This window comes from Streptomyces sp. NPDC107528 (assembly GCF_055639295.1).
This window is the reverse complement of record NZ_JBVKAV010000026.1, coordinates 1-47,117: the sequence shown is the minus strand read 5'-3', so window position 1 is coordinate 47,117 and position 47,117 is coordinate 1. Positions and strand designations below refer to the sequence as shown.

General features: G+C 70.5%; 45 protein-coding genes. 25 read left to right on the top strand and 20 right to left on the bottom strand.

Annotation, left to right across the window (positions count from 1 at the left end; translation table 11 throughout):
- Positions 1 to 442 precede the first annotated feature (442 nt).
- Positions 443 to 3,940, top strand: coding sequence for a BTAD domain-containing putative transcriptional regulator (locus tag ACZ7L5_RS44775; protein WP_471524840.1), 3,498 nt, complete (start codon positions 443 to 445; stop codon positions 3,938 to 3,940).
- Here ACZ7L5_RS44775 and ACZ7L5_RS44770 read toward each other — a convergent pair whose 3' ends face one another.
- Together ACZ7L5_RS44770 and ACZ7L5_RS44765 are read right to left on the bottom strand one after the other, a co-directional pair.
- Positions 3,941 to 5,644: a bifunctional 3'-5' exonuclease/DNA polymerase gene (locus ACZ7L5_RS44770; RefSeq protein WP_471524838.1), complete on the bottom strand. Its 1,704-nt coding sequence runs from the start codon at positions 5,642 to 5,644 to the stop codon at positions 3,941 to 3,943.
- Positions 5,645 to 5,701: 57 nt separating this feature from the next.
- On the bottom strand, positions 5,702 to 6,478 hold the full coding sequence (locus ACZ7L5_RS44765) for a Clp protease N-terminal domain-containing protein (RefSeq protein ID WP_471524836.1): 777 nt from the start codon (positions 6,476 to 6,478) through the stop codon (positions 5,702 to 5,704).
- Positions 6,479 to 6,602: 124 nt separating this feature from the next.
- Here ACZ7L5_RS44765 and ACZ7L5_RS44760 point away from each other — a divergent pair, with 124 nt between their 5' ends.
- Complete coding sequence (locus tag ACZ7L5_RS44760) at positions 6,603 to 7,748, top strand: DUF2786 domain-containing protein (protein ID WP_471524833.1); 1,146 nt, start codon at positions 6,603 to 6,605, stop codon at positions 7,746 to 7,748.
- Between the two features lie 15 nt (positions 7,749 to 7,763).
- On the opposite strand, the gene ACZ7L5_RS44755 is transcribed toward ACZ7L5_RS44760, so the two are convergent.
- The 4 genes from ACZ7L5_RS44755 to rpmB all read right to left on the bottom strand — a co-directional run bounded on the left by ACZ7L5_RS44755 (position 7,764) and on the right by rpmB (position 9,599).
- Positions 7,764 to 8,300, bottom strand: coding sequence for a DUF4232 domain-containing protein (locus tag ACZ7L5_RS44755; RefSeq protein ID WP_471524831.1), 537 nt, complete (start codon positions 8,298 to 8,300; stop codon positions 7,764 to 7,766).
- A gap of 118 nt (positions 8,301 to 8,418) precedes the next feature.
- Entirely contained in the window at positions 8,419 to 8,922 is a 504-nt protein-coding gene (locus ACZ7L5_RS44750; protein ID WP_471524829.1) for a hypothetical protein, read from the bottom strand.
- Between the two features lie 135 nt (positions 8,923 to 9,057).
- Positions 9,058 to 9,363, bottom strand: coding sequence for a 30S ribosomal protein S14 (gene rpsN, locus ACZ7L5_RS44745; protein WP_471524827.1), 306 nt, complete (start codon positions 9,361 to 9,363; stop codon positions 9,058 to 9,060).
- Positions 9,363 to 9,599: a 50S ribosomal protein L28 gene (gene rpmB, locus ACZ7L5_RS44740; RefSeq protein ID WP_328880171.1), complete on the bottom strand. Its 237-nt coding sequence runs from the start codon at positions 9,597 to 9,599 to the stop codon at positions 9,363 to 9,365. Before rpmB ends, rpsN begins: the two co-directional genes overlap by 1 nt.
- 62 nt (positions 9,600 to 9,661) lie before the next feature.
- Here rpmB and rpmG point away from each other — a divergent pair, with 62 nt between their 5' ends.
- From rpmG to ACZ7L5_RS44715, 5 genes are all read left to right on the top strand, one after another.
- On the top strand, positions 9,662 to 9,826 hold the full coding sequence (gene rpmG / locus ACZ7L5_RS44735) for a 50S ribosomal protein L33 (protein WP_093835800.1): 165 nt from the start codon (positions 9,662 to 9,664) through the stop codon (positions 9,824 to 9,826).
- A 2-nt stretch (positions 9,827 to 9,828) separates the two neighbouring features.
- On the top strand, positions 9,829 to 10,077 hold the full coding sequence (locus ACZ7L5_RS44730; protein ID WP_471524825.1) for a type B 50S ribosomal protein L31: 249 nt from the start codon (positions 9,829 to 9,831) through the stop codon (positions 10,075 to 10,077).
- A gap of 4 nt (positions 10,078 to 10,081) precedes the next feature.
- The gene (locus ACZ7L5_RS44725; RefSeq protein ID WP_471524823.1) at positions 10,082 to 11,245 is read left to right on the top strand and encodes a CobW family GTP-binding protein; all 1,164 of its coding nucleotides are present in this window, start codon (positions 10,082 to 10,084) and stop codon (positions 11,243 to 11,245) included.
- A 6-nt stretch (positions 11,246 to 11,251) separates the two neighbouring features.
- Entirely contained in the window at positions 11,252 to 11,485 is a 234-nt protein-coding gene (gene rpsR / locus ACZ7L5_RS44720; protein ID WP_471524821.1) for a 30S ribosomal protein S18, read from the top strand.
- 287 nt (positions 11,486 to 11,772) lie between these two features.
- On the top strand, positions 11,773 to 11,991 hold the full coding sequence (locus ACZ7L5_RS44715) for a DUF397 domain-containing protein (protein ID WP_217207196.1): 219 nt from the start codon (positions 11,773 to 11,775) through the stop codon (positions 11,989 to 11,991).
- 101 nt (positions 11,992 to 12,092) lie between these two features.
- Here ACZ7L5_RS44715 and ACZ7L5_RS44710 read toward each other — a convergent pair whose 3' ends face one another.
- Complete coding sequence (locus ACZ7L5_RS44710; RefSeq protein WP_471524819.1) at positions 12,093 to 12,611, bottom strand: ATP-binding protein; 519 nt, start codon at positions 12,609 to 12,611, stop codon at positions 12,093 to 12,095.
- A 333-nt stretch (positions 12,612 to 12,944) separates the two neighbouring features.
- Here ACZ7L5_RS44710 and ACZ7L5_RS44705 point away from each other — a divergent pair, with 333 nt between their 5' ends.
- The 5 genes from ACZ7L5_RS44705 (at position 12,945) to ACZ7L5_RS44685 (ending at position 17,908) form a co-directional block, all read left to right on the top strand.
- Positions 12,945 to 13,769: a helix-turn-helix domain-containing protein gene (locus ACZ7L5_RS44705; RefSeq protein ID WP_471524845.1), complete on the top strand. Its 825-nt coding sequence runs from the start codon at positions 12,945 to 12,947 to the stop codon at positions 13,767 to 13,769.
- A 141-nt stretch (positions 13,770 to 13,910) separates the two neighbouring features.
- Positions 13,911 to 15,371, top strand: a complete 1,461-nt coding sequence (locus ACZ7L5_RS44700; protein WP_328880166.1) for an aldehyde dehydrogenase family protein — start codon at positions 13,911 to 13,913, stop codon at positions 15,369 to 15,371.
- Positions 15,372 to 15,457: 86 nt separating this feature from the next.
- Positions 15,458 to 16,099 (top strand): PadR family transcriptional regulator, encoded by a 642-nt coding sequence (locus tag ACZ7L5_RS44695; protein WP_471524817.1) that lies wholly within the window; start codon positions 15,458 to 15,460, stop codon positions 16,097 to 16,099.
- A gap of 91 nt (positions 16,100 to 16,190) precedes the next feature.
- Entirely contained in the window at positions 16,191 to 17,156 is a 966-nt protein-coding gene (locus ACZ7L5_RS44690; RefSeq protein WP_471524815.1) for an ATP-binding cassette domain-containing protein, read from the top strand.
- The gene (locus ACZ7L5_RS44685; protein WP_362383926.1) at positions 17,153 to 17,908 is read left to right on the top strand and encodes an ABC transporter permease; all 756 of its coding nucleotides are present in this window, start codon (positions 17,153 to 17,155) and stop codon (positions 17,906 to 17,908) included. Before ACZ7L5_RS44690 ends, ACZ7L5_RS44685 begins: the two co-directional genes overlap by 4 nt.
- A gap of 6 nt (positions 17,909 to 17,914) precedes the next feature.
- Here the strand turns inward: ACZ7L5_RS44685 and ACZ7L5_RS44680 are convergent, their stop codons facing one another.
- Positions 17,915 to 19,336: a glutamate decarboxylase gene (locus ACZ7L5_RS44680; RefSeq protein ID WP_471524812.1), complete on the bottom strand. Its 1,422-nt coding sequence runs from the start codon at positions 19,334 to 19,336 to the stop codon at positions 17,915 to 17,917.
- A gap of 88 nt (positions 19,337 to 19,424) precedes the next feature.
- Here ACZ7L5_RS44680 and ACZ7L5_RS44675 point away from each other — a divergent pair, with 88 nt between their 5' ends.
- The gene (locus ACZ7L5_RS44675; protein ID WP_471524810.1) at positions 19,425 to 20,186 is read left to right on the top strand and encodes a MerR family transcriptional regulator; all 762 of its coding nucleotides are present in this window, start codon (positions 19,425 to 19,427) and stop codon (positions 20,184 to 20,186) included.
- Between the two features lie 25 nt (positions 20,187 to 20,211).
- Here ACZ7L5_RS44675 and ACZ7L5_RS44670 read toward each other — a convergent pair whose 3' ends face one another.
- Positions 20,212 to 20,577: a YbjQ family protein gene (locus ACZ7L5_RS44670; protein ID WP_363040991.1), complete on the bottom strand. Its 366-nt coding sequence runs from the start codon at positions 20,575 to 20,577 to the stop codon at positions 20,212 to 20,214.
- 133 nt (positions 20,578 to 20,710) lie between these two features.
- On the opposite strand from ACZ7L5_RS44670, the gene ACZ7L5_RS44665 reads away from it, so the two are divergent.
- On the top strand, positions 20,711 to 21,628 hold the full coding sequence (locus ACZ7L5_RS44665; protein ID WP_471524808.1) for a DedA family protein: 918 nt from the start codon (positions 20,711 to 20,713) through the stop codon (positions 21,626 to 21,628).
- Between the two features lie 39 nt (positions 21,629 to 21,667).
- On the opposite strand, the gene ACZ7L5_RS44660 is transcribed toward ACZ7L5_RS44665, so the two are convergent.
- Entirely contained in the window at positions 21,668 to 23,299 is a 1,632-nt protein-coding gene (locus ACZ7L5_RS44660) for a threonine/serine exporter family protein (RefSeq protein ID WP_471524806.1), read from the bottom strand.
- A gap of 118 nt (positions 23,300 to 23,417) precedes the next feature.
- Positions 23,418 to 23,909 (bottom strand): inorganic diphosphatase, encoded by a 492-nt coding sequence (locus ACZ7L5_RS44655; RefSeq protein WP_164425123.1) that lies wholly within the window; start codon positions 23,907 to 23,909, stop codon positions 23,418 to 23,420.
- 79 nt (positions 23,910 to 23,988) lie between these two features.
- On the opposite strand from ACZ7L5_RS44655, the gene dacB reads away from it, so the two are divergent.
- The 6 genes from dacB (at position 23,989) to folE (ending at position 31,900) form a co-directional block, all read left to right on the top strand.
- Positions 23,989 to 25,626, top strand: a complete 1,638-nt coding sequence (dacB, locus tag ACZ7L5_RS44650) for a D-alanyl-D-alanine carboxypeptidase/D-alanyl-D-alanine endopeptidase (protein ID WP_471524804.1) — start codon at positions 23,989 to 23,991, stop codon at positions 25,624 to 25,626.
- A gap of 102 nt (positions 25,627 to 25,728) precedes the next feature.
- Positions 25,729 to 26,853 carry a zinc-dependent metalloprotease gene (locus ACZ7L5_RS44645; RefSeq protein WP_328880156.1) on the top strand — a complete coding sequence of 375 codons (1,125 nt, stop codon included), beginning with the start codon at positions 25,729 to 25,731 and terminating at the stop codon, positions 26,851 to 26,853.
- Between the two features lie 211 nt (positions 26,854 to 27,064).
- On the top strand, positions 27,065 to 28,255 hold the full coding sequence (tilS, locus tag ACZ7L5_RS44640) for a tRNA lysidine(34) synthetase TilS (protein ID WP_471524802.1): 1,191 nt from the start codon (positions 27,065 to 27,067) through the stop codon (positions 28,253 to 28,255).
- A gap of 86 nt (positions 28,256 to 28,341) precedes the next feature.
- Positions 28,342 to 28,902, top strand: a complete 561-nt coding sequence (hpt, locus tag ACZ7L5_RS44635; RefSeq protein WP_328884372.1) for a hypoxanthine phosphoribosyltransferase — start codon at positions 28,342 to 28,344, stop codon at positions 28,900 to 28,902.
- Positions 28,903 to 29,109: 207 nt separating this feature from the next.
- Positions 29,110 to 31,149 carry an ATP-dependent zinc metalloprotease FtsH gene (gene ftsH, locus ACZ7L5_RS44630; RefSeq protein WP_328884371.1) on the top strand — a complete coding sequence of 680 codons (2,040 nt, stop codon included), beginning with the start codon at positions 29,110 to 29,112 and terminating at the stop codon, positions 31,147 to 31,149.
- A 145-nt stretch (positions 31,150 to 31,294) separates the two neighbouring features.
- A complete protein-coding gene (gene folE / locus ACZ7L5_RS44625) occupies positions 31,295 to 31,900 on the top strand; it encodes a GTP cyclohydrolase I FolE (RefSeq protein ID WP_471524800.1) in 606 nt (201 codons plus the stop codon).
- A gap of 643 nt (positions 31,901 to 32,543) precedes the next feature.
- Here the strand turns inward: folE and ACZ7L5_RS44620 are convergent.
- The 6 genes from ACZ7L5_RS44620 to ACZ7L5_RS44595 all read right to left on the bottom strand — a co-directional run bounded on the left by ACZ7L5_RS44620 (position 32,544) and on the right by ACZ7L5_RS44595 (position 37,822).
- Positions 32,544 to 33,032 (bottom strand): DUF3180 domain-containing protein, encoded by a 489-nt coding sequence (locus tag ACZ7L5_RS44620; RefSeq protein WP_328880152.1) that lies wholly within the window; start codon positions 33,030 to 33,032, stop codon positions 32,544 to 32,546.
- A gap of 57 nt (positions 33,033 to 33,089) precedes the next feature.
- A complete protein-coding gene (folK, locus tag ACZ7L5_RS44615) occupies positions 33,090 to 33,701 on the bottom strand; it encodes a 2-amino-4-hydroxy-6-hydroxymethyldihydropteridine diphosphokinase (RefSeq protein WP_471524797.1) in 612 nt (203 codons plus the stop codon).
- Positions 33,698 to 34,057: a dihydroneopterin aldolase gene (folB, locus tag ACZ7L5_RS44610; protein ID WP_328880150.1), complete on the bottom strand. Its 360-nt coding sequence runs from the start codon at positions 34,055 to 34,057 to the stop codon at positions 33,698 to 33,700. The genes folK and folB overlap by 4 nt, the downstream gene beginning before the upstream one ends.
- Before the next feature lie 425 nt (positions 34,058 to 34,482).
- Positions 34,483 to 34,986, bottom strand: coding sequence for a nuclear transport factor 2 family protein (locus ACZ7L5_RS44605; protein ID WP_471524795.1), 504 nt, complete (start codon positions 34,984 to 34,986; stop codon positions 34,483 to 34,485).
- Positions 34,983 to 35,888: a dihydropteroate synthase gene (gene folP, locus ACZ7L5_RS44600; protein ID WP_471524793.1), complete on the bottom strand. Its 906-nt coding sequence runs from the start codon at positions 35,886 to 35,888 to the stop codon at positions 34,983 to 34,985. The genes ACZ7L5_RS44605 and folP overlap by 4 nt, the downstream gene beginning before the upstream one ends.
- A gap of 101 nt (positions 35,889 to 35,989) precedes the next feature.
- A complete protein-coding gene (locus tag ACZ7L5_RS44595) occupies positions 35,990 to 37,822 on the bottom strand; it encodes a phosphatidylglycerol lysyltransferase domain-containing protein (RefSeq protein ID WP_471524842.1) in 1,833 nt (610 codons plus the stop codon).
- Positions 37,823 to 38,082: 260 nt separating this feature from the next.
- On the opposite strand from ACZ7L5_RS44595, the gene ACZ7L5_RS44590 reads away from it, so the two are divergent.
- Together ACZ7L5_RS44590 and ACZ7L5_RS44585 are read left to right on the top strand one after the other, a co-directional pair.
- Positions 38,083 to 39,198 (top strand): alpha/beta hydrolase, encoded by a 1,116-nt coding sequence (locus tag ACZ7L5_RS44590; protein ID WP_471524791.1) that lies wholly within the window; start codon positions 38,083 to 38,085, stop codon positions 39,196 to 39,198.
- 136 nt (positions 39,199 to 39,334) lie between these two features.
- Entirely contained in the window at positions 39,335 to 40,687 is a 1,353-nt protein-coding gene (locus tag ACZ7L5_RS44585; RefSeq protein ID WP_471524789.1) for a hypothetical protein, read from the top strand.
- A gap of 137 nt (positions 40,688 to 40,824) precedes the next feature.
- Here ACZ7L5_RS44585 and ACZ7L5_RS44580 read toward each other — a convergent pair whose 3' ends face one another.
- Both ACZ7L5_RS44580 and ACZ7L5_RS44575 read right to left on the bottom strand, forming a co-directional pair.
- Positions 40,825 to 42,159, bottom strand: a complete 1,335-nt coding sequence (locus ACZ7L5_RS44580) for a PH domain-containing protein (protein ID WP_391408198.1) — start codon at positions 42,157 to 42,159, stop codon at positions 40,825 to 40,827.
- Positions 42,156 to 42,674 carry a PH domain-containing protein gene (locus ACZ7L5_RS44575; RefSeq protein WP_363041012.1) on the bottom strand — a complete coding sequence of 173 codons (519 nt, stop codon included), beginning with the start codon at positions 42,672 to 42,674 and terminating at the stop codon, positions 42,156 to 42,158. The genes ACZ7L5_RS44580 and ACZ7L5_RS44575 overlap by 4 nt, the downstream gene beginning before the upstream one ends.
- A gap of 31 nt (positions 42,675 to 42,705) precedes the next feature.
- On the opposite strand from ACZ7L5_RS44575, the gene ACZ7L5_RS44570 reads away from it, so the two are divergent.
- Positions 42,706 to 43,857, top strand: a complete 1,152-nt coding sequence (locus ACZ7L5_RS44570; protein WP_328880142.1) for an NADH-quinone oxidoreductase subunit D — start codon at positions 42,706 to 42,708, stop codon at positions 43,855 to 43,857.
- 47 nt (positions 43,858 to 43,904) lie between these two features.
- On the opposite strand, the gene ACZ7L5_RS44565 is transcribed toward ACZ7L5_RS44570, so the two are convergent.
- Positions 43,905 to 44,909, bottom strand: coding sequence for an SAM-dependent methyltransferase (locus tag ACZ7L5_RS44565; protein WP_471524786.1), 1,005 nt, complete (start codon positions 44,907 to 44,909; stop codon positions 43,905 to 43,907).
- A 118-nt stretch (positions 44,910 to 45,027) separates the two neighbouring features.
- On the opposite strand from ACZ7L5_RS44565, the gene ACZ7L5_RS44560 reads away from it, so the two are divergent.
- Both ACZ7L5_RS44560 and ACZ7L5_RS44555 read left to right on the top strand, forming a co-directional pair.
- Positions 45,028 to 46,242: a sensor histidine kinase gene (locus ACZ7L5_RS44560; RefSeq protein WP_328880140.1), complete on the top strand. Its 1,215-nt coding sequence runs from the start codon at positions 45,028 to 45,030 to the stop codon at positions 46,240 to 46,242.
- Between the two features lie 74 nt (positions 46,243 to 46,316).
- Positions 46,317 to 46,988 carry a response regulator transcription factor gene (locus ACZ7L5_RS44555; protein WP_471524784.1) on the top strand — a complete coding sequence of 224 codons (672 nt, stop codon included), beginning with the start codon at positions 46,317 to 46,319 and terminating at the stop codon, positions 46,986 to 46,988.
- Positions 46,989 to 47,117: the final 129 nt, after the last annotated feature.

Below are 47,117 nucleotides of genomic sequence, written 5' to 3'. Positions count from 1 at the left end.
ATCTGAGAGCCAACCCCAAGGGGGGCGACATGGCCACAGCGGGCCGGGGAGGGGGAGTCGGTGGGAGGGGATGGGGACGCGGGTCCCGGTCGTTCCCCTCCGCCGACCGGGACCCGCATACGTCCCCGAATCCGGCCGCGGCGGCGACACTCCCCCGAGTTACGCGTCGTACGCGCGCACCGTCGGGCCAGATCCGATGAAGTGATCACATCAGGCCACACCAACGGATCGCTAACATGTGGCCAACGATGCTCCGTTTCCGCGTCGTTCAGTTGGCGCAAAGTCGACGGACAGTGACGGAAGACGACCTGGATGGAACGGTTCGTGGCCGAGTAGCGTCGTGAAGGGTGTGGCGGGAAACCGTCGTACATGGGTTGTGCATGGGTTGAACACAGGTCAGACACCAGGGCGCGGGCCCGTCGCGTGGGAAGGCAGTGGCGGCGTGAAGCGGTACGGGCTGCGGTTCGGACTGCTGGGGCCGGCCGTCGTGTTCGAGGCCGGGACGGACGACGGCTCTTCCGGGCCCTACGGTGGCCGCAGCCCCGACGACGCCCCGGCGAGCGTGTCAGACCGCCCCGACCGTCCCGACCCCGCCGACCGTCCCGACCGCGCCGTCCGGACCATCCGCAGCCCCAAGGTGCGGGCCCTGCTCGCCACCCTGCTGCTCGAAGGCGGCCGGGTCGTCTCCGTCGAGGCGCTGACGGACGTGCTGTGGGGCGGCGCACCGCCCCCGTCGGCGCGGGCCTCGCTGCACAACCACGTGGCCCGGCTACGGCGGCTGCTCGACGACCCCGAACGGCTGCGGGCGGTGCCGCCCGGCTATGTCCTGCGCGTCGACGAGGGCGAACTGGACGTCGACGTCTTCGTGACCGGTGTCGCCGCGGCCCGCGCCGCCCATGCCGGCCGGGACTGGCAGCGCACGCTGCGCGAGAGCACGGCAGCGCTCGCACTGTGGCGCGGTACGCCCCTGGCCGGCCTGCCCGCCGAGGTGGGCGGTTACGCGCTCGAACAGCGCCTGGCGGAGGCGCGGCTCCTGCTCCTGGAGTGGCGTTACGACGCCGAGCTGAGCGTGGGCGGGTCACGCGTCGACGCCCTGGTACCCGAGCTCGCGGCCTTGGCCGCCGAGCATCCCCTGCGGGAGTCCTTCCACCGTCACCTGATGCTCGCCCTGCACCGCACGGGCCGCCGGGCCGAGGCTCTGGCCGTGCATCGCGATCTGCGCATGCGGTTGATCGAGGAGCTGGGGGTGGAGCCGGGGGTGGGGGTTCGGGCGGCGCATGTGGAGGTGCTGCGCGGGAGGCCGGAGGGGGGAGTCGGGGGAGCCGGGGGTTCGCCGCGAGGGGGTTCGGACGGTGGGACCGGGCGGGAGCAGGGTGGGGGCGGTGACCTGGTGCGCGGGGCCGTCGGCTCTGTCGTTGGCAACCACGGCGACCTCGCGCACGGTGTCGCGAACTCTGACGCTACGCGCGATGACGACGCCGTCCGGCGACCTGCGCCGGCCGATGCCCTCGCCGAGGAGGACGCTCCGGCCGGCCCACCTCGACCACCCCGCCCCGCCCAGCTTCCCCCACCCCCGGCCCACTTCACCGGCCGCACTGCCGTACTCACCGACCTGCGCGGCACCCTCGCCCCAGTGGCCGTCCCCACTCCAGCCCGGCCCTCCGCCCTCACCGTCGCCGTCATCAGCGGCATGCCCGGCGTCGGCAAGAGTGCCCTCGCGCTGGAGGCCGCACATGGGTTGGCGAATCGTTTCCCCGACGGCCAGCTCTACGTCAACCTGCACGGCGCCACCCCCGGAATGCCGCCACTCACCCCCGGCCAGGCCCTCACCGCACTCCTGCGCGACCTCGGCACCGACCCCCGCTCCATCCCCGATCACCCGGACGAGGCAGCCGCGTTGCTGCGCTCGCTGCTCGCACCGACCCGCACGCTCGTGCTGCTGGACGACGCCGCGAACGCCGCCCAGGTACGCCCGCTGCTCCCGGGGGGCCCGGGCTGCGCGGTGATCGTCACCAGCCGCTCCCCGCTGACAGCCCTGGACGGCGTCCGCCGCTTCCCGCTCACACCCCTCACCGCCGAGGAGAGCGCGGCACTGCTGCGCACGGCTTCGGGGCGGGGCGGCTTCTGCGGCGGCGAGGGCGGCGATGGCGGCTCCCGCCAGGCCGGCGCCGGCCGCCCACCCGGCAGCGAACCCCAAGCCCGCACCCCCGAGGGCCAAAACCCCACCCTAGAACCCCAAGCCCTCAACCCCGAGGGCCAGGCCCTCACCCCCGAGCCCTCCACCCCCACCAGCCCCCCAACCCCCACCCACCCCCTGATCACCCTGACCGGTGGCCTCCCCCTCGCCCTCCGCGTCGTCGCCGCACGGCTCGCCGCCCGCAGTGCGCTCACCCCCGACATGCTGGCCGGGCAACTGGCCGCCGCCGAGAGCCGGTTGCATCACCTGGAGTACGACGACCTGAGCGTCCGCCGCTCCCTCGCCGTCGCCCATGACGCCCTCGCCGCCTCCGACCGTGAGGCCGACCGGGACGCGGCACTCGCCCTGCGCCGCATCGGTGCTCTCGACCTGCCCGCGTACGGCGCACCGTTGCTGGCCCACCTGACCCTCACCGACGAGCGCCGCGCCGAAGCCGCCCTCGACCGACTCGTCGACGTGGCCCTCCTGGAGGAGACGGCGTACGGCCGCTACGCCCCCCACGACCTGGTGCGCGACTTCGCCCGCGAACTCGCCGCCGCCGGCGCGGGCGTCGGCGCCGAGGGCGAAGTCGACGTCACCGAGACCGCCCTGCGCTGGTACGCCGCCGTAGCCGAACGCACCCTCACCGCCATCGTCGAACCCGGCCTCGACCAGGACGACCGCCGCCGCCCCACCCCGACCCAACCGCCGGAGCACACGACGACCGTGGCCACGGTGCCCCCCTTCCGCGGCCCCGAAGCCGCTTTCGCCTGGGGCGACTCGGAACTGGAGAACATCGTCGCGCTGGTGGAGCGGTACGGCGGCGGCGACAGCGACAAGCACGACGCCACCGCCACCGCTACCGCCGCCCCCGCTTCCAGCAAGGGCCTCTCCACCCTCATCCGTCTCCTCTTCCCCTACCTCCAACGCAGCGGCCACGTAGCCGAGATGGAGGTGCTGGGCCGGACCGCACTCCGCCTCGCGACGCGGCTCGGGGACGACGCGGCCGAGGCATACGCGCTGGGCGACCTCGCCGGTCTGCACTTCCTGACCGGCCGCCACACCGAGGCCCTCCACCTCAACGACCGCGCCCTGGCGATCTGGCGGCGTCTCGAAGTCGTCTCCTGGACGCGCCGGTGCCTCAACAACCGAGGCCTGCTGCTCGAAGGGCTCGGCCGCTACGAGGAGTCGGGGGAGGCGCTGCGCCAGAGCCTGGAGTACTCAAGGCAGTTGAACGACCCGCACGGTGAGGCGGTGACCTACAGCCACCTCGGCAACCTGTACGAGCACACCGACCCCCGGGCCGCCATCGAGCAGCACCGCCGCTCACTCGCCATCGGCGACGAGATCGGCAACGTCATCGTGCAGCACTCGGCCCGCTGCAACATCGGCTATGCCCACCTCGCCCTCGGCGAACCGGCGGCAGCCGCGGCCCACTTCGAGGAGAGCCTGCGCATCCTCGGCGGCCACGGCGACTGGCACGGCGAATCGCAGACCCGTCTCGGTCTGGTCCGCGCCCTGCGCCTTCTCGGCCACACCGACCGCGCCACCCACGCCTGTGCGGAACTGCTCACCCGGGCCGACGCCCGAGCCGACCGCTACATGGGCGGCCTGGCCCGGCACCAGTACGGCCTGCTGCTGCGGGAACTGAGCCGTGTCCAGGCCGCGCAAGCCGAGTGGCGCACGGCTCTCGACCTGCTGGACGGCACCGACGAGAAGGCGGTCGTCCAGGAGCTTCGCCGCCTGCTGGAGCACGCCAGGTGATCACTTCGCATCCGCATAGCACTCCACCACCGCCGTGGTGAACGGAAACCGCACCGGCGTCTCCCCGAACGTCAGCCGCCCCGCCAGCTCGGCCGCCTCACGGATCGCCGTCACGACCGTCTCGGCCTCTGCCTCGGGACAGTGCACGATCACCTCGTCGTGCTGGAAGAAGACCAGTTCCGCCGCTATGCCCGCGCAGGCCCGCCGCAGCGCCGCGAGCAGCAGCAGGGTCCAGTCCGCGGCGCTGCCCTGCACGACGAAGTTGCGGGCGAAGCGGCCCCGGGCGCGGGCGTTGGTGGAGGCGTAGCCCCGCCCCCACTCCTGGGGGCCGGAACCCTCGGCGGGCTCGTCCGGCGTGTCCGGCACCGGAATGCCGGCCTCCTCGGCGGCGTCGTCCGTCGCCCCGGCCGCCGGTGGACACGTCCGCCCCAGCCACGTCCGCACGAGCCGCCCCTCCTCACCGGCCCGCGCCGCGTCGTCGACGTAGGCCACCGCCTTGGGGAAACGGCGTCTGAGCGCGGCGAGGTTCTTGAGCCCGTCTCCGGAGGTCTGGCCGTAGACGGCACCCAGCACGGCGAGCTTGGCCTGGGCGCGGTCGCCGGAGAAGGCGCGGTCCGACACCGACTGGTAGAGGTCGGACTCCCGTCCCGCGACCTCCATCAGCCCGGGGTCACGGGAGATCGCGGCGAGCACCCGCGGTTCCATCTGGTCGGCGTCCGCCACCACGAGCCGCCAGCCGGGGTCGGCGACCACGGCCCGTCGGATGACCTTCGGAATCTGCAGTCCGCCCCCGCCGTTGGTCACCCACCGCCCGGTCACCGTCCCGCCGGCGAGGAACTCCGGTCTGAACCGCCCGTCGCGCACCCAGTCCTGCAGCCAGGACCAGCCGTGGGCCACCCAGATCCGGTACAGCTTCTTGTACTCGACCAGGGGCTTCACCGCCGGATGGTCGAGGGACTCGATCTCCCAGCGACGGGTCGATCTGACCTTGATGCCGGCCTGCGCGAAGGCCTTGATGACGTCCGCGGGCAGATCGGGCCGCACCCGGCGCCCGAAGGCCGCGGACACCTCGTCGGCCAGCTCGGCCAGCCGCCGCGGCTCCCCGCCCCCGGCATACCGCTCACCGAGCAGCTCGTGCAGCACCCGGCGGTGCACCTCGGCGCTCCACGGCAGCCCGGCCCGGTTCATCTCGGCGGCGACCAGCATCCCCGCCGACTCGGCCGCGGTCAGCAGCCGCATCCGCTCCGGATGCCCGGCCTTGTCGTGCCGGCGCTGCTGGTCGGCGTACACCTCGACGAGGTCGGCGAGCGGCACATGGACCGCCTGCGGCTCGAAGAGGGAGGACTGCGAGCCGGGTTCGGCGGACCGCTGGGGCGGATCGGGCGGCACGGGGCGCCCGCGCAGCCGGGCAAGGGCCGCGGCTGCGGATCTCGGCTCCCCGGACCGCCCCTCGTGGCCCAGGAGGAGGCTCTCGGCGTCCTCGATGTCGTAACACCGCTCCACTCGCACCCCCGTGGCGAGCAGGCGCGGATAGACCTCGGCGGTGGACCGCCACACCCACCGCGCGACATCGGGCCGACCCCGCACGGCCTGAGCCAGGTCCGCCTCCCGGCGCACCGGCCCCGCGGGCAGCCCGTCCGGACCGAGGGGGGCGACCTCAACGCCGCCGTCCTCGGCCGGAGCGAGCGCCCACCGGTCGGTCATGCTGCGAGTGTGGCACCCGGGTCTGACAACGGCCTCAGCCCTGAGCCTTCGCCCGCCTCAGCCCCGCGCCTCGCCTGCCTCGCCCTGCTCGCGGGCCTCCTTGCTCGTCTGCTCACCGCTCTGCAGGAACTGCGAGAGCAGCTCGACGACGTAGTCCTCCACCGCCTGCTTGGTGAGGCCGAGGCCGGACAGGACGCCGGTGCCGTTCTCGAACTCCAGCAGGGCCAGCAGCATGTGCTCGGTGCCGACGTAGTTGTGGCCCAGGCGCAGAGCTTCGCGGAAGGTCAGCTCCAGCACCTTCTTGGCGTCGGAGCCGTAGGGGACGAGCTCGGGCACCTCGTCGACGGCGGGCGGCAGTGCCGCGGTGGCGGCCTGGCGCACGGAGTCCAGGAGCACGCCCTGCGCCGTGATCGCCTTCGCGGCCAGGCCGTCGGGGTCGGCCAGCAGGCCGAGGACCAGGTGCTCGGGCCGGCCCTCGGAATTGCGGGCCGCGATGGACTCGTTGTGGGCGGCGACCACCGCGCCCCGGGCACGCGGCGTGTAGCGGCCGAAGCCCTGCTGCGGGTCGAGGTCGATGGACTCCTTCGGCACGAACCGCTTCTGCGCGGCCTGCCGGGTGACGCCCATGCTCTTGCCGATGTCGGTCCAGGAGGCGCCCGATCGCCGGGCCTGGTCCACGAAGTGGCCGATCAGGTGGTCGGCCACTTCGCCGAGGTGATCGCCGGCGATCACCGCGTCCTGGAGCTGATCGAGGGGTTCCTGGTGGACCTTCTTGATGGCCGCGATGAGTTCGTCGAGACGGACGGAAGACGTGATGGTCGGTTTCGTCGACATGTGTCAACCGTAGGTTGACACTCATAGGGTGTCAACCTACGGTTGACATCTTGTGATCCGGGGTCTGCGGGCCTTCCCCGGCGGCCCCGCCTGCCCGACGCCCGCCCCGTGGCACCATCGCCAGGTGAGCAGTACGAACAGTTCGAGCGCCGCGCCCGGCCCCGTCGACCGGGCCTTCGGGCACGCCCTCTACGCCGACACCGACACCGCCCTCGACACCGGCGCCTCCCTCCTCGCCGCCGCCCCCGCCTCGGACGCCGAACTCGCCAAGCGCGGCCAGGAGTTCGTCGCGGCGGCCTGGCGGCGCGGCTGGCAGCCCGCCGATGTCGTACGGCTCGTGCGGCGCGAACTGGAGGATGTACACGTACGGCTGCTCTCGGCGCTGATCCACGCGCAGCAACCGTACGACCGCCCCCGCGGCCCCCGCTGGAACGCCCAGCTCGACGAACTGCCCGCCGAGGCCCCGCCCCGCACCGACCGCTTCTCGCACGCGAGCGCCGTCCTGGAGCTGTACCGCCTCCTGCTGCGCCTGCCCGCGCTGGAGCCCCTCGACGAACCGGCCGAGCCGGCCGGGCCGACTGCGCGACGCCCCGGCTCCGAGTCCCGCATGCTCACCCGCATCCGCGCGCTGCTCGCGAAGGCGGAGGCGACCGGGTTCCCGGAGGAGGCGGAGGCGCTCAGCGCCAAGGCGCAGGAGTTGATGGCCCGGTACAGCATCGACGAGGCGCTGCTCTCGACGCGTACGCAGGGCCCGAAGGACGCCCCCGGCGCCTGCCGGATCGGGGTGGAACCGCCGTACGAGCAGGCGAAGGCGGTCCTGCTGGACGCGGTGGCGACCGCCAACCACTGCCGAGCCGTGTGGAACGAACCCTTCGCATTCGCCACGGTCGTCGGCTTCGAGGCCGACCTGGAGGTGGTCGAGCTGCTCTACACCTCGCTCCTCGTGCAGGCCCAGACGGCGATGACGAAGGCGGAGGCGGCCCAGCGGGCGGGCGGCCGCAAGCGGACCAAGACCTTCCGGCAGTCCTTCCTGGCGGCGTACGCCCACCGCATCGGCACCCGCCTGACGGAGGCGGCGCAGACGCAGGTGACCCCGGACCTGCTTCCCGTCCTCGCCACGCGCGAGGTGGCGGTCACCGATCGCCTGGACCGGATGTTCCCGGAGACGACCACGACCCGCGTGCGCGGCGTCAGCGACGAGGCGGGCTGGGTGGAGGGTTCGCAGGCGGCCGACCGGGCACAGGTGGCTCCCCGCAGGCCGCTGCGCTGAACCGCCGGACCGGCGTCAGTCGCCGGTCCGCTGGAATCCGCTCACCGAGGCGTCCGGCGCTTTCCCGTCGCTCTTCAGGGCGACATCGCCGTACGACCACTTGAAGCTCTGCGTCTTGCCGGACCCGGGCAGCCGGACCTTGACCGTCTCCACGCCGAGGCTCTTGCTGCCGCCCTCCCCGCCCCGGACATAGGTGAGGGTGAAGGAGGTCGAGGCCTCCTTCACGAGGGTCGTTTTCGCCGACGCGGCGTCCCCGACAGCCTCGTCGGCCGCGACGGACGTCGATGTGCCGCCCGCGTCGAACTCGACGGTGGGCAGCCCGGTCAGGACGCACTTGCCGCCGCTGCGGTTGGTGACCGTGACGGGGACGTTGCCGGTGTCCCCGGCAGCGGGGGCGGCGTTGGCGGGCCCGAACTCAACGGCCAGCTTGCCGGCACAGGCGGAGCCGGCCTTGCTGTCCCGGGTCTTGCCGTCCCCGGCCCCGCCGTCGTCGCAGGCAGTCAGGAGGAGGGCCGCGGCGAGGGCGGCGACGGTGAGGGAAGTGGCGCGCATGGGTCCTCTGGGAGTGGCTCGGTGGGCGGGCGGCGATCTCCGCACCGATCATCGGTGATTGCCGCACGGATCTGCAGCAGGCCACCGCACTGATCGGGCGGACGTCACCGATGAAACATCACGATCCCAGACCGGCCGTAGGCAGCCCCGTCGGCAGCTTCCCGCCCTCCGACCTGGTGTACGTCTCGGCGCCGAGGCCGCCCTCCCAGGTCACCTTCAGCTGCGACTTGTCGACGGAGTCGACCATCCCGGTCGCCCGGCCCTTGCTGCCGTCGGTGCACTTCAGCCGGATCATCTTCATTCCGCCCTCCTCGCCGGCGGTCCCGCTGCACACGGTCCCGCCGGTCGCAAAGAGGCCCGCCTGCTTGCCGGTGACGACCAGCGCGACGGCCTTGCCGTCGGTCGTGGCGAGCCAGCTGCCCTCCAGTTCACCGGAGGCGGACGCCGATCCGCCTCCCGTACCGCTGCCCGTGTCGGCACTGGAGGTCGCGGAGGGGTCGGCCGAGGAGCCGTCCTTGGCGTCGGAATCGCCGTCGCCGCTGCACCCGGTCAGGGCGAGCGCGCCGGCCAGGGACGCGGCCACGGCCGCGACCCGCATCCGCCGGCCCGACATCGTGCGCATACGCGAGAAAGTCGCCGAGGTCACTGGAAGCTCCCAAGCTGTAGCGGTCGGCATACGGCCGAGTCGGCCATGTGGCCGAAACGACCGCAGCAAGTTACCAGGGAGTCCGGTCCGAAGCCCCGGAACGTGCCGGACCTACCAGGACGCCTTGCGCACCCCCGGCAGATACCCGGCATGCGCCTGCTCCCGCAGACTCACCCGGGACAGCCCGAAGGCACGGAAATAGCCGCGCGGCCGCCCGTCCACCTGGTCGCGGTTGCGTACGCGCGTGGCGCTCGCGTTCCGCGGCTGCCTGCTCAGCTCCCGCCGGGCGGCGAGCCGTTCGGCATCCGTGGACGAGAGCCGCCGGATGATCTCCTTCAGCGCGGCCCGCCGGGCGGCGTACCGCTCGACGACGTCCTGTCGCTGCCGGTTCTTCGCGATCTTGCTCTTCTTGGCCATCAGACCTTCACCCCCCGGGCACGGATCCGGGCGACGGCGGCCTCGACGCCGATGACGTCGACCGTCTTGATCCCCTTGGTGCTCAGCCGCAGCCGCACATACCGGCCCTCGCCGGGCAGCCAGTAGCGCTTGGTCTGGATGTTGGGGTCGAAGCGGCGGGAGGTCCGCCGGTGGGAGTGGGAAATCGTGTTGCCGAAGCCGGGCCGGGCGCCGGTCAGCATGCAGTGGGCGGACACGGGTGACGCACCTCTCCTCGCTCGCTACTGTTAATGGAATTCATTTTCAGTAAGATATCAGCATGGCACGCAACGAACTCCGCCCGGTCATCAAGCTCCGGTCCACCGCCGGAACCGGCTTCACCTATGTGACCCGCAAGAACCGCCGCAACGACCCCGACCGCATGGTCCTGCGCAAGTACGACCCGGTCGCCGGCCGTCACGTCGACTTCCGAGAGGAGCGCTGAGCATGCGCAACGGCATCCACCCGTCCTACGGCCCCGTCGTCTTCCGCGACCGCGCCGCGAACCACGCCTTCCTCACCCGCTCGACCATGACCAGCGAGAAGACGATCGAGTGGGAGGACGGGGCCACCTACCCCGTCGTCGACGTCGAGATCTCGAACGCCAGCCACCCCTTCTACACCGGCACGGCCCGCGTCCTGGACACGGCCGGCCGAGTCGAGCGCTTCGAGCGCCGCTACGGGAAGCAGGGCTGACCCCGTGCCCGAACTCTCCGTCGTGATCGTCGGCGGCCTGCACGCCGACGCCCGCAAAGAGGCCGTGGCACGGCTGCTCACCGACGTCCCCCACAGCGTCGTACTCCACCACGACCTGTCGACGGCCACCGCCGGCACAGTCGTACGGACGATCCGCGACGCCACCGGCATCGTCGCCGCCGGCGAGGCACCCCTCGTCAACGACTGCGCCTGCTGCGCCCTGCGCGAGGACCTGGTGCCGGAACTCCTGCGCATCCGGGACGCCGGCGGCACCCGTATGGCGATCGTCGAACTCTGGGACTCGGTCGAACCGAAGGCCGTGGCCGAGGTGGTCACGGCAGGCGGGCTCACCGTCACCGGCGTGCTCACCGCGGTCGACCCGGCGCTGGTCCTGCCGTATCTGGGCAACGGCGACGACCTGGCCGAGCGCGGCCTCGCGGCGGCGGCGACCGACCAGCGCACGGTCGCCGACACCTTCGCGCGCCAACTGGAGTACGCCCCCGTCCTCGCCGTCGCCGCCTCGCCGGAGGCCGACGACGAGGACCGCGAACTTCTCGCCCAACTCCACCCGACGGCCCGCCAGGTCCCGATCGACGACCTGACGGTGCCCGCCCTACGCCGACGCCCCCTGTCCTCCCTCGCCCGGGCGGCCCTGGCCGGCTTCGACGTCGAGGCGGCCGACGCCGCCCAGCACCCGGCCTGCGCCCTGCTCCCCGCCGACGCCGACGCGCACGGCGTCGCCACCCTGGTCTGGCATCGCCGCCGCCCCTTCCATCCGGAGCGGCTGTACGCGGCGCTGGAGGACCTGACCTGCGCGGCGGCCCGCAGCCGTGGCCGGTTCTGGCTCGCCGACAAGCCCGACGTGCTACTGCACTGGGACGCGGCGGGCGGCGCCCTGTGCGTGGAGAGCGCGGGCCCGTGGCTCGCCTCACTCCCCGACGCCGCCTGGGACATGGTCCCGCCGGTACGGCGGGCCGCCGCCGCCCTTGACTGGCACCCCGAGCACGGCGACTGCTGCCAGCACCTGGTCTTCACGTCGCCCGCCCTCGACCGCGACGGCCTGGAGCAGCTCCTCGAATCCTGCCTCCTGACCGACGCCGAGTACGCCGCCGGCCGCGCCGCCTGGAAGCAACTCCCGCCCGCCTTCGACACCCTCCTGGAGGTCTGACCCCTCATGCCCCGCAAGCCCGAGCGCAAGCCCGTGAAGTCCCGCCCCAACCCCCTGGACCAGGTCGGCATCACCTACGTCGACTACAAGGACACGGACCTCCTCCGCCGCTTCCTCTCCGACCGAGGCAAGATCCGCAGCCGCCGCATCACCCGGGTAACGGCCCAGCAGCAACGAGACCTGGCAAAAGCGATCAAGAACGCAAGGGAAATGGCCCTACTCCCGTACGCCACCCGCTGACCCCCACGGGCTGAATTGCCGCGACCGGCACTGGAACACCAACGCCCCGGAACGCGTCTCTTCCTAGTACACGAGGGACCGATCCCGACTGCGACGCGATCCCCGGGGCAAGCGGTGCAACGACTGGAACGTATCCGGCCCCGCATACGTCACAGGAGTAACCACAGGAACACCCCCCGTGCACGTGCATCTGCTCATGCAGTTGCACGTGAACAGAGCTATGATCCGGACGCACACCACTGAACACCACCGGGGAGCGACCTGTGGACCACGACGTGTACAACGGCATGGCAGCCACGGATCTGAACGGGGTGGCCTGGCAGAAGAGCAGGCACAGCAACTCCCAGGGCTCCTGCGTCGAGTTCGCGAGGCTCCCCGGCGGCGATGTCGCCGTGCGCAACTCGCGCTTCCCGGACGGGCCGGCGCTCGTCTACACCCGCGCCGAGATAGAGGCGATGCTCCTGGGCATCAAGGACGGCGAGTTCGACCACTTGGTAGCGGGCTGAGGCCGGCAGCCGGCCGCGCCCACCGACCAACAGCGCATACCCCCCGAAAACAACCAACGCGACGCGCGTAGAACCGCTACGTCAGCGCACGCCCCAGCACATCATTCGGCCGCCCCCGAACCCCCCTGCGGCGCCGGAAGCCGAAACAGCGCCCACACCACCTTGCCGCTGAGCGTCCCCGCCAGCGGCTGCCACCCCCAGCTGTCGCTGAAGGAGTCCACCAGGAACAGCCCCCGCCCCGACTCCGCAGAAAAGTCATCGGAATCGCGCGCGACCGGACTGTCATGGCTGGGGTCACGCACCGCACACACCAGCCGCTCGGTCCACCGCATCAGATGCAGCCGCACCGGCGGCGTCTGGTCGTGCACTCGCTGTGCACTCGGCGGCAGGGCGTGCCGCAGCGCATTGGTCACCAACTCCGAGACGACGAGGCACACGTCGTCGAAGCGCTCGCCCAGTTCCCACTGATCCAGGGTGCGGCGCGTGAACTTCCGCGCCTCACGCACCGCTTCGTAGCGGGCGGGCAGTGCACAGGAGGCGGCGTTGGAGACGGCTGCGGGATCAAGCGGCGGAAGGCCCTGCCGTAACGGCTCGAGCATGGTCGATCCATTCGTCCCCATGCGAGGCACTCCCGAGAGTTCGCGGTCGTTGCGATGCAGCGGTTGCGCGGGACCATGGTTTCGGATGCGCAGGGCAGATGCAAGGGCAGATGCACGTGCACGTGACCGAATTGGACGTTCCCGTACCGCTTGTTGGCCATTTTTTCCGCCAACTTCAGTGCCTCTCCTTGCTCACCCCTCACCTCTTCCTGAGAGAAATCCTTGTCTTCTTTCCATCTCTGTAATCGGACGAGTACTGCTCGAAGTGATTTAGTGGCAGACTGCGGGCCCTGAAGACGGTTGGGGAGGCTGGCGAACGTGAGCGCGGGAGAGCCCGGATCGGTGGTGCGGCGCATGCTGCTCGGCTCGCAACTGAGGCGACTGCGGGAAGCGCGCGGGATCACGCGCGAGGCTGCGGGTTACTCGATCCGCGCCTCCGAGTCGAAGATCAGCCGGATGGAGCTGGGCCGGGTGAGCTTCAAGACGCGTGACGTCGAAGACCTGCTGACGCTCTACGGCATCACGGACGAGCAGGAGCGCGCCTCGCTCCTCTCCCTCGCCCGCGAGGCCAACGTCGCGGGCTGGTGGCACAGTTACTCCGACGTCCTGCCCAGCTGGTTCCCCACCTATGTCGGCCTGGAGGGCGCTGCCAGCCTCATCCGCGCGTACGAAGTGCAGTTCGTGCACGGCCTGCTGCAGACCGAGGCGTATGCCCGCGCGGTCGTCAGGCGCGGTATGAAGGGCGCGAGCAAGGCCGATGTCGACAAGCGTGTGGCGCTGCGCCTGGAGCGGCAGAAGTACCTCGTCGACGAGAGCGCCCCCGAGTTCCACATCGTTCTGGACGAGGCCGCCCTGCGCCGCCCGTACGGCGACCGCGAGGTGATGCGCGGCCAGCTCCAGCACCTGATCGAGATCTCCGAGCGTTCCAACGTGCGGCTGCAGATCATGCCGTTCAGCTTCGGCGGCCACTCCGGCGAGTCCGGTGCCTTCACCCTCCTCAGCTTCCCCGAGTCCGACCTTTCGGACGTCGTCTACCTGGAGCAGCTCACCAGCGCGCTCTACCTCGACAAGCACGAGGACGTCACTCAGTACGAGAAGGCGCTGAAGGAGCTTCAGCAGGACAGCCCAGGTCCCGACGAGAGCCGGGATCTTCTCCGGGGACTCCTTCAACTCTCTTGAAACACAAGTACGATGACGTGTGATCAGACCGTGAAGGCGGTCTGGGCGATCGAGTTCGATCAACGCGATCAAGACCGGTCGAAGCCGGTCAGGGCTTCCGTGATCAGTCGATCGGGTATCCGCTAGGGATTGAGGGATCACATGTCGTCCTACTTCACCGACCTGGCTCAGCAGTACATCGACGGTGAGTGGCGCCCGGGCACAGGCTCCTGGGACATCATCGACTTCAACCCGTACGACGGTGAGAAGCTGGCGTCGATCACGATAGCCACGGTCGACGAGGTGGACGACGCCTACCAGGCCGCCGCCAGGGCCCAGAAGCAGTGGGGCGCGACCAATCCTTACGCCCGCCGTGCCGTCTTCGAGAAGGCGCTGCGTCTGATAGAGGACCGCGAGCAGGAGATCACCGAGGTGATCATCGCCGAGCTCGGCGGCACCCGGCTGAAGGCGGCCTTCGAGCTCCACCTCGCCAAGGAGTTCCTGCGCGAGGCGGTCCACCTGGCCCTGCGTCCCGAGGGCAAGATCATCCCGTCGCCGATCGACGGCAAGGAGAACCGCGTCTACCGTGTCCCGGTCGGCGTGGTGGGCGTCATCAGCCCCTTCAACTTCCCCTTCCTCCTCTCCATCAAGTCGGTCGCCCCGGCCCTCGCGCTCGGCAACGGCGTGGTGCTGAAGCCGCACCAGAACACCCCGATCTGCGGCGGTTCCCTGGTGGCGAAGATCTTCGAGGACGCGGGCCTGCCTGCCGGCCTCCTGAACGTCGTCATCACGGACATAGCCGAGATCGGCGACGCCTTCATCGAGCACCCCGTCCCGAAGGTCATCTCCTTCACCGGCTCCGACAAGGTCGGCCGCCATGTCGCCACCGTCTGTGCCTCGCTCTTCAAGCGCTCGGTCCTCGAACTCGGGGGCAACAGCGCGCTGGTGGTCCTGGACGACGCCGACATCGACTACGCGGTCGACGCGGCGGTCTTCAGCCGGTACGTCCACCAGGGCCAGGTCTGCATGGCCGCCAACCGCGTCCTCGTGGACCGCTCGGTCGCGGACCGGTTCACCGAGAAGTTCGTCGCCAAGGTGAAGACCCTGAAGGCCGGCGACCCGCGCGACCCGCAGACCGTCATCGGTCCGGTCATCAACTCCTCCCAGGCGGAGGCCATTTCGGCCACCGTCGAGCAGGCGATCGCCGAGGGCGCGACGGCCCTCGTGCACGGCACGACGACGGACAACCTGGTCGAGCCGTCCGTCCTCACCGGTCTCCCGGCCGACTCGCCCCTGCTGAAGCAGGAGGTCTTCGGCCCGGTCGCCTTCCTGGTGCCGTTCGACGGCGAGGAGGAGGCCGTACGCCTCGTCAACGACACCCCGTACGGCCTCAGCGGCGCCGTCCACACCGGCAACATCGAGCGGGGCGTCGCGTTCGCCAAGCAGATCGACACCGGCATGTTCCACGTCAACGACGGCACCGTCCACGACGAGCCGATCGTCCCCTTCGGTGGCGAGAAGCACTCCGGCCTCGGCCGCCTGAACGGCGAGACGATGTTGGACGCGTTCACGACCACGAAGTGGATCTCGGTGCAGCACGGCAGGAGCGGCTTCCCGTTCTGACGTTGAACGAGGCTGAACGAGGGTGAACAGGGTGCTTCCCGGGGCTGATCTCGGCCCCGGGTGCCCGCCGCCCTAATCTGGACCGCATGTCAGCGATCCGTCTTCTCGTGCTCGGCGCGGTCCGTCAGCACGGGCGTGCCCATGGGTACCAGGTGCGCAACGACCTGGAGTACTGGGGCGCGCACGAGTGGTCCAACGCCAAGCCCGGCTCGATCTATCACGCCCTGAAGCAGATGGCGAAGCAGGGACTGCTGCACGCCCACGAGATCGCGCCGTCCACGGCCGGCGGGCCGCCGCGCACCGAGTACGAGATCACTGAGAAGGGCACCGAGGAGTACCTCGGGCTGGTCCGGCAGTACCTCACGGCGTACGACCAGCGGCCGGACGTGCTCACCGCCGCGCTCGGCTTCATGGTCGACCTGGACCGCGAGGAAGTCCTCGCCCTCCTGGAGGAGCGGGTGCGCAGCATCGAGGGGTGGCGCAAGGCCGTCACCGAGTACTACACGCCCGAGGAGGGCCCCGCCCAGCTCGGGCACATCGGCGAGATCATGAACTTCTGGGTCCACTCCGCCGACACAGGCGCCGAGTGGACCCGCGGTCTGATCGGACGCATCCGGGGCGGCGCCTACACCTTCTCGGGCGAGGGCGATCCGTTCGTCGGGATCCTTGCCGACGACCAGGAGAACCCGTACGCGACCGGGGAGCGGCCCCCCGAGGATCAGAACTGATCAAGTCCACGGACTAATCAAGTTTGACTAAGCGTTGCCCCGGGCGTTAGCTTCGAGCTTGTAGTCAAGTTTGACTAGCGAGGGAGATTCAGTGGCCGACGCGGCGATCATCGTCGAAGGGGCACGCAAGAAGTACGGCGGCAAAGCCGGCACACACGCACTGGACGGGCTCGACCTCAGGGTCGCGCGCGGCACCGTGCACGGGGTGCTCGGCCCGAACGGCGCGGGCAAGACGACCCTGGTCCGCATCCTGTCCACACTCCTGCGGCCGGACAGCGGCCACGTCGAGGTGGCGGGACACGACGTGCTGCGCCAGGCCTACGAGGTGCGCCTGCGCATCGGCCTGCTCGGCCAGCACGCGGCCCTGGACGAGGAGTTGGGCGGCCGGCAGAACCTGGAGATGTTCGGCCGCCTCTACCACCTGGGCGCCCGCCACGCGCGCGTGCGGGCCGACGAGCTCCTGGAGCGCTTCGGCCTCGCCGACGCCGGCCGCAAGCCGGTGAAGCAGTACAGCGGCGGTATGCGCAGGCGACTGGACCTGGCGGCCTCACTCATCACCGACCCGGAGGTGCTCTTCCTGGACGAACCCACCACCGGCCTCGACCCGCGCGGACGCGTCGAGGTCTGGTCCGCCGTCCGCTCCCTGGTCGGCGGCGGCACGACGGTCCTGCTCACCACCCAGTACCTCGAAGAGGCCGACCAGCTCGCCGACCGCATCTCGGTCGTCGACGCCGGCCGGGTCATCGCCGACGGCACCGCGGACCAGCTCAAGGCGCTCACCGGCGGCGACCGCATCGACGTGGTCCTGCGGAACGCCGGCCAGCTGGGCGCGGCCGTCGCCCTGCTGCCCATACCGAAGGACGACGTCTCCGTCGACCCCGACCGCCGCCTGCTCAGCGCCCCGGTCACCGACCGGATGGCGGCACTCTCCGGTGTCGTACGGGCCCTGGAGGCGGCCGGGATCGAGGCGGAGGACGTCGCGCTGCGCCGCCCGACGCTGGACGAGGTGTTCCTGCACCTGACCGGGCGCGAGGACCGAGTGAAGGAGGCCGTGTGACCGCGTACGCACTGACCGACTCCTGGACCATGACCCGCCGCGAACTCGCCCACTGGGCGCGGCAACCCGTGCAGGGCCTGGTCAACCTGGTCTTCCCCGTGATGCTGCTGCTGATGTTCGGCTACCTCATCGGCGGCGGCCGGGGCCTGCAGGGCTCCTACATCGACTATCTGGTCCCCGGCATGCTCGCGCTCACCATGGCCTTCGGCCTGGAGGGCACGATGATCGCGGTGACCCAGGACCTCAACAAGGGCGTGATCGACCGCTTCCGGTCCATGCCGATGGCCAACGGGGCGGTGCTGGTGGGTCGTTCGGTGGCCGACATGCTCCAGTCGGCGCTGTCCCTGTTCGTCCTCATGGGCGTCGGGTACGCGCTGGGCTGGCGTGCGGCGGGCAGCCCAGGGGGGTTCCTGGGCGCCGTGGGGCTGCTCCTGCTGTTCCGTTTCGCCATGCTGTGGATCGGCATCCACCTGGCGCTGATGGCCGGAAAGCCGGAGATGGTGCAGGCGGTGCAGATCCTCGTCTGGCCGATCGGCTTCCTGTCCAACGCCATCGCGCTGCCCGAGTCCATGCCCGGCTGGCTCGGCACGGTCGTCGAGTGGAACCCGATGTCCCGGACGGCCACGGCCGTACGCGACCTGTTCGGCGGTACGGGGATGGACGGCGTCGGGCCGGCGATCGTGTGGCCGCTGGTGCTCCTGGCGGTGTTCTTCCCGCTCGCGGTACGGCGGTTCGGGCGCCTGAGCCGGTAGCAGGCCCTAGTGGTGGAACCCGGTGGCCGCCCCCTTGTCCTGTGTCAGGGGGTGCGGCTGCCGGCGCAGCTCCGGCAGCAACTGGGTCAGGTCCTGCACGAACAGCTCGGCGAGGTCCTCGGAGAAGCCGTTGCGGCACACCACCCGAAGGACGGACAGATCCTCGCGGTTCGGCGGGAAGGTGTACGCCGGGACCAGCCAGCCCTTCTCGCGCAGCCGCCGGGACACGTCGAACACGTCGTACGCGCGGACGTCCGGGGCCGTCGTGCAGGCGAAGACGGGCAGCTGGTCGCCCCTGGTCAGCAGCCGGAAGTCGCCGAGCTTCTCCATGGCCTCGGCGACCTTCCCGGCCACGTCCCGCGAGGCCTGCTGTACGGCCCGGTACCCTTCCCGCCCCAGCCGCAGGAACGAGTAGTACTGCGCCACGACCTGGGCGCCCGGCCGGGAGAAGTTGAGCGCGAAGGTCGGCATGTCGCCGCCCAGGTAGTTGACGCGGAAGACGAGTTCCTCGGGCAGCGCCTCCTTGTCCCGCCACAGCGCCCAGCCGACGCCCGGGTAGACGAGCCCGTACTTGTGCCCCGAGGTGTTGATCGACGTGACCCTCGGCAGCCGGAAGTCCCAGACCAGGTCCTCGTCGAGGAAGGGCGCCACCATGGCGCCGGACGCCCCGTCGACGTGCACCGGGATGTCGAGCCCCGTGCGCTCCTGGAGGGCGTCCAGGGCGGCACACAAGTCCGCGATCGGCTCGTACGAACCGTCGAAGGTGGAGCCCAGGATGCCGACGACCCCGATGGTGTTCTCGTCGCACAGCTCGGCCGCCGCCTGCGGGTCCAGATGGAACCGTTCGCCCTCCATCGGGACCAGGCGGGGCTCCACCTCCCAGAAGTTGCAGAACTTGTCCCAGCAGACCTGGACGTTGATGCCCATCACCAGGTTGGGGCGCGCGCCGGGGTACCGGTCGGCGTTGCGCTGCGCCCAGCGCCGTTTGAGCGCCATACCGGCGAGCATGCACGCCTCGCTGGACCCGGTGGTGGAGCAGCCGACGGCCACCGAGGGATCGGGCGCGTTCCACAGATCGGCGAGGATCGCCACACAGCGCCGCTCCAGCTCGGCGGTGCGCGGGTACTCGTCCTTGTCGATCATGTTCTTGTCCCGGCACTCCGCCATCAGCACCCCGGCCTGCGGCTCCATCCAGGTCGTGACGAAGGTGGCCAGGTTGAGCCGGGAGTTGCCGTCCAGCATCAGCTCGTCGTGCACCACCTGGTAGGCCGTCGCCGGCGGCAGGGGAGCGTCGGGCAGCCGGTGCGTGGGCGGGGCCTCGGTCATGCCGCTGACCGGATTCGTCTCGCCGTAGAAGGGGTTGACCGCGAGCCTGCGCCCGCCGCCCTTGTCGTCCGGTGCTTCGCTGTTCCCACGATGCAGTGGCATGTATACGACGGTAGGTCCGGGCCGCCGGGCTTGCACCTCACGCCACGTGAGGACTCATCGTGGAGTGCGTACCGAGAAGGGAGCGGAAGTGAGCTACTCCGTGGGACAGGTCGCCGGATTCGCCGGCGTGACGGTGCGCACCCTGCACCACTACGACGACATCGGCCTGCTCGTGCCCAGCGAGCGCAGCCACGCGGGCCACCGGCGCTACAGCGACGCCGACCTCGACCGGCTGCAGCAGATCCTGTTCTACCGCGAGCTCGGTTTCCCGCTCGAGGAGGTCGCCGCCCTGCTCGACGACCCGGACGCGGACCCGCGCGCACACCTGCGCCGGCAGCACGAGCTGCTGACCGCCCGGATCGAGAAGCTGCAGAAGATGGCGGCGGCCGTGGAGCACGCCATGGAGGCACGCAAGATGGGCATCAATCTCACGCCGGAGGAGAAGTTCGAGGTGTTCGGGGACTTCGACCCGGACCAGTACGAGGAGGAGGTGCAGGAGCGCTGGGGCGACACCGACGCCTATCGGCAGTCGCAGCAGCGCGCCGCCTCGTACACCAAGGAGGACTGGCAGCGGATCCAGCGCGAGGCCGACGAGCTCAGCCGCCGCTTCGTCGCGCTCATGGAGACCGGTGAGCCTGCCGACTCCGAGGCGGCCATGGACGCCGCCGAGGAGCACCGCCAGGGGATCGCCCGCAACCACTACGACTGCGGGCACGAGATGCACGCCTGTATCGGCGAGATGTACGTCTCCGACGAGCGGTTCACCCAGAACATCGACAAGGCCAAGCCGGGCCTTGCGGTCTACCTCAGGGACGCGATCCTCGCCAACGCCGCCCGGCACTCCTCCTAGGCTCCTGGCCCGGGACCCGTACGGGTCACTCCCGGGCCAGGACCACCGCCGTCCCGTAGGCGCACACCTCGGTGCCCACGTCCGCAGCCTCCGACACGTCGAACCGGAACGCCAGGACGCCGTTCGCCCCGCGGGCTTGCGCCTGCTCGACGAGTCGCAGCATGGCTTGGTTGCGGGTCTCCACGAGGGTCTTGGTGAGCCCCTTGAGCTCACCGCCGACCAGCGACTTCAGTCCGGCGCCGATCTGGCTGCCCACGTGCCGCGAGCGCACGGTCAGCCCGAATACCTCACCCAGAACCGTGGTGACCCGATAGCCGGGAATGTCATTGGTGGTCACTACCAGGACGTCGGGCTGTGGCTCCTGCCCGCCGCCGTACTCATCGATGCCCATGAATCACAGCTTTGTCCCAGCAGGGGCACAGTGCATCCTGAGGGGGTCCATGGAACCTGGGCGGCCAGTGCAGCGTTGATAATTTGAGCACCCAGCTTCGCCTCCGCCCCCTCCCCGCAGGAGCCACAATCCCGTGACCACGCTTGCGCTCGGCCCCGAGTGGCTCAGCCCGGACTATCTGATCGAGACCTTCAGCCTCCCCGGCATCCTGCTGATCGTCTTCGCCGAGTCCGGCCTCTTCGCGTTCCTGCCCGGGGACTCCCTGCTGTTCACAGCGGGCCTCTTCGTTGCCGAGGGGAACTACATCAGCCAGCCGCTGTGGCTGGTGTGCACCCTGATCGTGCTGGCCGCCGTCATCGGTGACCAGGTGGGGTACATGATCGGCAAGTTCTTCGGCCCGAAGCTCTTCAACCGGCCCAACTCCAAGCTCTTCAAACAGGAGAACCTGGAGAAGGCCCACGAGTTCATGGAGAAGTACGGCCCGAAGGCGATCGTCCTCGCCCGCTTCGTGCCGATCGTGCGCACCTTCGCCCCGATCGTGGCGGGCGCCGGCCGCATGCAGTACCGCACGTTCCTCACGTACAACGTCATCGGCGGTATCGCCTGGGGCACCGGCGTCACCCTCGCGGGCTACTGGCTCGGCCAGATCGACTTCATCAACAAGAACGTCGAAGCGATCCTCGTCCTGATCGTGTTCGTCTCCGTGGTCCCGATCATCATCGAGTACCTGCGGGAGCGCGCCAAGAAGAAGCGCGTGGCGGCCCAGGCTCCGGCCGCACCGGCCCAGCAGTCCCAGCAGGCCCCGATGATGGACGACGCGACGACCCAGCTCCGCCGCATCCCCTCCGAGGACCACCCCCAGCAGTACGGCAACCAGGGCCAGCAGCAGTACGACTACGACCAGCAGTACTACGGCCAACAGCAGCCGCAGCAGCAGCCCCAACAGCAGCCGTACGCCCAGCAGTACCCCCAGGGGTACGGCCGGCAGCAGCCGTACGGCGGCCAGCAGAACCAGCAGAACCAGCAGTACCCGCCGAACCAGGGTTACTGAAGCGCCCCTTCAGGCGGACGAAACCGGGCTGCCAGGCGCTCAGAACCCTCGAGTCCGCTTGGCAGCTCGCCGCTTCTCAGGCGACCCGATCCGCAGGAACAACCGGGAGATCTCCGACCCGAGGTTGACCCCGATCGCAATGGCCATGGCCAGGGAAGCCGCCGTGGCCAAGGAGACCAGCCCCTCGTCGACATCGTTCTGCGCGATCGCCAACAGCCCGAAGTACGTGGCGGAACCCGGCAGCAGGGGGCCGATCGCCGCAGTCGTGTACGGCAGCGCGGACGCGAACCGGTACCGCGCCATCAACTGCCCGAACAGCCCCACGAGCCCGGCCGCGACGGCCGTGGAGGCAACCGGCGAGAACTCACCGGCGTAGTGCATCGCGCCGTACACCACCCACGCGACACCCCCGTTGAGGGTCACCGCGAGCACCGTGGTCCGTTCCTGCTGGAGCAGCACGGCGAAGGTCAGCGACAGCAGCATCGACGCGGCGATCTGCCAGTACGGCCGGTCGGAGGCGAGCAGCGCCTCGTCCGGGGTGAGCTTGGCACCCAGGTTCACGCCGAAGTACAGGATCACCAGCACGCCGACGACGATGCCGACGAAGAAGTACAGGACCTCCAGCAGCCGCGCGGCCGCGGTGATGTAGAAGCCGGTCAGCCCGTCCTGCACGCCCGCCACCAGCGCCCGTCCGGGCAGCAGCGCGAACAGTCCACCGGTGATGACCGCGGACGCCTTCACGTCGACGTGCGCCAGCGTCAGCGCGACCCCTATCGCGGCCGGCGGCATCGCGGCCACAGTGAACTGGTAGAACTCCGGCAGCCCTCGCCCGGCGCACAGCCACGCCAGCCGGTCGCCGAGCATCGCGCCGAGCATGGCCGCGACGAACACGATCAGGTCACCACCGACCAGCACCGAGGCCGCGCCCGCGAGCAGACCGCTCGCCGAGGTCAGCACCCAGGTCGGGTACGGGTGCCGGTTGCGACGGATCTCCGCGAGGCGCCCGTAGGCCTCCTCCAGGGAGATGTGGCTCTCCGGGTCGCTGAGGTCGTCGACGAGCTGGTACACGGCGGCCAGACGCGTGTAGTCGGTGCCGCGCCGCCGCACCGTGCGCGACGCCGTCACCGGATCGTCCACCAGCGACGGCTGGTACGAGATCGACAGCAGCGTGAAGGTGACGTTCGGCTCGCAGCGGTCCAGGCCGTAGGAACGGCAGACCGCGAACATCGCGGCCTCCACGTCCTCCGCGCCCTCACCGCCCGCCAGCAGCAGTTCGCCGATACGAAGGGTCATGTCGAGCACGCGCGGGACGGCCGGGCCCTCGTCCTCCGCCCGCGGCATCCGCTCCGGCGCGGGCCGCTCGGCGACCGGCATACGCAGCATCGTGCGCATCCGGTCCTGCCAGGGCAGGTCCTTGGTCAGGCTTATCCGCGGTATGCCGCCGGCCGGGGTGAACGCGGGCGCGGCGTCCTCGACGGTGTAGCCGCTGGGGGCGGTGAACGCCGAGCCCTCGGGCTCGTGGAGCGGCGGCTGCACCACGTCCAGCCCCTTGGGCACGGCGAACTCGGACGTGGTCTCCGACTCGCTGTCGCCCACCTCGATCCCGGCGGGAGGCGTGAAGGCCATCCTCGCCTCGTCCGACTGCGGCTTGCGGTCTTCCGCGTCCGTCACCTGCGTAGCACTCCCTGTACGACACCTCCTGCCGCTCTCAGTATGCGCACAGACACGCGAACGGGCTGCACGCGCACGCGTGCAGCCCGTTCACTTGTGGCTCAGAGGTGCCGGTGGCTCAGTGGCCGCCCTGGTCCTTGAAGCGCTTGTAGGACCGCTCGATCTCGGCCTCGGCGTCGGTGCGGCCCACCCAGTCGGCGCCCTCGACGGACTTGCCGGGCTCCAGGTCCTTGTAGACCTCGAAGAAGTGCTGGATCTCCAGGCGGTCGAACTCGGAGACGTGGTGGATGTCACGCAGGTGCTCCTGGCGCGGGTCCGTCGCCGGCACGCACAGCAGCTTGTCGTCGCCGCCCGCCTCGTCCGTCATCCGGAACATGCCGATCGCGCGGCACTTGATGAGGCAGCCCGGGAAGGTCGGCTCGTCCAGGATGACCAGCGCGTCCAGCGGGTCGCCGTCCTCGCCGAGGGTGTTCTCGACGAAGCCGTAGTCGGTCGGGTAGGCGGTCGAGGTGAAGAGTCGACGGTCCAGGCGGATCCGACCGGTCTCGTGGTCCACCTCGTACTTGTTCCGCGAACCCTTCGGAATCTCGATCGTGACGTCGAACTCCACCGGTGGCTCCTCCATGATCAGCACATAGTTCTGGTGGTTAAGTGTCCCTCACGCAGGTGTGTGATCGCGAAAGGGGCTGGTGGTCGTGCCAGAGCTGAGGCCTTGGCGAGCCGCGAGACCGCATGTGACGCGGGTCGCGAGCGCCGTCCGACCGCGTCTGGCACGGGCCGCGGATGCCGTACGCCCACGTCTCGCACGCGCTGCGACGGCCGCGAAACCGCAGGTCAGACGGCTCGCACGAGCCGTATCGCCGCGGGCCGCGCGGACCGGCAAGCCGAAGACCTGGCAGTACACCGCGGGCGCCGCCACCGCCGGTCTGGCGCTGGCCGCCGGAGTGGTGACCGCCGCCGGCCCCTGGGACTCCACCGGTCAGCGTACGGCCGAGCGGGACTGGGCGGCCGCCCAGGAGCGCACGGGTGGCGCAGATCACGGTCGTCATACTGATCCGTCCGGTTCATCCGACGGGGCGGGCGAGGCGCCCCGTCCCGCCCCCTCCGCGGGCTCCGTCCTGACCGGCCTCGGCGGCGGCGTCGGCACCGTGAACTCGGTCCCGGACAGCGGGGCTCTCGCCGACCTCCTGGGACCCCTCCTGGACGTCCCGGAGCTCGGCACGCGCAGGTCGGCGGCGATCGTGGACGTGGCCAGCGGCAAACGCCTCTTCGGCGTCGGAGCCGGTGACGCCCTCACGCCCGCCTCGACGACGAAGATCGCCACCGCCGCGGCCGCCCTCACCGCGCTGGGCCCCGACCACCGCCTCACGACCCGCACCGCCCTCGAACCCGACACCAAGGAACTCGTCCTGGTCGGCGGCGGCGACCCCACCCTGACGGCCCGCAAGGACGCCGACGGCTGGGCGAGCCTGCGCGAGCTGGCCGACGCGACCGCGAAGGCGCTGAAAAAGCGTGACGTACGCGAGGTCACTCTCTCGTATGACAAGACGCTCTACGCCGGCCCCGAACTGCACCCCATCGGAGAGGACGGCAACCTCGCCGCGGTCAGCGCCCTCATGGCCGACGAGGCCCGCCCGAACGACTCCACCAGCGGGCCGGTGACCCGGGCCAAGGACCCGGCGACGGACGCGGCCACCAAGTTCGCCTCCTTCCTCGCCGACCGCGGCATCAAGACGACGTCCCCCGGCCCGTCCAAGGCCACGAACCGGGCCGAGGCCCTCGCCGCGGTCTCCTCGCCCCCGCTCTCCTCCCTGGTCGAGCGCATGCTCACCAACAGCGACAACGACATCGCCGAGGCGCTCGCCCGCCACACGGCCGTGGCGAGCGGCAAGCGCGCCGACTTCAACGGCGGCGGGCAGGCGATCGCGGCCCAGCTGAAGAAGCTCGGACTGCCGGTGTCCGGCGTCTCCTTCAAGGACGGCAGCGGCCTCAACCGCGACGACAAACTCACGGCGGACCTGCTCACGTCCCTCCTGGCCAAGGCGGCCGACCCGGCCCACCCGCACCTGCGCCCGGCTCTGACCGGCCTCCCGGTGGCCGGCTTCACCGGCACCCTGAGCAGCCGCTACACGGACGGCGCGGCCGGCATCGTCCGAGCCAAGACAGGCACCCTGACCGGCGTCAACGCCCTGGCCGGCACGGTCGTCGACCAGGACGGCCACCTGCTGGCCTTCGCCTTCCTGGCAACGAACACGACGAACAAGGAAGCGGCCCAGTCGGCCCTGGACAGAACGGCAACGGCACTGGCGGCATGCGGCTGCGGTTAGGCACCCGAGGGTGCCGTCCACCTCGCGTCCAGCCCTGCCGACCCCGCCCCCGCAAATCCCCACGGCCTGCCCCAAGTGGGAACGCTCACGTACGGTTGACACATGACGAGCATCGGTGGTGCCGAGATGGTCGACTGGAATCTCGCGGTGGCGACCGCGACCCGGCTCGTGCGGCCGGGCCCCGAGGTGAGCCGAGACGAGGCCAGGGCCGTCGTCGCCGAGCTGCGCCGACATGCCAAGGCCTCGGAGGGACACGTCCGGGCCTTCACCCGTATGGGCACGGAGGACACCCACGACACCCCCGTCCTGGTGGTCGACCGCCCCGGCTGGGTGCGGGCGAACGTCGCCGGGTTCCGCGCGATCCTCAAGCCCCTGCTCGACAAGATGCAGGAGCGCCGCAGCAGCAGCCCGGGCGGCGCGGTCATGGGCGCCGTCGGCGGCAAGGTGACCGGCGTCGAACTCGGCATGCTGCTGTCCTTCCTGGCCTCCCGGGTCCTCGGCCAGTACGAGACCTTCGCCCCGGCCACCCGCGAACTCCCGGCGGGAGAGAACGGTGCCGGCCGACTGCTGCTCGTCGCCCCGAACATCGTCCACGTGGAGCGCGAACTCGACGTACAGCCCCACGACTTCCGCCTGTGGGTGTGCCTGCACGAGGAGACGCACCGCACGCAGTTCAGCGCCGTGCCGTGGCTGCGGGACCACCTGGAGGGCGAAATCCAGTCTTTCTTGGGGGAGACGGATGTCGACCCCATGACCGTCCTGGAACGCATCCGCGAGGCCGCGCAGTCACTCGCCGGCGGCCGGCCCGAGGCCGAGGAGGACGACGGCGGACGCTCGTTCGTCGAACTGGTGCAGACCCCGGCCCAGCGCGAGATCCTCGGCCGGCTCACCGCAGTGATGTCGCTCCTGGAGGGCCACGCCGACTTCGTGATGGACGGAGTCGGACCCCAGGTCGTGCCGACCGTCGCCGAGATCCGCGAGAAGTTCCAGCAGCGGCGCGCCAAGGGCGCCTCCCGACTGGACGTCGCCCTGCGCAAACTGCTGGGCCTGGACGCCAAACTGCGGCAGTACCGCGACGGTGAACGCTTCGTACGGGCTGTCCACGACCAGGTCGGCATGGACGGCTTCAACCGCGTCTGGACGTCCCCGAACACCCTCCCGACCAAGGCGGAGATCGCCAAACCGGCGGACTGGATCGCGCGGGTGCATCGCAAGGCGGAGTCGTGAATCGCGCGCCGAGTCGTGCATCTCATACGAAGGTCGTGAACCGAATCCGGCCGACGGCAGGCGAACGCCCCCGCAATCACCCGTCCGAGGGACCGTGAGCCATGGGTAGGCGTGCAATGCTCGGGGAACGGCCCGTCTCTGTCACCATCTACACACTCTGAGTGACCGAGCTCGGGCTCACCCCCCGAAAACTTCATGAAGGGAACCGGACATGGGTCCCCATCCTGCGGTCGCGGCGATACGCCTGGCGGTCCGCCGCGTCCTCCACGACATCCTGACCGAACACAGCCGCACCACCGACGCCCTCACCCCCGGCGGTCGACGCGCGACCTCGTACGAGATCCCGCACATGTCGCTGCCCCCGGCGCCGTACGTGACGTCGACCGGCGCAGCGCCCGCCGCCCACGACACGGCGCGCCAACCGTCGTACGCGCTCCCCGGCCGGGCCCCGCAGGAGCCCCCGCGCACCACCCCGCACGAGCGACCCCCCTCCCCGCTCGTGCTCGTGGCATGCTCCGGCGGCGCCGACTCCATGGCCCTCGCCTCCGCCCTCGCCTTCGAGGCCCCCAAACTCGGCATCCGCGCCGGTGGCATCACCGTCGACCACGGTCTGCAGCCCGGCTCCGACCTGCGCGCCGAGGAAGTCGTCCTGCGCATGGGCGAACTCGGCCTCGAACCGGTCGAGTCCATCGCCGTGACCGTCGGCCGCTCCGGCGGACCCGAGGCCGCCGCCCGTGACGCCCGCTACGCCGCCCTCGACGACGCCGCCGTACGCCACGGCGCCATCGCCGTCCTGCTCGGCCACACCCGGGACGACCAGGCCGAAACCGTCCTGCTCGGCCTCGCCCGTGGCTCCGGCATCCGCTCCCTGTCCGGAATGGCCGCGGTCTCGGGGGCCGGCGGCCGTTACCGCCGCCCCTTCCTCGGGCTCGACCGGCAGACCGCGCGCAAGGCCTGCATGGTCCAGTCCCTGCCGGTCTGGGACGACCCGCACAACGCCGACCCGGCGTACACGCGCTCGCGCCTGCGCCAAGAGGGCCTGCCCGCCCTGGAGAAGGCGCTCGGCAAGGGCGTCGTCGAGGCCCTCGCCCGCACGGCCCAGCTCTCCCGCGACGACGCCGACGCGCTCGACGCCTGGGCCGGCCAGGCCGAGGCCGCCGTACGCGACGCGGCCGGCCTCCTGGAGTGCGCCAAGCTGTACGCGCTGCCGCCCGCCGTACGCCGCCGGATCCTGCGCCGCGCCGCCATCGAGGCCGGTGCGCCCGCCGGTGCGCTGTTCGCCCGCCACATCGAGGAAGTCGACCGTCTGATCACCGGCTGGCGCGGTCAGGGAGCCATCAATCTCCCCGGCAAAGTCGTCGCCCAGCGCCAGGGTGGCAGACTGGTGATTCGGCAAGGCTGATTCCCGACCCCTCCGCGAACACGTCGGAGGGGCCGGCCGAGCCGATCAAGCCGAGCCAACCGATGCGGGACGACCGACCGAAAGTGATGCGGGTGGACGCGAAAGACATGGGTGCCGACCTCCAGCGGGTGCTCATCACCAAGGAAGAGATCGACGCGAAGCTGGCCGAGCTGGCCGCGAAGATCGACGCGGAGTACGCGGGCAAGGACCTGCTCATCGTCGGAGTCCTCAAGGGCGCGGTGATGGTGATGGCCGACCTCGCGCGGGCGCTGTCCACCCCCGTCACCATGGACTGGATGGCCGTGTCGTCGTACGGCGCCGGCACCCAGTCCTCCGGTGTCGTGCGGATCCTCAAGGACCTCGACACCGACATCAAGGGCAGGCACGTCCTCATCGTGGAGGACATCATCGACTCCGGTCTGACGCTGTCCTGGCTGCTGTCCAACCTCGGCTCGCGCGAGCCCGAGTCGCTCAAGGTGTGCACCCTGCTGCGCAAGCCGGACGCCGCCAAGGTGGCCATCGACGTGGAGTGGGTCGGCTTCGACATTCCCAACGAGTTCGTCGTCGGCTACGGCCTCGACTACGCCGAGAAGTACCGCAACCTCCCGTTCGTCGGTACGCTCGCGCCCCACGTATACGGCGGCTGAGTCCGGAGGTTCGCGTTCGCGGACCCGAAGGGCCCAACACCCGTACGAAGATCGGGAACCCCGGCGGGCCTCGCGCCGTTGGAGCATGCAGACGGGCTTACCGGCCGTCCCGTGCGGCTACGGGCGACGAAGCTGGGGTACCGTCAGAAGAACTGTCTTATCAAACTCACTATGGCAGGAGGGACGGGGCGGCACCGCTCCGTATGGATGGACGTGAAGCGATACTTCCGTGGGCCGGTCATGTGGATCGTGCTGGCCGTCCTTGCCGTGGTCGTGTTGATGCAGGTCGTCGGCTCGTCCGGCGGCTACAAGACGGTGGACACCGGCCAGGTCGTCCAGGCGATCAACGAGAACAAGGTCGAGTCGGCCAAACTGACAACCGGCGACGAGCAGATCATCAAGGTCCAGCTCAAGGACGGCGAAAAGGTCGAGGACGCCACCAAGATCCAGGCGAGCTATATCGGCGACCAAGGCGTGGACATCGCCAACACGCTGCAGAACAAGTACCAGCAGAAGCAGATCCCGGACGGCTACACGGTCTCGCCGTCCAAGCAGAACCCGTTCGTCGGCATCCTGCTCTCCCTGCTTCCCTTCGTCCTGATCGTGGTCGTCTTCCTGTTCCTGATGAATCAGATGCAGGGCGGCGGCTCCCGGGTCATGAACTTCGGCAAGTCCAAGGCGAAGCTCATCACCAAGGACACCCCGAAGACGACGTTCTCGGACGTCGCCGGCTCGGACGAGGCGGTCGAGGAACTCCAGGAGATCAAGGAGTTCCTGCAGGAACCGGCGAAGTTCCAGGCCGTCGGGGCGAAGATCCCCAAGGGCGTACTGCTGTACGGCCCGCCCGGCACCGGTAAGACCCTGCTCGCGCGCGCCGTCGCGGGCGAGGCGGGTGTGCCCTTCTACTCGATCTCCGGTTCCGACTTCGTCGAGATGTTCGTCGGTGTCGGTGCCTCCCGAGTCCGTGACCTGTTCGAGCAGGCCAAGGCGAACGCCCCGGCGATCGTCTTCGTCGACGAGATCGACGCGGTCGGCCGTCACCGCGGTGCCGGCCTCGGCGGCGGTCACGACGAGCGCGAGCAGACCCTGAACCAGCTGCTCGTCGAGATGGACGGCTTCGACGTCAAGGGCGGCGTGATCCTCATCGCCGCGACGAACCGTCCCGACATCCTCGACCCGGCCCTCCTGCGGCCCGGCCGCTTCGACCGCCAGATCGCGGTCGACCGCCCGGACATGCAGGGCCGTCTGGAGATCCTCAAGGTTCACCAGAAGGGCAAGCCGGTCGCCCCGGACGTCGACCTGTCGGCAGTCTCCCGCCGCACGCCGGGCTTCACCGGCGCGGACCTGAGCAACGTCCTCAACGAGGCGGCGCTCCTGACGGCCCGCAGCGACCGGAAGCTGATCGACAACCAGATGCTCGACGAGGCCATCGACCGCGTCGTGGCGGGCCCGCAGAAGCGGACCCGGATCATGTCGGACAAGGAAAAGAAGATCACCGCGTACCACGAGGGCGGACACGCCCTGGTCGCGGCGGCTTCCCCGAACTCCGATCCGGTCCACAAGATCACGATTCTCTCCAGAGGCCGTGCTCTCGGCTACACGATGGTCCTGCCGGAGGAGGACAAGTACTCCACGACCCGCAACGAGATGCTGGACCAGCTGGCCTACATGCTGGGCGGCCGTGCGGCCGAGGAGCTCGTCTTCCACGACCCGACCACGGGCGCGGCGAACGACATCGAGAAGGCCACGACCACGGCCCGCGCGATGGTCACGCAGTACGGCATGACCGAGCGCCTCGGTGCCATCAAGTTCGGCGGCGACAACACCGAGCCGTTCCTCGGACGTGAGATGGCTCACCAGCGCGACTACTCGGAAGAGGTTGCCGCGTTGGTGGACGAGGAAGTCAAGAAGCTCATCGAGAACGCGCACAACGAGGCCTGGGAGATCCTGGTCGAGAACCGCGACGTCCTCGACAACCTGGTGCTTCAGCTGCTGGAGAGGGAGACGCTGGGCAAGGAGGAGATCGCCGAGATCTTCGCCCCCATCGTCAAGCGTCCGCCCCGGCCCGCCTGGACCGGTTCCTCCCGCCGCACGCCGTCCACCCGTCCGCCGGTGCTCTCCCCGAAGGAGCTCGCACTGACGAACGGCGCCAACGGCGCGACGCCGGCCATCACCACCGCCAAGGCGACGGCGACGGAGCCCACCCCGGCGGCCGAACCGGCCCCCGAGGAGCGTCCGGAGAGCTGACGCCGCCCAGGCCCTGGTGACCACACCAGGCCCGGAATGAATGCCACGCCCCCCAGGTTCTAGCCTGGGGGGCGTGGCATTTTCGTATGCCGGCAGTTCAGCCGCGTGACCCACACGCGCCACCCGCAAAGGATCGAGGCACCACATGACCGACCCCGTGACGCTGGACGGCGAGGGCCGCATCGGCGAGTTCGACGAGAAGCGCGCCGAGAACGCCGTACGCGAGCTGCTGATCGCGGTCGGGGAGGACCCGGACCGGGAGGGGCTCCGGGAGACGCCGGGGCGGGTGGCGCGGGCGTATCGGGAGCTTCTGGCCGGTCACACGCAGCAGCCCGAGGATGTCCTGACGACTACGTTCGATATCGGGCATGACGAGATGGTCCTGGTCAAGGACATCGAGATCGTCTCCTTGTGTGAACATCACATGTTGCCGTTTCATGGCGTAGCTCACATCGGGTACATCCCGTCCGAAACCGGCAAGATCACGGGCCTGTCGAAGCTGGCGAGGCTGGTCGAGGTGTTCGCCCGCCGTCTTCAGGTGCAGGAACGCCTCACCACGCAGGTCGCCGACTCGCTCATGGAGATCCTCGAGGCGCGCGGGGTGATCGTCGTCATCGAGGCCGAGCACATGTGCATGTCGGTGCGCGGTATCCGCAAGCCCGGTGCCAAGACCACGACGTCGGCGGTGCGGGGCCAGCTTCGGGACGCTACGACCCGGGCTGAGGCCATGAGCCTGATACTGGCTCGCTGACCTGATTGTCAGTGGTGCCCGATACCGTCCTTGATCAGTGGAGCTGATCGCTGATCAAGGGGGATCGCGGTGGGGTTCGGGCTGCCGAGCAAGCAGACGGTGAATGGGGTTGGCGGGCGCTTACAGGCTGATGGGTGGGTCCATGCGAGAGACGCCAACCTGGCTTCCGCGTGCGTGTGGTGTCGTCCTGCCTGGCCGACCTGATGAGGCAGTACGTGGGTGGCGACGCCCATCACATGCGGCAACGGTTCCCCCGCGTTGTCCTCCGGGACAGGGAGACGTTCGAAAGCTTCCTCGACGCCTGCACGGACGGGGACGGATTCGACCCGAAGACCTCGGCCGCGCGCGTGCTCGTGAACGCACCGTTTCTCTCCCAGTTGGCGCGAGAGGTCGGCGCAAGGTTCACGCCTCGGGGCAACGGCTTGGCCTCGCATCTGGTCGTAGCTGACAGCCGGCCGTTATGAGGGACCTTCAAGCCCGAGCAGCACCCGTTGGGACTCGTCGAGTCGACATGGGTCGAGGTGCGCGACGTTCGGCCGCGCGGGGCCGGAGCCCGAAACCGTTCACTCTCTACAGCTACCGACTCGACCCCTACCCGGGCTTCCTCGTGAACGGCCACCTGGCTCGCCGGCCCTGGTGACTCTCACGTAGTGGGCGCCGCCCCCGCGCCGTTGTGCTCGTCGTCCTCCGGGAGTTTGCAGACGCGCTCCAGGAAGATGGCCGCCGCTATCACGCCGATGCCTGCCACGACGGAGAAGCCGGCGTAGATGGCCTGGTCGCGGCGGGCGGGGATGTCGAGCGACTCCAGGAGGAAGACGCCCGCGCCGCCGTACATGCCGGCGACGAGGGCGGCGACCAGGGCGCTGGACTGGCCGAAGACGACCGCGCGGGCGGCCATCAGGGGATCGACGCCCTTGGCGTCCGGGCGGCGTTCCCGCTGGGCCTTGAGGCGGGCGCGGATCGAGAGTGCCGTGGCGAGCAGGATCACGGCGATGACCGCCAGGACGATGGGCGCGGCCAGCGGGACGCTGGGCAGGGTCCCGATGGCGTTCCAAAGCCGGGCGCCCGCCCAGGACAGGACTCCGGCCACGATGAACACGCCTGCCAGCAACCTGATGCGCAGCTCTCTCACGGTGCCCCTTCAGCTCCCCCGGGTCCCCACGGAATGTGGTCGTCTTGACCTTAACGACTATTCGGGCAGCTGAAGTTCCAGGTCCTGGCGCGGTGCCACGCCTTCCCTGGTGACGGTGCCGAGCAGGTCGACGACCGGGCCGCGGCCGGGCAACTGGGCCTCGGGCTCCAGGTCGTGCCAGGGGGCGAGGACGAAGGCGCGTTCGTGGGCGCGCGGGTGGGGAAGCGTGAGGTTCGGGTCGTCGGAGACGAGGTCGGCGTACGAGACGATGTCGACGTCGAGGGTGCGCGCGCCCCAGTGCTCGTCCCGGACGCGGTGGAAGGCCTCCTCGACCGCGTGCGCCCGCTCCAGCAGGGAGGACGGGGGCAGCGTGGTCTTGAGGACCACGATCGCGTTGAAGTACGAGGGCTGGGTGCCCGGCTCGACGCCCCACGGCTCCGTCTCGTAGACGGGGGAGACGCCCTTGATGCGCACGCCGGGGGTGTCCTCCAGGGCGTCGATGGCGCCCTGGAGGGTCTCCAGGCGGTTGCCCAGGTTGGAGCCGAGGGAGATCACGGCCCGTTTCGGGTTGCTGAGGGTGGTGTCGGCGGCGTCGACCTGGTCGACGACGGAGGCGGGTACCGGCTGTACGGTCGGGTCGTTGGGGCCCTTGATGAACGGTGCAGTCATACTCGGCTCCGGGTGATGGTGACGGTCACGTCGTCGAAGGGGACCGTGATCGGCGCGTCCGGCTTGTGGACGACGACCTCGACCTCCTGGACCCCTTCGTGCTTCAGACAGGCCTGGGCGATGCGCTCGGCGAGCGTCTCGATGAGGTTGACCGGCTCGCCCTCGACGACGGCCACGACCTCCTCGGCCACGATGCCGTAGTGCACGGTCTTCGCCAGGTCGTCGTCCGCGGCGGCCGGCCGGGTGTCCAGGCCCAGGACGAGGTCCACGACGAAGGTCTGGCCCTCCCTGCGTTCCTCGGGGAACACCCCGTGGTACCCGCGGGCCTTCAGGCCGCGCAGCGCGACACGATCCACGCGAATCACTCCTGCAATCGTCGGTGACGGCCGGTCGATGCCGTGTGCGGGCGGCACACCGGCCTCGACCGAATCTACCTGCGGGCACTGACAGGGCCGGGCCACGGGGGCGTGGGTCCGGTCCGGGGCCAGGAGGATTCACTGGGTGTTTCCCCTGGGGAACCCGGTGGCTCATGGGTTGGTAGCCGCGCCTACCCGAGGACGCGTGATTCCAACCACTTCTTGGTCCCGGCGGGGGCCGTCGGGCCTCCTTGCGGGTGGCTCCCGCGAGTCATCCCCGTGTTTGTCCGTGATTGTCTCTGCGTGTGTCCTGCCGTCCGGTGGTGCGGCCCTGTGGGTGCTCCTGTGGTGCGGCTCTGTGGTGCCGCTCTGTGGTGTGGTCCCGCGGTGTGGTCCTGCGGTCGGCCTGTAGGTCGCCTACCCACTCAGGAGGGGGTGTCGTCGCTCTCGTCCTCGTCGTTTTCGGCCAGAACCGGCGAAGCGTGGTGCGACCACATCCTCCAGCCCGCCGGCGTGCGCCGGAACACGTTCGTGGCGACCACGAGCTGGCCCACGAGCGGGCCGAGCTCCTCGTCGCCCTCAGGGGCGGGCCCGCCGCTGAGGATGTTCTCGGTGCAGGTCACCACGGCCGTGTCGCCGGTCACGGAGACATGCACGTCGGTGAGGAAGAACTGGATGTAGTCGGTGTTCGCCATGATCAGCGCGTACGACCGCAGGACCTCGCCGCGGCCGGTGAGAACCGGCCAGCCGGGGTGCACGCAGGAGACCACGCCGACGTCGGCGGGGTCGTGATAGGTCTCGTCGACGCCGAGGTCGGACGGGGTGAGCCAGAACGAGGACAGCTCCTCGAAGTCGCCGCGCTCCATCGCCTCGTAGAAGGCGGTGTTGGCGGCCTCCACCTGCTCGACGTCGGTGTGTGGGGCGCTCACCGGGCTCCCTCGGCGGCCTGCGTGCCGGGCGCGTTCTCGGGGACGCGCGCTCCCTCTACGGCGCGTGCCACGCGCACCGCGTCCGCCGTGGCGTGTACCTCGTGCACCCGCACCGCCCAGGCGCCGGCGTGTGCCGCGAGCGCCGAGACGGCGGCCGTGGCGGCGTCGCGCTCGCGCGCGGGCGGCGGCGCGCCCTCGGGCCCGGCGAGGACGCGGCCGAGGAACCGCTTGCGGGAGGCGGCGACGAGGAGGGGGTGGCCGAGGGCGAGGATGCGGTCGAGGTGGGCGAGGAGCACGAGGTCGTGCTCGGCGTCCTTCGAGAAGCCGAGGCCGGGGTCGACGACTATGCGGTCGGGGGCGATGCCGCCGGCCAGAACGGCCTCCACACGCGCGTGCAGCTCGTCGACGACCTCGGCGACGACGTCGTCGTAGACGCCCTTGACGTTCCCGCCCTCCAGGAAGCCGCGCCAGTGCATGACGACGAAGGGGGCGCCGGTGTCCGCGACGACCGGGATCATCGCGGGGTCGGCGAGGCCGCCGCTGACGTCGTTGACGAGGGCGGCGCCGGCGGCGAGGGCCTGCTCGGCGACGGAGGCGCGCATGGTGTCGACGGAGATCGTGACGCCCTCGGAGGCGAGGCCGCGGACGACGGGGATGACGCGGCGCAGTTCCTCCGCCTCGTCGACCCGGCTGGCGCCGGGACGGGTGGACTCACCGCCGACGTCGACCAGGTCGGCACCCTCCTCGACCAGGGCGAGGCCGTGCTTGACGGCGGCCGTCGTGTCGAACCAGCGGCCCCCGTCGGAGAAGGAATCGGGGGTCACGTTGACGACTCCCATGACCGCGCACCGGTCCCACTGCGGAAGTCCCGCGACGCGCCCGCGTCCGCTCTGCTTGCTCATACGTTCAGCCTAGGCCCAAGGGCCTGTCGGGACGTGCCGTGGCCCGAGCGGGAGCCTTCGGGGGCAGGGGGCTTCCGCTCGGGCCGGTCCGGGGGCCGCGGTCACGCTGCCTGGACGTCCCGTTCCGTCACCCGGTGCGGGCAGGGGCGGGGTGCGTGCGTGCGGCGGCGCAGGAAACGCGGCAGCGGCAGGGCCAGGTTCACGAAGCCCTCGGCCTGCATGGCGGCGATGCCGAGGCGGGGCAGGTCGGCCGAGGCGCGGTAGACCACGAAACGGGGCTCCCAGCGTGGCCGGAACTTGGCGTTGAACTTGTACAGGGACTCGATCTGGAACCAGCGGGACAGAAAGACCAGCAGGCCCCGCCAGGCGCGCAGCACCGGGCCCGCGCCGATCTTCTCGCCGCGCGCCAGGGCGGAGCGGAACATCGCGAAGTTGAGGGACACGCGCGCGATGCCGAACTTCGGGGCGGCCTGGAGGGCGGCCACGATCAGCAGTTCGTTCATGCCGGGGTCCGCGGAGCGGTCGCGGCGCATCAGGTCCAGCGAGACCCCGTCCGTGCCCCACGGCACGAAGTGGAGGATCGCCTTGAGGTCGCCGTACTCTCCCGGTTCCTCGTCGGTCTTGTGGGCGGTGGCGACGAGACAGTCGCCGTCGGCCGGGTCGCCGACGCGGCCCAGCGCCATGGAGAAGCCGCGCTCGGTGTCGGTGCCGCGCCAGTCGTCGGCGGCGCGGCGGATGCGGTCCAGCTCGGTCTCGCCGAGGTCACGGACGCGCCGTACCCGGGTCTCGTAACCGGCGCGCTCGATGCGCTTGACCATCTGTCGCACGTTGCGCATCGCGCGGCCGGCGAGCGAGAAATCCGGGACATCCACCACCGCCTCGTCGCCCAGTTCGAGGGCGTCGAGCCCGGTTTCGCGGGTCCAGACCTCGGCGCCGGTCTCGGAGCAGCCCATGACGGCGGGGGTCCATGAGTGGGCCTTGGCCTCGTCCATGAAGCGCTCGATGGCGCCGGGCCAGGCCTCGACGTCGCCGATCGGGTCACCGCTGGCGAGCATCACGCCGGAGACCACGCGGTATGTCACCGCCGCCTTGCCGCTGGGCGAGAAGACGACGGCCTTGTCGCGGCGCAGCGCGAAGTGGCCGAGCGAGTCGCGGCCGCCGTGCTTGGCCAGCAGCGCGCGCAGGCGTGCCTCGTCGTCCTCGGTGAGGCGGGCGGCGGGGTGTTCGGGGCGGAAGGCGAGGTAGATCGTCGTGACCGCCGTGATCCAGCCGAGGGCGCCGAGGGAGAAGGCGACCGTCCACGAGGTGTTGCCGTGGTAGTCGACCGGGCCCTCGAAGCCGAACAGGCCGTACAGGACGTGGGCGATGCGGTCGACCAGGCTCGGGTCGCCGACCAGGGTGTCCGGGTGGGCGCTGACGATGATCAGGCCGAGGGCGAGGGAACCGGCGCCCATGAGGACGAAGTTGGCCAGCGCCCGCCAGCGGCTGCGCGGGTCGGGCAGGGCGGTGAACTGGTCACGGTGGCGCAGCAGGGTGGCCAGCAGTACCAGCGAGATGAGGACGCCCACCACGGAGTGGCGGTACGTGAACTGCGCGACCGCTCCGGCCGGCAACAGCACGACGGCGGCCCGCCAGGCCCGCCGCTTGCCGCGCTTGAGGCCGTGGGCGAGCAGGAGCAGTAGGACGCCGGCGCTCAGCGAGAGAGCGGCCGCGAACGGGCCCGTCGAGCCCGGCAGCACCTCGGCGATGGCGTGCATAGGGCTGTGCCGGAAGCGCGGGAAGACACCCGCGGCGATGTCCAGCAGGCCCACCAGGGCGCAGGCTCTGCCGACGAGCAGGGGAACTGCCTCGGGGCGGGGGCCGCGGAGCAGATGCCGTACCCGGCTGGGCAGTTGCCCCATTCGGCTCGATCGTTGAGGAACCACGCCCGACATTTCCACATCTGTCCTGACAGACATCGCATCCCATTAGTTCTGCGAGAGACCTTGGATCCGGTGCCGATTCGGGCATCCGGCGACATTGCGCCCTCTAGGACGGTGTCTTGAGGGGAGAGGTTCACTCGGCTTCCCAAAACCGTTTCAAAGGCCAAGGAAAGTCCGGGGCAAGCCCTTGCGAAGGTGCAGGGGAGGCGGCGCGGGCGCATGTGTCATGCGCCCGCGCGGGCCGGACGGAAAGTGCGGACAGGTAACCATCGATGGGGCTCACGAGCGACAAGGTGCTGGCGCTGGCGGTGTCGGCCGCCGTAGGGCTGTTCGTCGGCACGGTCTGGCTGTGGCCGCGGCTGGCGCGGCGCGGCCCGCGGGCGGTCTGCGGGCGCGTAGGCCTGCTGTTCTCCACGCAGTTGGCGCTCTTCGCGGCGGTCGGTCTCGGCGCAAATCAGGCCTTCGGGTTCTACGCCAGCTGGGCCGACCTGTTCGGTCAGGAGGACGAGCTGGGCGTCGTCGTGGACCACACGCCCGCAGGCGGGCCGCTTCGGGTCGTCGACACGCGGCGGGTGCCGGGGGCGGCAAGTGCGCGGCCTCAGGTGGGCGGGCAGATCCAGAAGGTCGCGATCGTGGGGCGTACGACGCGGATCGCGACGCCGGCGTACGTCTATCTGCCGCCCGAGTATTTTCAGCCGCAGTTCCGCACGCGTACGTTCCCGGCGGCCGTGGTTCTCACCGGGTATCCGGGTACGGCCGAGGCGCTGGTGGACAAGCTCGACTTTCCGCGTACGGCCGGGAGGCTCGCCGCTGACGGGCGTATGCAGCCGATGATCCTGGTGATGATGCGGCCCACTGTGGCGCCGCCGCGGGACACGGAGTGCGTGGACATTCCCGGTGGGCCGCAGACGGAGTCGTTCTTCGCAAAGGACCTGCCCGATGCCGTGAGCGGGCACTACAGGGTGGGGCGTGAACCGGGTGGCTGGGGCATCGTCGGGGACTCCACGGGGGGCTACTGCGCGTTGAAGCTCGCCATGCACCATCCCCGTACGTACGCCGCCGGGGCGGGGCTTTCCGCGTACTACAAGGCGCCGATCGACGCCACGACGGGCGATCTCTTCCACGGCGACGAGGAACTGCGCAATCGCGCGAACCTGTGGTGGTACCTGGAGCACATGCCGGCGCCGGACACTTCACTGCTGGTCAGTAGCAGCAAAGTTGGAGAATCCAACTACAAGGACACGTTGAGGTTCATTGAACGCGTGAAGGCCACGAAGCTGACGCGGATCTCATCGGTCATCCTCGAAAGCGGCGGTCACAACTTCAACACCTGGCGGCGTGAGATTCCGGGGACGTTGGAGTGGATGAGTGGGCGGTTGAGCGGGTGAGCGTGCTGCGTGTGATCTTGGTTCTTGCTTAATTCGGGGCGGATCTGATTGCTGATGCACTGTGAACGACTCGGGATGGCTGTGTTTTTACGGGGTGGGGCGCCAAGATTCGCCTACGCGCGGTAAGTTTCTGGCCATGCCACGTGGACGTCACCGTCATTCCCCGCCCTTGCACAGGCTGCTGCCCCCGTCGGCGATCGCAGGCGTATCCGTTGTCTGCGCCCTGGCGCCCTGGGTGTTCACCCAGCCCATGGTGCTGCGCGGCCTTGCCGCGGCCGCCGCGGCCACGGCGGTCGTCGGTGGGGTCGTCATGCGCCGCTGGGACGCGCAGGCGGGCAAGCAGGTCGCCGACCTCACGCGCGCGCGTGCGAGCGATGAGTGGCGGCACGAGGAACGGGTCGCCGAGCTGGAGACCGACCTCGAGGAGTCGCGCGAGCTGCGGGTGAAGCTGGAGCAGCGGCTGCGGGCCAAGCGGGCGGAGCTTGCGGGACTGCGCAACGAACATGCGTCGCTCTTGCGGCGGTACGCCACGGCGGAGACCGAGCGGGCGAGTGTGCTGGAGGAGCGGCGGGTCCTGGAGATAGAGGCGGGGGCGCCCGCGCGGGCGTTGCCGCCGGGGGCTGTGCCGGGGCCGGTCGAGGGGGTGGGGGCTGTGGCTGTCCCTGCTCAGGCCGAGGCCGAGGCTGAGGTTGATGTCGACGCCGAGGGTTCCGTGGTGGAGGCCGGGGTTGAGGTCGACGCGGAGGGTGCCGAGGGTGACGCCGTCGAGGAGGTGCCGGCGGCTTCGGCCGTTTTCTCGCCCGAAGGGTCTCGGCTGTTTCTGCGGGCCAAGGAGGCGTTGGCACGGTTCGACGAGGACGGGGAGTCTTTGGCGGGGGAGTGCTCGGAGAGTGAGTCCCCGGAGAGTGTGTCCCCGAAGGGTGAGTCCTCGAAGGTTGAGCCGCCTACGGATGAGCCCCCGAACAACGAGCCTCCCAAGGGGGACGGGCCGTCCAACGACGAGCCGGTGAAGACGGGTTCGGGGGCCGTCGAGGTGGAGGCGGGAGACGCCGCCGGGGCCGAGACGGAGCCTGCGTTGGAGGATGACGCGCCGGGGAAGCCCGAGGCGGTCGACGGGCATGAGCGCGCGGCCGCCGGCACCCCGGCGGGCGCGGTTGCCCGCACTGCCCAGCAGCCGTCCGGGCACTTCATCGCGCCGATCGCCGTGGCCGTCGCGCCGGCTGCGCCCGTGCGGCGTCCGGCGGTCCAGGGGGGCTTCGACTTCTTCGGTACCAAGCGGGCTGAGTCCTCCGCGCTGGAGTCCGTCCAGAACGAGGACCTCGCCGATGTCGTCGGCCAGGAGGCCCTCGCTCTGCACAAGGCCGAGGCCGAGGCGGAGTTCAAGCCTGCGGACGAGGAGTCCCGGGGGGTTGGGCAGGTCATCGACCTGACGGCTCATGACGAGACCGAGCAGATTGATGTGCAGGGGTTGCGGAGCGCGGTTTCCTGACGGTTGCCGCCGGCGGTTGGGGCGGGGTGCCTGCGGCGGCCTGTGCGGGTTCAGTGGGGCTGCGCGTAGCGCCTGCGGTGCGTTTGTGGGTCGGGGCCGTGCCGCCGTACGCGAGTGCTGCACCGTGGGGGTAGGCGTCACGCCATCCAGCGGTCCGGGCGGGCGTCTCTGCGGCCGGTGCGGGAGCGTTCCGCTTGGCTGTTCAGGAGTTCTGCCGCCTCGTTGGCGTCTCTCAGGCGGGCGGTCACCGTCTTGTTGGCTCCCGAGTCCACGTGTACGTCGGCGACGCCCCACAGGCGCTTCCAGGGGCCCTGGGTGAGGCGAACGCTCTGGACCTTTGCGTGGGGGACCAGGGCCAGGCTTCTGCGGAAGAGGCCGGTCCGGGCGGCGAAGACCGCTTCTGTGACGGACAGCCCGTAGCCGCGCCACCACAGCGGCATGCAACGGGCCGCGCGGCGCGGTGAGGGGGACAGGGCGGCGGGGGAGGGGACCGTCGTGCCGGGCAGTACGTGGGCGACCACTGACTCGGCCACCTCGCGCGGGGCCACCGGGAGCAGGAGGGAGTTGGACGAGCCCGCCACGTCCAGTTCCACCCGTACCCAGCCGCGTCGGCGCCACAGGAGCGGTTCGACGATCCGTACGGTCTGGACGCGGCCGGGCGGCACCGTCTCGTGGGCGCGGTCCAGGAGGCCGTGGTCGATGCGCAGTCCGTCCGGTGACTCGCCCACCGTCCAGTCGTACTCGGCGATGAACCGTCCCACACTGCTCGCCCCTGCACCGCCGATCAGCGGGATCGCGGTCGCCAGGACCGTCCACACGCTCTCGGTGACCAGCCAGAGGATGGTCGGTACGACGATCGCGGCGGCCAGTGTTCCCCAGGTGGCGCCGGTCAGGACGAGGGAGATCGCCAGGACCTTGGGCGGCACGCGCAGGAGCTGGCGGGACGGGGCCTCGCCTATCTCGTGGGCCGTGTCGGGGGCGAAGCCGGCGGCGCGGGCGAGGAGTTCCGCGCGAAGGGCGCGTGCCTCTTCCGCACCCAGGAAGGCAAGTTCGTCTTTTTTGTCCGTGCCGATGACGTCCAGCTTGAGCTTGGACACGCCCGCCACGCGCGCGAGCAGCGGCTGGGTGATGTCGATGGCCTGGATGCGTTCCAGTCGGATGTGCGCGGTGCGGCGGAAGAGCAGTCCGGTGCGGATGCGCAGTTCGGTGTCCGTCACCGCGAAGTGTGTGAACCACCAGGTGAGGAAGCCGTACAGGGCCGCTGCCGGGACCAGTACCGCCAGCGCGAGCAGGAGCGTGGTGGTGGTCAGTCTGGTCAGCTGGCGTTGTGCCTGGTCCGGGTCGTGCACCGCCCAGCCGATGAGTACGGCGATCGGTGCCCACGCGCGCCTGAGCGGCGTCACCGGGTGCAGTCGGCGTTCCGTCAGGGGTTGCGTCTCGCGTACGGCGTCGTCGACGCCCTGCGTCGTCACAGCCCCGCCGATCGGGCCTCGCCCAGTTCGGTGAGCCGGTCGCGCAGCCGTTCCGCCTCCGCCGGGTCCAGGCCGGGGATGGTGGCGTCGGTCGCGGCGGCTGCCGTGTGCAGTTGCACGCTGGCCAGCCCGAAGTGGCGTTCCACCGGGCCGGACGTCACTTCGACCAGCTGCATCCGGCCGTACGGCACGATCGTCTCCTCGCGCCACAGCACGCCCCGGCTGATCAGCAGGTCGTCGGCGCGCTCGGCGTATCGCCACGAACGCCAGTTGCGGCCGAGCATCACCCAGCCCCACGCCATCAGCGCCGGCGGCAGTACGGCGAAGGCCGCCCAGGCCGGTCCTGCGAGCAGCCCGAGCAGCAGGCCCAGGCCGATCGTCAGCAGGCCCAGCCACACCACCAGCAGCAGTCGTCGCATGCGCAGCAGGCCCGGTGGCAGCCCTCTCCATGCCGGTTCGGCTGCCGACCGATCTTCTCCCGCAGTCCCCGTGTTCTCCGGGCTCCCCGTCTCCATGAGGCCAGCGTACGTAGGGGAGACTGTGTCCATGACTCCTACGACGGAGACCATGGTCGGTATCGGCGGCGCCGCGGAGAGCACCGACATGGTGCTCAACATCGGCCCCCAGCATCCCTCCACGCACGGCGTGCTGCGCCTCAAGCTCGTGCTCGACGGCGAGCGGATCGTGCGGGCGGAGCCGGTCATCGGGTACATGCACCGGGGCGCGGAGAAGCTTTTCGAGGCCCGCGACTACCGGCAGATCATCATGCTCGCCAACCGCCACGACTGGCTGTCGGCGTTCTCCAACGAGCTGGGCGTCGTCCTCGCCGTGGAGCGCATGCTCGGCATGGAGGTGCCCGAGCGGGCCGTGTGGACCCGGACGCTGCTCGCGGAGCTCAACCGGGTGCTGAACCACCTGATGTTCCTCGGGTCGTATCCGCTGGAGCTGGGCGGGATCACGCCGATCTTCTACGCCTTCACGGAGCGCGAGGAGCTCCAGCACGTGATGGAGGAGGTCTCCGGTGGACGGATGCACTACATGTTCAACCGGGTGGGCGGCCTGAAGGAGGACCTGCCGGCCGGGTGGGCCACGCGTGCGCGTGCCGCTGTCGCCGATGTGCGCTCCCGCATGGACCGCTTCGACGATCTTGTCCTGGGCAACGAGATCTTCCGGGGGCGCACGCGGGGCGTGGGCGCCCTCACGCCGGAGGCCGTGCACGCGTACGGCGTGAGCGGGCCGATCGCGCGCGGGTCGGGCGTGGACTTCGATCTGCGGCGCGACGAGCCCTATCTCGCCTACGGCGAGCTTGGGGACGTGCTGCGGGTGGTGACCCGGGACGAGGGCGACTGCCTCGCTCGTTTCGAGTGTCTGCTGGAGCAGACCCACGTCTCCCTCGACCTCGCCGACGCCTGCCTGGACCGGCTCGCCGAGCTGCCCCCCGGGCCGATCAACCAGCGGCTGCCCAAGGTGCTGAAGGCGCCCGAGGGGCACACGTACGCGTGGACCGAGAACCCGCTCGGCATCAACGGCTACTACCTCGTCAGCAAGGGCGAGAAGACGCCGTACCGGCTGAAGCTGCGTTCCGCCTCGTACAACAACATCCAGGCGCTGGTCGAGCTGCTGCCGGGCACGCTGGTCGCGGACATGGTGGCGATCCTGGGGTCGATGTTCTTCGTGGTGGGGGACATCGACAAGTAGGCGGGTGAGTGGTCGCGGGGTGGTCGGGCGGGGCCGGGCGGGGGGCGTCAGTCCGCCAGTACGTCCGGAATTCCCACCGGCTGCAGCAGCCAGCCGAAGTCTCCCAGTCCGGCCGTCGCCGTGAGCTCGGCGGCCTCTCCCGCGGTCGCGAGGGCGCGTACGTACTCGGTGGGGTTGGTGGAGGCCAGTTCGAGCGGGGGGCGTGCGCCTGTGATGCCCACGGCGTGCAATGCCTCGCGCTGGGACACCAGGCGTGCACCGGGCAGCGCGCACGCCGTCGCGCACGCGTCCAGGGCCACATGCGCCGTGATGTCGCAGGAACCGTCCGGCACGGGCGCCGTCTCGCGCCCCTCGCGGAAGCCGGTGAGCGTCCCGAAGGGCGGGCGTGCGGGAGCCGTGTGCGCGTAGTCCACGGCGACCGCGAGCCCCCGCTCCAAGGTGCCCACGGCCGCGGCCCAGGCCCCGTCCCGCGGCTGCCCGATCTCGGCCCGCGCCCCCTGCACGCCCCCGAGCGGCCACCAGCGCGCGAGCCACTCCGCCTCCGCACCGGCGACCGGCTCCCCGAGACGTTCGGTCCCGTCCCGTCGTACGAGAACCAGGCGGGGTACGCCCGCGGAGTCCACCTCCGCGACCTCCAGAGGGACGTTGTCCAGCCACTCGTTGGCGAACAGCAGGCCCTTGATCCGCAGCGGCGGCTCGGACCGCCACTCGATCCGGTGATCCAGGGCTTCCGGGCGGTCGGCGAGCTCGATGGCGTACGCACGCGTGCGTGCCGCCACGTCGGCGGGCAGGGCGGCCAGCACGCCGGCGGTCAGCTCGCCCCGCCCCGCCGCCATGTCGACGAAGTCCAGCCGCCCGGGGCGGCCCAGGGCCTCGTCGACCCGGCACAGCAGCCGGGCCACGGCGACCGCGAAGAGCGGTGACGTGTGGACGGAGGTACGGAAGTGGCCGGCGGGGCCCTCGGGGCGGCGGTAGAAGCCGCCCGGCCCGTAGAGGGCGGCTTCCGCTGCCGCCCGCCACCCTCGCCACTCGCCCGTCGCCACTTGTGTCACCGGCCCAGGCTAAGCGCACAGGAGAACGCAACCTCCACCTTGCGGAGTACGCGCGGGTAGTGCGGATCGACCCTCCGGTTGACCCGGGCACACATATCGCTTCCCTACGCTGGGTTACGTGCAGCGCCTCTATGACTTCCTCCGCAGGCACCCGACATGGGTCGACAGCTTCTGGGCCGTCCTCCTCTTCGGGATCTCTGTGGTGAGCGTGGCCGTCCGCGAGGAGGGCGGGCAGGACCTGCCGGGCACCTCCTCCGAGGCGGTCGTCGTCCCGGTCCTCCTCCTGCTGGGCCTGGTGATCGCGCTGCGCCGGCGCATGCCGGAGAAGATGCTGGTGCTGGCCATCGTCGTGGGGCTGGCGCAGCTGGTGCTGAATGTGGCGCCGACGCCGGTCAACTTCGCCTTCCTGGTGATCACCTACACCGTGGCCGCGACCGGCGCCCGCTGGGCGTCCCGTCTCGCGCTCGGGACAGGCCTGTGTGCGGCCCCCCTGGCACAGACGCGCTGGCCCGAGCAGGACTCCAGCGTTCTGGGCAATGTGGCCCTGGTGATCTTCATGACGGTGCCGTTCGCGCTCGCCTGGGTGCTCGGGGACTCGATCCGTACCCGTCGCGCCTACTACGAGCAGCTCGAGGAGCGCGCGACCCGGCTCGAAAAGGAGCGCGAGGCGCAGGCCAAGGTCGCGGTCGCCGCCGAACGCGCCCGGATCGCACGCGAGCTGCACGACGTCGTCGCGCACAACGTCTCCGTGATGGTCGTGCAGGCCGACGGTGCCGCATACGTCCTCGACTCCGCCCCGGACCAGGCCAAGAAGGCCCTGGAAACCATCTCCTCCACCGGCCGCCAGGCCCTCGCCGAGATGCGCCGCCTGCTCGGGGTGCTGCGCACCGGCGAGCACCAGGAGAGCGGCGAATACGTCCCGCAGCCCGACGTCGAGCAGATCGACGACCTCATCCAGCAGTGCCGCAGCTCCGGCCTGCCGGTCGACTTCAAGGTCGAGGGCACCCCGCGCCCGCTGCCCAGCGGCGTCGAGCTGACGGCGTACCGCATCGTGCAGGAGGCGCTGACGAACACGCGCAAGCACGGCGGGCCGAACACGGGCGCCAGCGTGCGCCTGGTCTACTTCGACGACGGTCTCGGCCTGCTCGTCGAGGACGACGGCAAGGGCGCCCCGCACGAGCTGTACGAGGACGGGGGCGCCGACGGCAGTGGCCACGGCCTGATCGGCATGCGCGAGAGGGTCGGCATGGTGGGCGGCACCCTGGACGCGGGCCCGCGCCCGGGCGGAGGATTCCGCATCAGTGCGCTGCTGCCGCTCAAACCAGCACACTGACACTTGCGCATGTCCTTTGTTGACACCTGTAACGGCCCTGTAGACGGATACGAAAGACACGGAAGAGGACCCCGATGACGATCCGCGTGATGCTCGTCGACGACCAGGTGCTGCTGCGCACCGGGTTCCGGATGGTGCTTGCGGCCCAGCCGGACATGGAGGTCGTCGCGGAGGCGGGAGACGGCGTCGAGGCCCTCCAGGTGCTGCGCTCGACCCCCGTCGACGTCGTACTGATGGACGTACGCATGCCGAAGCTGGACGGTGTGGAGACCACCCGCCGCATCTGCTCGGACCCCGAGCCGCCCAAGGTGCTGATCCTGACCACCTTCGACCTCGACGAGTACGCCTTCTCCGGGCTGAAGGCGGGCGCCTCCGGCTTCATGCTCAAGGACGTACCGCCCGGCGAACTCCTCGCAGCCATCCGCGCGGTGCACAGCGGCGACGCGGTGGTCGCCCCGTCGACGACCCGGCGCCTGCTGGACCGGTTCGCGCCCATGCTGCCCTCCAGCGGCAACGAGCCCAGGCACAAGGAGCTGGAGCGGCTCACCGACCGCGAGCGCGAGGTCATGGTGCTGGTCGCCCAGGGCCTGTCCAACGGCGAGATCGCGGCCCGGCTGGTCCTGTCCGAGGCGACGGTGAAGACCCACGTCGGCCGCATCCTGACCAAGCTGGGGCTCAGGGACCGGGTGCAGGTGGTCGTCCTCGCCTACGAGACGGGTCTGGTGCGGGCCGGCGGGCTCGGCTGACGCGCGGTGGGCGTCACTCCCGCGTAACCGCCCACTAGGACCTGTCCGGCCGATCATGGCGTTGGACAGTATGGGGCGTGCTCGCCTGGTGGGGTGGTGGCTGGGGTCGTCCTTTGACGGCTTCTCCCA

What these genes read in the sequence shown, in the direction of transcription:
- ACZ7L5_RS44670 (WP_363040991.1), bottom strand. Translation starts at nt 20,577, where the DNA reads ATGGGCATCGATGAGTACGGCGGCGGGCAGGAGCCACAGCCCGACGTC.
- ACZ7L5_RS44700 (WP_328880166.1), top strand. Translation starts at nt 13,911, where the DNA reads ATGTCGTCCTACTTCACCGACCTGGCTCAGCAGTACATCGACGGTGAG.
- ACZ7L5_RS44555 (WP_471524784.1), top strand. Translation starts at nt 46,317, where the DNA reads ATGACGATCCGCGTGATGCTCGTCGACGACCAGGTGCTGCTGCGCACC.
- ACZ7L5_RS44695 (WP_471524817.1), top strand. Translation starts at nt 15,458, where the DNA reads ATGTCAGCGATCCGTCTTCTCGTGCTCGGCGCGGTCCGTCAGCACGGG.
- ACZ7L5_RS44710 (WP_471524819.1), bottom strand. Translation starts at nt 12,611, where the DNA reads ATGGGGACGAATGGATCGACCATGCTCGAGCCGTTACGGCAGGGCCTT.
- ACZ7L5_RS44595 (WP_471524842.1), bottom strand. Translation starts at nt 37,822, where the DNA reads ATGTCGGGCGTGGTTCCTCAACGATCGAGCCGAATGGGGCAACTGCCC.
- rpsR (WP_471524821.1), top strand. Translation starts at nt 11,252, where the DNA reads ATGCCCCGCAAGCCCGAGCGCAAGCCCGTGAAGTCCCGCCCCAACCCC.
- folE (WP_471524800.1), top strand. Translation starts at nt 31,295, where the DNA reads ATGACCGACCCCGTGACGCTGGACGGCGAGGGCCGCATCGGCGAGTTC.
- ACZ7L5_RS44715 (WP_217207196.1), top strand. Translation starts at nt 11,773, where the DNA reads ATGGCAGCCACGGATCTGAACGGGGTGGCCTGGCAGAAGAGCAGGCAC.
- ftsH (WP_328884371.1), top strand. Translation starts at nt 29,110, where the DNA reads ATGGACGTGAAGCGATACTTCCGTGGGCCGGTCATGTGGATCGTGCTG.
- folK (WP_471524797.1), bottom strand. Translation starts at nt 33,701, where the DNA reads ATGACTGCACCGTTCATCAAGGGCCCCAACGACCCGACCGTACAGCCG.
- hpt (WP_328884372.1), top strand. Translation starts at nt 28,342, where the DNA reads ATGCGGGTGGACGCGAAAGACATGGGTGCCGACCTCCAGCGGGTGCTC.
- ACZ7L5_RS44730 (WP_471524825.1), top strand. Translation starts at nt 9,829, where the DNA reads ATGCGCAACGGCATCCACCCGTCCTACGGCCCCGTCGTCTTCCGCGAC.
- ACZ7L5_RS44585 (WP_471524789.1), top strand. Translation starts at nt 39,335, where the DNA reads ATGCCACGTGGACGTCACCGTCATTCCCCGCCCTTGCACAGGCTGCTG.
- ACZ7L5_RS44765 (WP_471524836.1), bottom strand. Translation starts at nt 6,478, where the DNA reads ATGTCGACGAAACCGACCATCACGTCTTCCGTCCGTCTCGACGAACTC.
- rpmG (WP_093835800.1), top strand. Translation starts at nt 9,662, where the DNA reads ATGGCACGCAACGAACTCCGCCCGGTCATCAAGCTCCGGTCCACCGCC.
- ACZ7L5_RS44590 (WP_471524791.1), top strand. Translation starts at nt 38,083, where the DNA reads ATGGGGCTCACGAGCGACAAGGTGCTGGCGCTGGCGGTGTCGGCCGCC.
- ACZ7L5_RS44570 (WP_328880142.1), top strand. Translation starts at nt 42,706, where the DNA reads ATGACTCCTACGACGGAGACCATGGTCGGTATCGGCGGCGCCGCGGAG.
- ACZ7L5_RS44755 (WP_471524831.1), bottom strand. Translation starts at nt 8,300, where the DNA reads ATGCGCGCCACTTCCCTCACCGTCGCCGCCCTCGCCGCGGCCCTCCTC.
- tilS (WP_471524802.1), top strand. Translation starts at nt 27,065, where the DNA reads ATGGGTCCCCATCCTGCGGTCGCGGCGATACGCCTGGCGGTCCGCCGC.
- ACZ7L5_RS44680 (WP_471524812.1), bottom strand. Translation starts at nt 19,336, where the DNA reads ATGCCACTGCATCGTGGGAACAGCGAAGCACCGGACGACAAGGGCGGC.
- folP (WP_471524793.1), bottom strand. Translation starts at nt 35,888, where the DNA reads ATGAGCAAGCAGAGCGGACGCGGGCGCGTCGCGGGACTTCCGCAGTGG.
- ACZ7L5_RS44770 (WP_471524838.1), bottom strand. Translation starts at nt 5,644, where the DNA reads ATGACCGACCGGTGGGCGCTCGCTCCGGCCGAGGACGGCGGCGTTGAG.
- ACZ7L5_RS44575 (WP_363041012.1), bottom strand. Translation starts at nt 42,674, where the DNA reads ATGGAGACGGGGAGCCCGGAGAACACGGGGACTGCGGGAGAAGATCGG.
- ACZ7L5_RS44750 (WP_471524829.1), bottom strand. Translation starts at nt 8,922, where the DNA reads ATGCGCACGATGTCGGGCCGGCGGATGCGGGTCGCGGCCGTGGCCGCG.
- rpsN (WP_471524827.1), bottom strand. Translation starts at nt 9,363, where the DNA reads ATGGCCAAGAAGAGCAAGATCGCGAAGAACCGGCAGCGACAGGACGTC.
- ACZ7L5_RS44645 (WP_328880156.1), top strand. Translation starts at nt 25,729, where the DNA reads ATGACGAGCATCGGTGGTGCCGAGATGGTCGACTGGAATCTCGCGGTG.
- ACZ7L5_RS44705 (WP_471524845.1), top strand. Translation starts at nt 12,945, where the DNA reads ATGCTGCTCGGCTCGCAACTGAGGCGACTGCGGGAAGCGCGCGGGATC.